Source organism: Streptomyces sp. NPDC027672, assembly GCF_055566335.1.
Genome location: NZ_JBVHSO010000019.1, coordinates 1 through 57,671, shown reverse-complemented (window position 1 = coordinate 57,671; position 57,671 = coordinate 1). Strand labels below are relative to the sequence as shown.

Sequence of the window (57,671 nt, the reverse complement as noted above, 5' to 3'; positions counted from 1 at the left end):
CCGCCGCCCAGCTTCAGCCGCAGCGTGCCGTAGTCGATGTCCAGCTCGTCGTGGACCGCCACGATGTTGCCCACCGGCACCTTGTAGAAGTCCCTGAGCGCGTTCACCGGACCGCCGGACAGGTTCATGAACGACGTCGGCTTCGCCAGGACCACCCGGCGGCTGCCCGGCCCGGCCGGCCCGATCCGCCCCTCCAGCACCTGCGCCTGCGCCTTGCCCGCCCGCTTGAACTTCCCCCCGATCCGCTCCGCGAGCAGGTCGGCCACCATGAAGCCGACGTTGTGCCGGTTCATGGCGTACTCCGGCCCGGGATTGCCGAGCCCCACGATCAGCCACGGACCGCTGGCGGGAGTGGTCACGTCCATGCCTCCTTGATACGCGCCAGCCGCCGCCCCCCGCGAGGGAGGCAGCGGCTGGACGGATGACGACGGCGAGATCAGCCCTCGGCGCCCGCGTCGCCCTCGGCCTCACCGGAGGCCTCCTCGGCCTGCGCGGCCAGGACCTGGAGGACGACCGTGTCCTCCTCGACGGCCAGCGTGGTGCCGGCCGGGAGCGGGATGTCCTTGGCGAGGATGGAGGCACCGGCCTCCAGGCCCTCGACGGAGACGGTGACCGACTCCGGGATGTGCGTGGCCTCGGTCTCCACCGGCAGCGCGTTCAGCACGTGCTCCAGCAGGTTGCCGCCCGGGGCCAGCTCACCCTCGGTGTGGACGAAGATCTCGACCGTGACCTTCTCGCCGCGCTTGACGAGCTGGAGGTCGACGTGCTCCAGGAAGCCCTTCAGCGGGTCGCGCTGCACGGCCTTCGGGATCGCCAGCTCGTTGGACTTGCCGTCGATGTCCAGGGAGATCAGGACGTTCGGCGTGCGCAGCGCCAGCAGCAGGTCGTGGCCCGGCAGGGTCAGGTGCAGCGGGTCGGAGCCGTGGCCGTACAGGACACCCGGGACCTTGTTGTCACGGCGGATGCGACGGGCCGCACCCTTGCCGAACTCGGTGCGGGTCTCGGCGGCGAGCTTCACCTCGGACATGTGAATCACTCCTCGTAGGAAAGGAACGGACGTGGTCACCCGGCCACGAACGGCCTGCTACGAAGAGCGCGTCGATAACGGACCGCCGTATTCGCGAACGCGAGTACGGCCTCCCTCGCCGAGCAACTTCAGCAGTCTACTCGGACCGGGAGGCCGTACCCAAAACGATCTACCGCGGGCCCGCACCACGGGCCTGCGGAAACCTCACTGCTCGTCGAAGAGGCTGGTCACCGAGCCGTCCTCGAACACCTCGCGCACCGCGCTCGCGATCGTCGGGGCGATCGACAGCACCGTGATCTTGTCCAGGTCCCGGCCCAGCTCGCCCGGCGTCGGCAGCGTGTTGGTGAACACGAACTCGCTCACCCGCGAGTTCTTCAGCCGGTCGGCCGCCGGACCCGACAGCACGCCGTGCGTCGCCGTCACGATCACGTCCTCCGCGCCGTGCGCGAACAGGGCGTCCGCGGCGGCGCAGATCGTGCCGCCCGTGTCGATCATGTCGTCCACCAGCACGCAGACGCGGCCCTTGACCTCGCCCACGACCTCGTGGACCGTCACCTGGTTCGCCACGTCCTTGTCACGCCGCTTGTGCACGATCGCCAGCGGCGCGCCGAGCCGGTCGCACCAGCGGTCCGCCACCCGCACGCGCCCCGCGTCCGGCGAGACGACCGTCAGCTTGGCCCGGTCCACCTTCCGGCCCACGTAGTCCGCCAGGAGCGGCAGCGCGAACAGGTGGTCCACCGGACCGTCGAAGAAGCCCTGGATCTGGTCGGTGTGCAGATCGACCGTCAGGAGCCGGTCGGCACCGGCCGTCTTCATCATGTCCGCGATCAGACGCGCCGAGATCGGTTCACGGCCCCGGTGCTTCTTGTCCTGCCGGGCGTAACCGTAGAACGGCACGATGACGGTGATCGACCGCGCCGAAGCGCGCTTCAGCGCGTCGATCATGATCAGCTGTTCCATGATCCACTTGTTGATCGGAGCCGTGTGGCTCTGGATCAGGAAGCAGTCCGCACCACGAGCCGACTCCTGGTAGCGGACGTAGATCTCACCATTGGCGAAGTCGAAGGCCTTCGTCGGGACGACCCCGACACCCAGCTGCTGGGCGACCTCCTCGGCAAGCTCGGGGTGGGCGCGGCCGGAGAAGAACATCAACTTCTTCTCGCCGGTCGTCTTGATCCCGGTCACAGCACAGTCTCCTCAGAGGTTGTCTCAGCCAGCCGGCTGCTCGGCGACCTCTCGGCTGGGCATGAGAGGCCGAATCAGCTGGTAAGGGTGCGGGGTGCACATGTGCGGATGTGCACTTATCACGGTACGCCGTGTTTGACGCACACGTTTCCGGTCAGTCCTCGCTCCCGGCGGGCCGGGACGCCGCCTCGGCCGCCTTCGCCGCCGGGCTCCCCGGCCGCTTCCGGGCCACCCAGCCCTCGATATTCCGCTGCTGACCACGGGCCACGGCCAGCGAACCCGGCGACACGTCCTTCGTGATCACCGACCCGGCGGCGGTGTAGGCACCGTCCCCGACCGTGACAGGAGCCACAAACATGTTGTCCGCGCCGGTCCGGCAGTGCGACCCGATCGTGGTGTGGTGCTTGTCCTGGCCGTCGTAGTTCACGAAGACGCTCGCCGCGCCGATGTTCGTGAACTCACCGATCGTCGCGTCCCCGACGTACGACAGGTGCGGCACCTTGGTGCCCTCCCCGATCGACGCGTTCTTCGTCTCGACGTACGTGCCGATCTTGCCCTTGGCGCCCAGCCGGGTGCCCGGCCGCAGATACGCGTACGGACCCACGCTCGCCCCGGCGCCGACCCGCGCCCCGTCGGACACCGTGTTGTCCAGCCGGGCCCCCGCGCCCACGTGCGTGTCCTTCAGGCGGCTGTTCGGGCCCACCTCGGCGCCCTCGGCCAGGTGCGTCGACCCGCTGAGCTGGGTGTTCGGGTGCACCAGGACGTCCTGCTCGAAGGTGACGGTCACGTCCACCCACGTCGACGCCGGGTCCACCACCGTGACCCCGTCCAGCATCGCCCGCGTCAGCAGCCGGTCGTTCAGGATGCGGCGGGCCTCGGCCAGCTGCACCCGGTTGTTGATCCCGGCGATCTCCCGGTGGTCCTCCGCGACCGACGCCCCGACCCGGTGCCCCGCCTCGCGCAGGATGCCGAGCACGTCCGTGAGGTACTCCTCGCCCTGGCTGTTGTCCGTCCGCACCTTCTTCAGCGCGTCCGCCAGCAGCTCCCCGTCGAACGCGAACACACCGCTGTTGATCTCGCGGATGGCCCGCTGGGCGTCGGTGGCGTCCTTGTGCTCCACGATCGCGGTGACGGCACCCGTCGCCTCGTCCCGCACGATCCGGCCGTAACCGGTCGCGTCCGGCACCTGGGCCGTGAGCACGGTCACGGCGTTGCCGTCCGCCTCGTGCGTCTCGGCGAGCCGCGTCAGCGTGCCGGCGGTCAGCAGGGGCGTGTCGCCGCAGACGACGACCACGGTGCCGGCCACGGCCCCGCCCAGCTCCTCCAGGCCCATGCGCACGGCGTGCCCGGTGCCCTTCTGCTCCGCCTGCACGGCGGTCCTGGCCTCCGGGTCGACGGCGGCGAGGTGGGCGCCCACCTGCTCCCGGGCGTGGCCCACGACCACGACCAGCTGCTGCGGGTCCAACGCGCGGGCGGCGGCCAGCACATGGCCGACCAGGGAACGGCCGCAGATCTCGTGCAGGACCTTGGGTGTGGCCGACTTCATACGGGTGCCCTCACCCGCTGCGAGAACGACGACGGCTGCCGGGCGGATGGCGCTCACGGAGTTGCCCTTCGGCTGTGGGTGGGTGGGGGTGACAGCCGCAGGATACCGGGGTGGGTCGCGTGCGAAATGAGCGCGGGCCCCGGCGGTGGTGCCGGGACCCGATGGCGTGCAGCTCCCCTGCCAGGACTCGAACCTGGAACAAATCATCCAAAGTGACCCGTGTTGCCGATTACACCACAGGGGAGTGTGCAAACGGCCTGAACGGACATTCAGTCAGTCCGCGGAGACCGCGGCACCTACTATGCCGCACCACCAGCCCTCGATGCGACGGCAGGAGCCGGCGCCCCGCGGGACGTCGGCCACCGGACGGCCGCGAGGGGCCTCTCCGGTGCCGGGCATGGTGTGTGGAGGTCGGTGAAAGTCATCGGAAATGCCGCACCCGCCGCCCGTAGGCTGGAGACATGACCACGACGGGGGAAGACCATGCCAGGGCTCTGACCGGCCCATGGTGGTGGGCGAGGTGGCGCAGCGCGGCACTGGACGGCGGCCTCGCGGCGCTGTCCGCCGCGGAGTGCGCGGCGGAGGGGATTCCGTTCGCCCGGGAGGCGGGGATCCCGGTGGCCGCGGGCGTCGCGTTCGGGCTGATCGCCGGTTCGGTGCTGCTGGTGCGCCGCAAGTGGCCGGTCGCCGTGGTGCTGGTGGCGATCGCGATCACGCCGGCCGAGATGGGCTTCCTGCTGGGGGTCGTCGGCCTGTACACGCTGGCGGCGTGCGAGCTGCCGCGCCGGGTCATCGGGGCGCTGTCGGGGATGTCGCTGCTGGGCACGGCCGTGGTGACGTTCGTGCGGGTGCGGCAGGACATGGCGCGCGGGGACCTGACCCTGGGCGACTGGTTCGTGCCGTTCGCGGCGGTGACGACGGCGCTGGGGCTGACCGCTCCGCCGGTGCTGCTGGGGCTGTACGTGGGGGCGCGGCGGCGGCTGATGGAGAGCCTGCGGGAGCGGGCGGACTCGCTGGAGCGGGAACTGCAGCTGCTCGCGGAGCGGGCGGAGGAGCGCGCCGAGTGGGCGCGCAACGAGGAGCGGACGCGGATCGCGCGGGAGATGCACGACGTGGTCGCGCACCGGGTGAGCCTGATGGTGGTGCACGCGGCGGCGTTGCAGGCGGTGGCGCGCAAGGACCCGGAGAAGGCGGTGCGCAACGCCGCGCTGGTGGGGGACATGGGCAGGCAGGCGCTGACCGAGCTGCGGGAGATGCTCGGGGTGCTGCGGATGGGGGAGGCCGCGGGCCGGCGTCCGGCGGCGGTGCCGCTGGCGGCGGTGGGGGAGGCGGCGGCCGCGGCGGCTTCCCGGGTGGCCGAGGCGGAGCGGGCGGCGGACGGGCCGTGCCTGTCGGAGCTGGAGGAACTGCTCGGGCAGTCGGCCGCCGCGGGCATGGTGGTGGATCTGTCGGTCGAGGGCGAGGTGCGGTCGTACCCGGCGGAGATCGAGCAGACGGCGTACCGGGTGGTGCAGGAGGCGTTGACGAACGTCCACAAGCACGCGGCGGGTGCGAAGACGCATGTGCGGCTGGCGCACCGGGTGTCGGAGATCGCGATGCAGGTGGAGAACGAGCCGCCCTCGGAGTCGGCGTCGGCGTCGGCGGCGGGGCTGCCGTCGGGCGGGAACGGCCTGGTGGGGATGCGGGAGCGGGTCGTGGCGCTGGGCGGTGTGTTCGTGTCGGGGCCGACGGACGCGGGCGGCTTCCGGGTGTCGGCGGTGATTCCGGCGGCGTAAGGGGGCGCGGGGCCGGTGAGGGGTCGTTGCTTACGAGGGTGCCGGTGCGGGTTGTTGCTTGCGAAGACCGGGTGCCGGTGCGGCGGCCGTTCTCCCGGGGCCGCCGGCCGGGGTGCCCGCGCCGGTGGTCAGCCGGCGGTGAGCCGTACCGGCCGGATGCCGGTGACCAGGGTGGTCAGGGCGTGGTCGATGTCGGGGCCGACGTACCAGTCGCCGGTGTGGTCGATGGTGTAGACGCGGCCTTCGGCGTCGATGGCGAGCAGACCCGCGGTGTCGGTCTCCTCGCCGAGGGGGCACAGCTCGGTGCCGAGGGCGCGGCCGAGGTCGCCGAGGGTGCGGGCGAGGTGGAGGCCGTGCAGCGGGTCGAGGCGGAGGGCGGCGGGCGCGATCTGGCGGCCGGGCCCGGTGGGCGCGAGGGTGAGACCGCCGAACTCGGCCCAGGCCTCGACGGCGGCCGGGAAGACGGTGTGCCGGTGCCCGGCGGGCGAGGTGTGCGCGCGCAGGGCGTCGGCCCAGATCTCGGCCTGTTTGATGTCCCAGCGTCCGGGCTGCCAGCCGGCGGCGCGCAGGGCGGCGTCGACCGGGACGGGAAACCGGGTGGTGGAGGCGCGGTCGGGGTGCATCTGCCCTTCGTTCGTCGAGCCGGGTGGGTGGGGTGGGGCGGGTGGTTCAGGCGTCGGCCGGGGCGGGGTCGACGATGCGCACGCCGAAGTGGGCGCTGAGGGCGGTGCAGGCCCGGCAGGGAGCGGCGAAGCTGCCGTGGAGCGGGTCGCCGTCCTCCCGTATGCGGCGGGCGGTGAGCTTGGCGTGCTTGAGGGCTCTGCGGGCCTCGCCGTTGGTCATCGGTCTGCGGGCGGCGCGCTTGCTGCGGGCGGCGTCGGCGGTGGTCAGGTGCCGGGAGATGAGGATGGTCTCGGCGCAGCGGCCGGTGAAGCGGTCGCGCTGGGCGCTGGTGAGGGTGTCGAGGAAGTCCTGGACGAGGGGGTGCAGCGCGGGGGGCTGGTCGCCGCGGGCGGCGGTACAGGTGAGGGTGGCGCCGCGGACGGAGAGGGCGGCGGCGACGGCGGGCAGGATGCCGTCGCGGCGGTGCCGGAGGACGGGGGTGGGAGGCGCGTCGCTGCCGCTCCAGTCGATGCGAGGGTCGCCGGCCCGCACGTCGCCACCTCCGGTCTGCAAGGCGTTCATGGTCGTTGTTTCCCTCCCCGGGCATCCCCCCGAAGGACACAGGGTGCCAAATGCCGTGGCTGGTGGGGAAGCTGGGGCGGTGCGACACGCCCGTTCCGGGCACGGTGTGACGGCAGGGTGACGGCTGGTCACGGTGGTGCGGGCCGGGCGGGGGCGGGGCCGTGGTGGGCCGGTGACCGGGGTGCGCGTACCGCATAGGCTGTCGCCGTCCGCGACCGACATCGCCGCTTGGGGCCTGTCTGATAATTCGCGTCGCGCGGCGGACGGGAATTGTCGGACAGGCCCCGGGGCCAGAGAGAACGCCGCAGGGGGCATCCGCCATGACGACAGGTGGGCTCGGGCTGGGGGCACCGCCCAGCCACCGGGCCGGGGGACGAGCCGCGCCGCCGAACGCGGCCTACGCCGGGCAGGTCGTGCACTTCCCGGATCCGGTCCGGGCGGCACGTCACCCGCGCGGGGTACGGGTCGACGAGCACGGTTACCCGGACTTCTCGCCGTACGCGCGGGTGGCGGTGGAGATCGCCGAGCCGCCGGCGGGTTTCGGCGTCGACGAACTGCGGCTGACGGACTACGTGTCGGCGAACGCGGCGCTGGCGGCGGCGGGCCACGAGCTGTGGGACACGGTGCCGGACGTGGCGACCCCGCACGGCTGGACGTGGCACCACGTGGCCGGCACACGGCGGCTGGAGCTGGTCCCGGTCGAGGTGAAGGCGCTGCTCAGGCATCACGGCGGGGTGGCGACGGCGCCGGTGGACCATGCCAGGCGCGGTACACGGCCGTTGCAGGAGTCGCGGCCGGCGCACTTCGGGCTGCCGAAGTCGGGTGTGGCGGTGACGGAAGCGCAGGTGCAGGGGGCCGAGGAGGACCTGGGGTACCGGCTGCCGGGCGCCTACCGCTCGTTCCTGAAGGCGGCGGGCGGCTGCGCGCCGGCCGGCACGGCGCTGGACGCCGGGCTCGGACTGCTGCTGGACCAGCCGTTCTTCACGGTGCGGGACGAGGCGGCGGTGAACGACCTGGTGTACGTGAACAAGTGTCTGCGCGACCACCTGACGAAGGATTACCTCGGGGTGGCGTTCGTGCAGGGCGGGCTGCTCGCGGTGAAGGTGAAGGGCGAGCGGCTCGGTTCGGTGTGGTTCTGCGCGTACGACGACGTGCGGGACGTGGATCCGTCCTGGGCGCCGGCGGAGCGGGTGGAGCGTCTGCTGCTGCCGTGCGGTGACGACTTCGACGCGTTCCTGTCCCGGCTGGCCGGCAGCCCGCCGGAGTTGGAGACGGTGGCCGATCTGATGGTGGACGGCGGGTTCGCCCGTGTCGTCCCGGTGTCTTCCGGCCCGGTGTCGTCCGGCCCGGCGGGGGAGTGAGCTGTCGGCGATGGTGACCTACGCGCAGGCGCAGGAGCGCGCCGAGGAGTGGATCAACGGCGATGTGCCGGTGTACCAGCACCGTGAGGTGCGGGTGCGGGAGTTCGAGCTGGGCTTCGTGGTGTGGGGCGAGGACCGGGCGGAGGGGCCGCGTTCGGACGCGGGCGGCCAGCGGCTGGTGATCGCCCGGGACAGCGGGGAGGCCACGCTGTGGCCGGCGCTGCCGGTGGGCGAGGTGATCCGCCGGTACGAGGAGGAGTACGGCCGCGCCGACGAGCCGCGGGACACGGCACCGGCGCCCGCGTCCGCCCGGCTGGACCTCAACCAGACGTCGTTCCTGCTGACTCCGCCGGAGTGGTTGCAGGAGGCCGCGGACAAGCGGGGCGCGGGCGGCCGGGGCGCGCAGGACACGGCGCCGGGGCCGGGGCCGGCGGTCTCGCCGGCCGCGGAGGGGCAGGGTACGGCCGCACAGGGCCCGGCCGCACCGGGCCCGGCCGCGCCGGGTGCGGATACGCATGCTCAGGTTCCGCCGGCCCCGCCCGCCACGCCGGCACCGGCCGCCTCCGGTGGGTCCGGGCCGGCGCCGACGCAGGCCGGGGTGCAGGCCGGGCCGCCGGCCGGGGCGGACGTGCCCGCGGGCGCCACGCCGTGGGCCGGGACCGACACGAACGCGGGCGCCGGTGAGGACGACCGTTCCGTGCCGCTGCCCGCGACGGTGTTCGCGCCGCCGCTGAGCGACGCGGACGACGCGCCGCGCCCGCCCGCGGTCGCCGCGGACGCGCCGACGGCGCTGCTGCCGGGCGGCAGCCAACTGCCGCCGACGGCGGTCTCACCGGCGCTCGACGCGCCCGGCGGCCTGGACGCCGCGCCGGGCGCGCGGGACGGCGCCGGCCGGGGCGGCACGCCCACACCGCCGCCGGGCGCACCGGCGTACCCTCCGGCGCACGGCACTTTGCCGACTCCGCCGCCCATGCCCGGCACGCCGCCCGCGCCCCAGGACGGCCGGGACGGCACCGCGCCGCCCGCACCGCCGGCGCCGCCCGCTTCGGCGTACGGCTCTCCGCAGGGGCCGGGTGCTCCGCAGGGCTATCCGCCGGCGGCGCCGGGCGGGCCGCAGCCGCCCGCGGGCCCGGCCGGGCCGGGACGGCCGCTCCCGCCGCACGCGGGCGACATCGCGGACGCCGCGACGAGCAAGGCGGCACCGCCGCCGAGGAAGGCGCGCGGCGGCGCGGGCACGCCGCCCCCGCCGCCGGGCGCCCCGGGCACGCCGGGCGCGCGTCCGGGAAGTCCGCCGCCGCCCGCGCCGGGCGCGCCCGCGGGCGGGTATGTGCCGACGCGGCTCGTGCCGGCACTCGGACCCGAGGGTCCGGAACCCGAGGAGCAGGGCGGTGCGGACGCGCCGGCCGGTCCGGGGAGCGCGCGCGGAGCGCAGCCGCCGGGCGCACCGAACCCGCCCGCCGCGCCGCCGGGCCCGCCCGGAGCCACGCCGCCGGGCGGTGTGCACCAGGCGGCCACGATGCTGGCCGACCCGAACCGGCCGGGCGGCGGCGCACCGCAGCCCCCGAGCGCCCCCGGGGCGCCCGCCGCTCCGCACGCGCCACAGGGCCCGAACGCCCCGCACACCCCGGCCGGCGGGGCTCCCGGTGCCGTGCACCACGCCGCGACCGTGCTGTCCGCTCCGCCGGTGGCCGGTCCGGGCGCGCCCCCGCCGCCGCCCCTGCCCGGCGCTCCCGGTATGCCGGGCGCCCTCGGTATGCCGCCGGGCGCTCCGGGTGTCCCGCCGTCGACGCCGCCCGGCGCGATGCCGCCGCCGGGTGCCGTGCCGCCCGGTGCCATGCCCCCGCCGGGTGCGCCCGTGCCGGGTCCGGGGCAGGCGTACGGGTATCCCCAGCAGGGGCAGCCGACGGTCGGGCCGGGCTATCAGGCCGTGCTGCGTTACCGCGCGCAGGACGGCTCCGAGCAGCAGCTGATCCGGCGTTCGGCGCCGGGCACCCCGCACCCGGAGTGGCAGATCTTCCACGAGCTGCGCGCCATGAACGTGCCGCCGGACCAGGTGCTGGAGCTGCACACCGAGCTGGAGTCGTGCGAGCTGCCGGGCGCCTACTGCGCGCGGATGATCCGTGAGCAGTGGCCGCAGGCCCGGATCACGAGCATCGCGCCGTACGGCACCGACCACGCGAGCCGGCAGCAGGGCATGCACCAGTTGCTGGCCCACCAGGGCGAGCTGCACCAGGTGGCGGACGGTCCCGCGCGGCCGGCGCCGGTGCGGGCGCCGCTGCCGCCGGTGCCGGCCGCGCCGCCGGTGCCGCCGGAGGCCGTCGCGCAGGAGCTGGCGGCGGCGTTCGGTCCGGGTGTCTTCCGGTTCGGGCAGCAGGCGGTGTCCCGGCAGGGCGTGCCGCCGGTCGTCGCGCACACGCTGGTCGTGGCCGGGCTGCCGCTGGACATGGGTCCGTTCTTCTGGGCGCAGGCGCAGCCGGGCCGCCCGGTGCCGACGCTGGCGGAGCTGGCGGCCGAGCGCGGGGTGGCGGCGGCGCCGGACGCCGGGTCGTACCTGGTGATGGGCACCGACTTCGGCAAGGCGGTCTGCGTGCAGTACGGCACGGCGAACATCGTGGCCGTGCCGGTGGAGGCGGGGCCGGGCGGTGCGCCGGTGCCGCCGCAGTTCGTGAACACCGGGCTGCCGGAGTTCGTGCGGTGCCTGGCGCTGCTGGGCCGGATGTGGCGGCTGCGGTACGGGCTGAACCAGGAGCAGGCGGGCCGCTGGACCGTCGACTTCCAGGCGCAGCTGGCCGCCCTGGACCCGGCGGCGCTCGGTTCGCCGGAGAGCTGGTGGTCGGTGCTGCTCGAACAGATGTGGGACGGGCTGCTGTAGCGCACCCGCCGCCCGCCGCACGGGTGGGACACGCCGCCGGGGCCCTTCACGCGCACGCGTGAAGGGCCCCGGCGCGTTCCGGGCCCGTGTGTGTTCTGCGGAGTGTCGGTTGAGGACCGTTTACGTCCGATCCATCAAGATATGCACGAAATCATTCTGTCGTGTATGCCCGGTGGAGAGGAGTCCCCAGGGTGAGCAGCGCATCGATGCCGCCGCACGGCTTCATGACCGTCCGGGGGCGCGGCTACCGTCCCGACCAGGTCGAGGCGTACCTGGAGGCGCTGTCACGGGACCGGGACGCCGCCTGGGAGCGGGCCGCCCGGCTGACCGTGCTCGCCAAGGACATGGAGGCGGAGGCCGTGCGGCTGCGCGAGGTGGTCGCCCACCTCGCGCCGCAGACGTACGAGTCGCTCGGGGAGGGCGCGCGGCGGCTGTTCCAGTTCGTACGGGAGGAGGCCGCGGACCTCGGGGAGCGCACGCGGTGCGCGGCCCGGGAGCAGATCGCGCGGGCCGAGGCGGACGCCGAGCGGATCCGCCGCGCGGCGCAGGCCGAGGCGGACGCGGTCCGCGCGCAGGCCGACGAACGGGCCGGCCGGCGGCTCGGCGCCGCGCGGGCCGAGGCGGGTGACATCCGGGTCGGAGCCCGGCGCGAGGTGCGGGCGGGGCGCGCGGAGGTGCTCGCCGCGGTGCGTGAGGCACGCCAGCGCGGCGCCGGGCTGCTCGCCCGGCACTCCAGGGAGCACGCCGAACGCTGGGCCGCGGTCGAGCGCGAGGAGGCGGAGCGGGCGGCCGCGCTGGACGCCCGGCACGCCGAACGGGCGGGCCGGGCCGAGGCCGCGCTGACGGAAGCCCAACGGGCCCTCGCGGAAGCCGAGGAGTACGCCCGCCGCTGTGCGGAGGAGGCACGCGCACGTGCCGTGGAGATCGTCGCCGACGCGCACGTACGGGAGGAGCGCATCGCCCGCGAGACCGAACGGGTGCTGCGCGAGCACGGCGACGCCTGGGACGACGTCCAGGCACACATGGACTCGGCCCGCGACCGCCTCATCTCCCTGACCGGCCAGGCAGTCACGGAGTAACCCGCCCACCGGCCCCGGCGCCGCCGCACACACGTACGCCGTGATGCACGGACCCGGCACCGCCGCACATGCGTGCCGCGCGGAGGCCGTTCCGGGATTGGCCGGTCCGGCCTGGGCGCGCGGCCGTCCCGGCCCGGGCGTGGCCGCCAGCCGCCACGGCGGACGGACCCGGCGCCGCCGCATACGCGTGCGGCGCGTCGTACGGGCCCGGGGCGCCGCGTGCGCGTGCCCCGCGCAACCGCTCCCGGCCGCTCCTGCGGGGAGTAGGGGCGGCCGTTCCGGGATGGCCGGTCCGGCCTGGGCGGGCGGCTGTCCCGACTCGGGCGCGACCACCGGCCGCCACGGCGTACAGACCCGGCGCCGCCGTCCACGCGTGCCCCGCGGCAGCCGCCCCCGCCCGCCCCCGTCGGGAACGGGCGTCGGCCCCGGGAGAAACGGCCCTCGCGGCGTGCCGCCGTGCCGTCGTGTAGCGCCGGTGTCGTACTTCCCGGCGCGCAGCTCTCCGTGGTTCCAGCGGACGCTGTCCCGTGCCCCTTGCATCCATCTCCCGTACGGCGGGCTTTCCGTGATGGCCGCCGCAGGCTTCCCGCGCCGAAGGAGGGAGGCGGCCCCGAGAACCGCTCCACCCGGCGGTGGAGGACCCCTAGGGGTTCCTCCGTACTGCGGCTCGGGGAGGGTTCGTCCCGGCGGAGGACGAGCCCGGCCCGGGTGGCTCCTTAACCTGGCTTTACGCCGCTGGGGGGCGGCGGACCGCACCGGCGGGGGTGGGGTTTACCCCCCGGAAAGACGGGGCTCCGCACCAGCGCGCCCACCCTCGCCGACCGCGAGACTCATCGACGTACCCGAGACGACACCCGGCCGACCCGGGCGGTCCGCACCGACTTGCCAACCGATATAGGAGACATACCGTGACATCGGCTGTAACCATTCCCAGGCACGGGGGCACTGGAGGGAGTACGGCCGTTGCCGCGCGGGCGCGGCAGGTCGTGAAGGCGTACGGGTCGGGCGAGACCCGGGTCGTCGCCCTGGACCGGGTCGACGTGGACATCGCCCGCGGCCGGTTCACCGCGATCATGGGCCCCTCCGGGTCCGGCAAGTCCACCCTGATGCACTGCCTCGCCGGCCTCGACACGGTGACGAGCGGCCAGATACACCTGGCCGACACCGAGATCACCGGCCTGAAGGACAAGAAGCTCACCCAGCTGCGCCGGGACCGGATCGGCTTCATCTTCCAGGCGTTCAACCTGCTGCCCACGCTGAACGCCATCGAGAACATCACGCTGCCCATGGACATCGCCGGCCGCAAGCCCGACCGGGCCTGGCTGGACCGGGTGGTGGAGACCGTCGGGCTCGCCGGACGACTCAAGCACCGCCCCACCCAGCTCTCCGGCGGCCAGCAGCAGCGCGTCGCCGTGGCCCGCGCCCTGGCCGCCCGCCCGGAGATCATCTTCGGGGACGAGCCCACCGGGAACCTCGACTCGCGGGCGGGCGCGGAGGTCCTGGGCTTCCTGCGCCGCTCGGTGGACGAACTTGGCCAGACCATCGTCATGGTCACCCACGACCCGGTGGCCGCCTCCTACGCCGACCGCGTGCTCTACCTCGCCGACGGCCGGATCGTCGACGAGATGCACCAGCCGACGGCCGAACAGGTGCTGGACCGCATGAAGGACTTCGACGCCCGGGGACGCACGTCATGACCGTCCTGAAGACCTCGATGCGCAACTTCCTCGCGCACAAGGGGCGCATGGCGCTGTCGGCGGTCGCCGTGCTGCTGTCAGTGGCGTTCGTGTGCGGCACGCTGGTGTTCACCGACACGATGAACACCACCTTCGACAAGCTGTTCCAGGCGACCTCCTCGGACGTCACGGTCAGCGCCAGGACCGCCTCCGGCAGCGGGGAGACCACCTCCCGCACCGGCAAGCCGCCCGTCCTGCCGGCCGCCGTGCTCGGCGCGGTCCGCAGCGCCGACGGCGTCAAGTCGGCCGAGGGCACGGTGTTCTCCACCGCGGTGACGGTCGTCGACGCCGACAACGACAAGCTGTCGCCCACCAGCGGCGCGCCCACCATCGTCGGCAGTTGGAACGGCAACGACGCCCGCACCATGGAGATCACCACCGGTACGGCGCCCAGGCGCCCGGACCAGGTGATGATCGACGCCGACACCGCCGACAAGCACGGCCTGGGACTGGGCGACGAGATCGGGGTGATCACGGCCCTCGGCACCCACCACGCGCGCGTGTCCGGCATCGCCGCCTTCAAGGTCACCAACCCCGGCGCGGCCATCTTCTACCTGGACACCGCGACCGCCCAGCGGACCCTGGTCGGCCGGACCGGCGTCTACACCGACGTCAACGTCACCGCCGCCGCCGGGGTGAGCGACGCCCGGCTGAAGAAGAACGTCGTCGCCGTCCTCGGACACGACTACAAGGTGCAGACCGCCAAGGAGGTCGCCGACGCCAACCAGAAGGAGCTCGAGAGCTTCCTGAACGTCATGAAGTACGCGATGCTCGGCTTCGCCGGGATCGCCTTCCTGGTCGGCATCTTCCTGATCATCAACACCTTCTCCATGCTGGTCGCCCAGCGCACCCGCGAGATCGGCCTGCTGCGCGCCATCGGCTCCTCCCGCAAGCAGGTCAACCGGTCCGTGCTGGTTGAGGCGCTGCTGCTCGGCGTGTTCGGCTCCGTCCTCGGGGTCGGCGCGGGCGTCGGCATCGCGGTCGGCCTGATGAAGCTCATGGGCCAGATGGGCATGCACCTGTCCACCAGCGACCTGACCGTCGCCTGGACCACGCCCGCGCTCGGTCTGCTCCTCGGCGTGGTCGTCACCGTCCTCGCCGCCTACCTGCCCGCCCGGCGCGCCGGCAAGGTCTCCCCGATGGCCGCCCTGCGTGAGGCCGGCGCCCCCGCCGACGCCCGGGCCGGCGCCGTCCGCGCCGTCCTCGGTCTGCTGCTGACCGCCGCCGGCGGCTGGAGCCTGTACGTCGCCGCCACCGCCGACAAGGCCACGACCGGCTCGGGCTGGCTGGGCCTGGGCGTGGTGCTCAGCCTGATCGGGTTCGTCGTCATCGGCCCGCTGCTCGCCGGCGGCCTGGTCCGCGTCCTCGGCGTGGTCATCCTGCGGATCTTCGGACCCGTCGGCCGGATGGCCGAGCGCAACGCGCTGCGCAACCCGCGCCGCACCGGCGCCACCGGCGCCGCCCTGATGATCGGCCTCGCCCTGGTGGCCTGCCTGTCGGTGGTCGGCTCCTCCATGGTGGCCTCCGCCACCGATCAGCTGGACAAGACCGTGGGCACGGACTTCATCATCCGGGACGACAACGGCCAGGTCATCGACGCGCAGGCGGTCGCGGCCGTCAAGGCCACGCCGGGACTGGCGCGGGTCACCGAGTACAAGCTCCTGGACGCCTCCCTGACCACGCCGGACGGCCGCACCACCAAGAAGGAGACGATCAACGCGACCGACCCGACGTACGCGCGGGACGTGCGCACCAAGACCGTAGCCGGCTCCCTCGCCGACGCCTACCGGCCGGACTCCATGTCCGTCTTCGAGGGCTTCGCCAAGGAGCACGGCGTGAAACTGGGCTCCACGGTCGCCGTCCACTTCGCGGACGGCCAGACGGCGAAGCTGACCGTCCGCGCGATCACCAGCGACGAGGTCGTCATCGACAAGGGCGCCATGTACGCGTCCATCGCCACGGTGGCGAAGTACGTCCCCGCCGACCGGATGCCGCTGGACGACCTGCTCTTCGCCACCGCCAAGGACGGCCGGGAGAAGACCGCCTACCAGGACCTGAAGGCGGCCCTGCACAAGTACCCGCAGTACACCGTGCGCGACCAGACCGACTACAAGAAGGCGCTGAAGGACCAGATCGGCCAACTGCTGAACATGATCTACGGCCTGCTGGCCCTCGCGATCATCGTCGCCGTCCTCGGAGTGGTGAACACCCTGGCGCTGTCCGTGGTCGAGCGGACCCGGGAGATCGGCCTCATGCGGGCCATCGGCCTCTCCCGCCGTCAGCTTCGCCGCATGATCCGCCTGGAGTCCGTGGTGATCGCGGTCTTCGGCGCCCTGCTCGGCCTCGGCCTCGGCATGGTGTGGGGCGGCGCCGCCCAGAAACTCCTCGCCCTGGAGGGCCTGAAGGTCCTGGACATCCCCTGGCCGACGATCGCCGGCGTCTTCATCGGCTCGGCCTTCGTGGGACTGTTCGCCGCGCTGGTCCCGGCGTTCCGGGCCGGCCGCATGAACGTACTGAACGCGATCGCGACCGACTAGCCGCCCCCGCGGGCCCGGCGTCCTCCGCACACGGGGGTTGCGGAGGAGCACCCGGCGCCGGGGAGTCCTGCCAGGACTCCCCGGCGCCGGCCTGCCGTGCCCGTGGCCGCAAGGCACCGCGCCCGGTTTCCGCGCCGCGGGCACGGAGGTCGTCCACAGGTTTCCGTGCCGCGGGCACGGAGGTTGTCCACAGCCTTCCCGCGCCGTCGCCGCCACCGTCGTACGCTGGACAGCCCCGGCCCGTCCCACGAGTCGGGCCCTTCGTGTTGCCGACCCCCCGGACGGAAAGCCCCTCCATGAGCCTGCACGGTCTGCTGGACGCCGTCGTCAAGGACCCCGCCCTCGCGGAAGCGATCGCCGCCGCCGCGGACGGCAACCGCCCGCACGTCGACCTCGTCGGCCCGCCGGCGGCCCGGCCCTTCGCCGTCGCCGCCCTGGCCCGCGAGGCCGGCCGCCCCGTGCTGGCGGTCACGGCGACCGGCCGGGAGGCCGAGGACCTGGCCGCCGCCCTGCGCTCCCTCCTGCCGCCCGAGGGCGTCGTGGAGTACCCCTCCTGGGAGACCCTGCCGCACGAACGGCTCAGCCCGCGCAGCGACACCGTCGGCCGCCGCCTCGCCGTCCTGCGCCGCCTCGCCCACCCCCGCCCCGACGACCCCGAGACCGGCCCCGTCTCCGTCGTCGTGGCACCCGTGCGCTCCGTGCTCCAGCCGCAGGTCAAGGGCCTCGGCGACCTGGAGCCGGTGTCCCTGAGGACCGGCCAGAACGCCGACCTGAACGACGTCGTGGCGGCCCTCGCGGCCGCCGCCTACGCGCGCGTGGAGCTGGTCGAGAAGCGCGGTGAGTTCGCCGTGCGCGGCGGCATCCTCGACGTGTTCCCGCCCACCGAGGAACACCCGCTGCGCATCGAGTTCTGGGGCGACGACGTCGAGGAGATCCGCTACTTCAAGGTCGCCGACCAGCGCTCCCTCGAAGTCGCCGCACACGGCCTGTGGGCACCCCCGTGCCGCGAGCTGCTGCTCACCGACGACGTCCGCGCCCGCGCGCGTGCCCTCGCCGAGGACCACCCCGAACTCGGCGAACTGCTCGGCAAGATCGCCGAGGGCATCGCGGTGGAGGGCATGGAGTCCCTCGCCCCGGTCCTCGTCGACGACATGGAGCTGCTGCTCGACGTCCTGCCCAAGGGCGCTATGGCCGTCGTCTGCGACCCGGAGCGGGTCCGCACCCGCGCCGCCGACCTCGTCGCCACCAGCCAGGAGTTCCTCCAGGCGTCCTGGGCGGCCACGGCCGGCGGCGGCGAGGCCCCGATCGACGTCGGCGCCGCCTCCCTGTGGTCCATCGCCGACGTCCGCGACCGCGCCCGCGAGCTGGACATGATGTGGTGGTCGGTGTCGCCGTTCGCCGCCGACGAGGAACTGGACGCCGACACCCTCAAGCTGGGCATGCGCGCGCCCGAGAGCTACCGCGGCGACACCGCCCGGGCCCTCGCCGACACCAAGGGCTGGCTCGCCGACGGCTGGCGCGCGGTCTACCTCACCGAGGGCCACGGGCCGGCCGCGCGCACCGTGGAGGTGCTCGGCGGCGAGGGCATCGCGGCCCGCCTGGACAACGACCTCGGCGAGCTGAGCCCGTCCGTGGTGCACGTCTCCTGCGGCTCGGTCGAGTACGGCTTCGTGGACCCGGCGCGCAAACTGGCCGTGCTCACCGAGACCGACCTGTCCGGCCAGCGCACCGCCAGCCGGGACGGCGCCCGGATGCCGGCCCGCCGCCGCAAGACCATCGACCCGCTCACCCTGGAGGCGGGCGACTACATCGTCCACGAACAGCACGGCGTCGGCCGCTACATCGAGATGGTCCAGCGCACCGTGCAGGGCGCCACCCGCGAGTACCTGGTGGTGGAGTACGCGCCCGCCAAGCGCGGCCAGCCCGGCGACCGGCTGTACATCCCGACCGACCAGCTGGAACAGATCACCAAGTACGTCGGCGGCGAGGCACCCACCCTGCACCGCCTCGGCGGCGCCGACTGGACGAAGACCAAGGCCCGCGCGAAGAAGGCCGTCAAGGAGATCGCCGCCGACCTGATCAAGCTGTACAGCGCGCGCATGGCCGCCCCCGGCCACGCCTTCGGCACCGACACGCCCTGGCAGCGCGAACTGGAGGACGCCTTCCCGTACGCCGAGACCCCGGACCAGCTCACCACCATCGCCGAGGTCAAGGAGGACATGGAGAAGACGGTCCCGATGGACCGCCTGGTCTGCGGCGACGTCGGCTACGGCAAGACCGAGATCGCGGTGCGGGCCGCCTTCAAGGCCGTACAGGACGGCAAGCAGGTCGCCGTCCTGGTGCCGACCACCCTGCTGGTGCAGCAGCACTTCGGGACGTTCTCCGAGCGGTACGCGCAGTTCCCGGTCACCGTGCGCGCCCTGTCCCGCTTCCAGACCGACACCGAGGCCAAGGCCGTCCTGGAGGGCCTCAAGGAAGGCTCCGTGGACGTCGTCATCGGCACCCACCGCCTGTTCTCCTCCGAGACCAAGTTCAAGGACCTGGGCCTGGTCGTCGTGGACGAGGAACAGCGCTTCGGCGTCGAGCACAAGGAGCAGCTGAAGAAGCTGCGCGCCAACGTCGACGTGCTGACGATGTCCGCGACCCCGATCCCGCGCACCCTGGAGATGGCGGTCACCGGCATCCGCGAGATGTCCACGATCACCACCCCGCCCGAGGAGCGCCACCCGGTGCTCACCTTCGTCGGGCCGTACGAGGAGCGGCAGATCGGCGCGGCCATCCGCCGCGAACTGCTGCGCGAGGGCCAGGTCTTCTACATCCACAACCGCGTCGAGTCCATCGACCGCGCCGCGGCCAGGCTCCGCGAGATCGTCCCCGAGGCGCGCATCGCGACGGCCCACGGCCAGATGTCGGAATCGGCGCTGGAGCAGGTGGTCGTCGACTTCTGGGAGAAGCGGTTCGACGTGCTGGTGTCCACCACGATCGTGGAGTCCGGCATCGACATCTCCAACGCCAACACGCTGATCGTGGAGCGCGGCGACACCTTCGGCCTGTCCCAGCTGCACCAGTTGCGCGGCCGGGTCGGCCGGGGCCGCGAGCGCGGGTACGCCTACTTCCTGTACCCGCCGGAGAAGCCGCTGACGGAGACCGCGCACGAGCGCCTGGCCACCATCGCCCAGCACACGGAGATGGGCGCGGGCATGTACGTCGCGATGAAGGACCTGGAGATCCGCGGCGCCGGCAACCTGCTCGGCGGCGAGCAGTCCGGGCACATCGCCGGCGTCGGCTTCGACCTGTACGTCCGCATGGTCGGCGAGGCGGTCGCCGACTACCGGCGCCAGTTGGAGACCGGCGGGGCCGAGGAGGAGGCGCCGCTGGAGGTCAAGATCGAGCTGCCCGTGGACGCGCACGTGCCGCACGACTACGCGCCGGGCGAGCGCCTGCGCCTCCAGGCGTACCGCTCGATCGCCTCCGCCAACTCCGAGGAGGACGTCAGGGCCGTCCGCGAGGAACTCACCGACCGCTACGGCAAGCTGCCCGAACCGGTGGAGAACCTGCTGCTGGTGGCCGGCCTCCGGATGCTCGCGCGGGCCTGCGGCGTCGGCGAGATCGTCCTCCAGGGCAGCAACATCCGCTTCGCGCCGGTCGAGCTGCGCGAGTCGCAGGAGCTGCGCCTCAAGCGGCTCTACCCCGGCACGGTCATCAAAGCGAGCGCGCACCAGGTGCTGGTCCCGCGCCCGAAGACCGCGAAGGTGGGCGGCAGGCCGCTGGTCGGCCGGGAACTGCTGGCCTGGGTCGGCGAGTTCCTCACCTCGATCCTGGGCTAGCGGACGGAACAAGGAGGCGGGGGCGCGCGTGCGGATCGGTGAACTGGCCGAGGCGACCGGGACCAGCCCGCGCGCCCTGCGCCACTACGAGCAGCAGGGCCTGATCGCCTCCGCGCGCGCCGCCAACGGCTACCGCGCCTACGACGACCGTACGGCCGTACGGGTCCGCAACATCCGCCGGCTGCTGGCGGCGGGCCTCACCCTGGACGACGTCCGGGTGTTCCTGCCCTGCCTGGACGGCGACGTCACCGCCGGTCCCGCCTCGGCCCGGGCGCTGGAGGTCGCCCGGGACCGGCTGGCCGTGCTCGACGCCCGCATCGCGGCCCAGACGGCGGTACGGGACCGGCTGGCGGCGGCACTGCGCCAGGCGGGCGAACCGGCCTGACGCCGGCGCCGGGCTCCCCGACGGCCGCCTCGGGCACGGGCCCCGGGCCCACGGTGGCGGTGACCCGGGACGGCCCCGCGAGCGAGGGCCGCCCGGCGGGGAACGCCTCCGGGAACGCCCCCGGGAGCGGCTTTCGCGGGCCGCTTCCCGGCCGGGTCCGGGGGGCGCTGCCTGGCCGGGTCCGGGGGCCGTTTCCTGGCTGGGGCCGGGGGCCGCTTCCCGGTCGGGCCCGCCGGTCGTTTCCCGGCGGGGTTCGCCCGCCGCTGCCTGGCCGGGTCCGCCGGTCGCTTTCCGGCCGGGTCCGCGGGTCGCTGCCTGGCCGGGGCCGGGGGCCGCTTCCCGGCCGGGTCAGTGGGTCGCTCCTGGCCGGGGCCGGGGGCCGCTTCCCGGCGAGGTCCGCCGGTCAGGCGACCACCGCTCCGCCGTCCACGGGCAGCACCACGCCCGTCACGAACGACGCGCGCGGGGAGGCCAGCCGGGTGATGGCCCAGGCGACCTCCTCCGGGCGCCCGATCCGGCCGAGCGGAGTGTGGGCGAGCTGCCACGCGCGGAGGGCCGCGCGCTGCTCGGGGTCGTACCCGGAGTGCTCGGCGATCGGTGTCTCGACCGCGCCCGGGGCCACGGCGACCACCCGGATGCCGTGCGGGGCGAGTTCCACCGCCCAGCTGCGGGTGAGCACCTCCAGGGCCGCCTTGCCCGCCGCGTACAGGGAGTTGCCGGGCCAGGCCCGCTGCCCCACCGACGTCGTCACGTTCACCACGACACCCCGGCTGTCCTCCAGTGCGGGCAGCGCGGCCTGGGTGAGCAGCACGGGCGCGAGGAGGTTGGTGTCCAGCAGCGGCCGTACCGACGCGCGCGTGCAGGTGCGCAGGGAGTCGGTGGTGACGACGGCCGCGTTGTTGACGAGCACGTCGAGCCGGCCGTACCGCTCCAGCGTGGCCCGTACGACGGACTCGGGCCCGTCCTCGGCGGTCAGGTCGGCGGGCAGGGGCGTGATCCCGGAGTGGCCCTCGGCGGTCTCGGCCAGGGGCGCGGCCCGGCGGCCCACGGCGACGACCCGGGCGCCCCCGGCGGCGAACGCGCGCGCGGTGGCCCGGCCGATCCCGGTGCCGGCGCCGGTCACGAGGACCGTACGGGGACCGTCGCGGTGGCTGTCCTGGCGGTGGCTGTTCTCGCTCATGCCCCGGATCCTCGGACCCTGACGCCAGTGACAAGGTCAACTCCGGTCAGCGGAAATGCCTTGCGGGAAACCGAACTTGTCATTGTATGTCCTGACTGTGCCCCATATGGCGGCCGTCGGCCGGACGTTACCGTGGAAGCGGAACGATCCGCCCGTACCCGAGGGCGGGCCAGGGCGAGCGGGAGGGACGCAGCGTGACGCGTCTGAGGGGCGGAACGGTCACCGCCATGGCCATGCTGGTCGCCGTGACCGGCTGCACGGCCGAGCAGACCAAGGGTTCCGCAGGGCCCGGGGAGACCGGACGCGCGGGCGCGGCCCTGACCGCCGTCGGCTCACTGACCGTCAAGGGCCGTGCGCCGAAGACCGGTTACTCCCGGGACCGGTTCGGCACCGCCTGGGCGGACACCGACTCCAACTCCTGCGACACCCGCGACGACATCCTCAAACGCGACCTCACCCACGTGAGGTTCACCGGCGGCACCTGCAAGGTCTCCTACGGCCTGCTGGAGCACGACCCTTACTCCGGCAAGGAGATCACCTACCGGCGGGGCCGCAGCCAGGTCGACATCGACCACGTCGTGGCCCTCTCCGACGCCTGGCAGAAGGGCGCCAAGTACTGGGAGCCGAGCAAGCGCATCGCTCTCGCCAACGACCCGCTCAACCTCCTCGCGGTCGACGCGAGCACCAACCGCGGCAAGGGCGACGGCGACGCGGCCACCTGGCTCCCGCCGGACAAGTCGTACCGGTGCGCGTACGTCGCCGGCCAGGTCGCCGTGAAGAAGAAGTACGGCCTGTGGGTCACCGCCGCCGAACAGGCCGCCATGAAGAAGGTCCTGCGCGGCTGCCCGGACCAGAAGCTGCCCGCCGGCGGCAACCCGACCAAGGCACCCGAGCGCTTCCGCGCCCGGTGACCCGCGCGCCGGCCGGGGCGCCCCGCAGGCTCCGCGCCGGCCGAGGCCTTACAGCGCGTCCAGGTCCACGATCTTCCCGGTGGGCTTCTTGGCGGCAACCGGCACGCCGTAGTCGGAGAAGCTCAGGTGCTCCGGCTCCTTGGCGTCGGACGCGCTGTCGATCCGCAGCAGGTACGGCTTGCCCTCGGTCGCCACATACGCCGTGTAGCGCTCCTTGCCGTCCTTCTCGTGCAGCGTGATCGCGGGCGTGCCGTCGATCCGCGTGGTCTTGCCGCGGGTGGCCGCCGTGTCCTCGCCGCTGACGTCGCCGAGCATCGAGTCCAGGTCGCAGAAGCCCGTGAGGTCCTCGGCGTCCTGACCCTTGACGGCCATCTTGGTCCACTTCCCGGCCAGCATCGCCACGGCCGCGTCGGTGTCCTCCGCGGACTCGCCCTCGCTCTGTGCGCGCAGGAACTTCTCGTCGTACTTCATGTAGACGGTGCCGCCGCTCCTGATCAGTTCGGCCCTGCCCGCGCCGCCCATGCCCAGGGTGCCGGCGCACTCGCCCTTCCGGTTCAGCGTCATGTCGATGTCGATGACCCCGTCGCTCTCGTCGTCGGCGATCCGGCCCTTCATCCGCACCGAGGAGGCGCCGGTGGTGGCCTTCAGCGCGCGCTCGGCGATCTCGCCGCCGCTCAGCCCGGCGAACGGGGCCTCCTGCTTGCCGGCGGCCGTGCCCTGCCCCTGCTGACAGCCGGTGGCGAGCCCGGCCGTGGTGGCGGCGGCGAGGCAGAGAGCGGCGAATGCGGTACGACGCATGGGGATTCCTTGATCGAGAGAAGTGTCGCTGGTGCGGAGGGAGGAGCCCGGGGGCTCCGCGGGGGTGGTGGCCCGGGGTGGGGGCCCGGGAGTGGCGGTCCGGGCTGGTGGTGCGGGCTGGTGGTGCGGGTCTGGTGGTCCGGAGTGGTGGTGCGGGGCTGGGGGCCCGGAGTGACGGTCCAGGGCTGGGGCCCGGGGGAGCGGGTGTCCCGGTGGGTCAGGCGTGCTTCCAGCCGCCGTAGCCGTTCGTCGTGAAGCAGGCGTCCGACGGGCTGATGGTGACGACGGTCGTGCAGTGGACGGTGTCGTGGGCGATGACCGAGTACGGCTCGTGGTCGGTGTCCTTCGCGCGCTCCCAGGAGCCGTTCATCCAGGAGGCGGGCACGCCCTTCGCCTCCGGGTCCACGGCCTCCCAGTCGCGCAGCCGCGGGAGGTGAGCACCTTGTCGGTGGCCGTGACGGTCACGTAACCGGTGCCACGGACGCCGTCGTCGGCGAACTTGGCGGACGGCTCGCCGGGGGCGTCCCCGGCGCGCTCCCAGTGGCAGCGGCCGTCGGTGTTGCCGGCCGCACGCCGGAGCCGACCCGGTGCGCGCCGTCGCCCGGGAGCGTGGCCTTCTTCCGGCTGGCCGTCCCGGTACCCGCTGTGTCGTTCGTGCCCTTTGTGTCGTCGGACCGGTGCCCGGTCGAGGCCGAGGAGGCCGGGGAGCCCTTGCCGCCGCCACCGGAACCGCCGTGCTCGGCCTCGCGGCCGGCGTTCGCGGACATGGTGCCGATGACGGCGATCCCCACGACAGCGCTGAACGCGAGCCTGGCCTTCATGCCCATGAGACATCCCCTCCCCGAAAGCGGCGGCCTCCCCCTCCGGTGGCCGCTCGTTCGCTGCGGTTCATCAGATCAGAGCCTGTGAACCGAGTCAACACGGTTCACAATCCACAGGCAGTACACGCTCGTGAACTCCTGGACGCTGTGTACGCCGGTATGCTCGGCGCACACACGGGACGAGGGGAGCGAGGCCGGTGCAGGACAACGCGACAGAGGTGACCGCGGCCGGGATCGCGCGGCTCGCCGGGGTGGGCCGGGCCGCCGTCAGCAACTGGCGCCGCCGGCACCCCGACTTCCCCAAGCCGGTCGGCGGCACCGAGACCAGCCCGTCCTTCGCGCTTGCCGAGGTCGAGGCGTGGCTGCGCAAGCAGGGCAAACTCGCCGAGGTACCGCTGCGCGAACGCGTCTGGCAGCAACTCGCCGGCCACCCGGAAGGCCCGCTGACGGCTTTGGTGCACACCGGGTGCGCGCTGCTGCTGATCCACGAGCGCCCCACCGTCTGGCTGGACGCGAGCGCCGGCTCGGACGCACGGCTCGCCGCGATGCTGCCGGGGGCGCTGGAACGGGTCCTGGAACGGGTCCTGCCGCCACGGCCGGTGAACTCGGCGGGGGCGCCACGGTCTGTGAACTCGGTGGGGGGTGTGAACTCCGCGGGGGCGATGACGTCTGTGAACCCGGCGGGGGCGGCTGGGACTGTGAACTCGGCTCGGGCGGCAGGAGCTGTGAACTCGGCGCCGCCGCGGCGGTCTGTGAACTCGACGCCGGGACCGCAGCCCGTGAACTCGGCACCGTCGCCGCAGCCTGTGAACTCGGCACCGGGGTCGCAGCCCGTGAACTCCGCACCGTCGCCGCAGCCCGTGAACGCCCCGCCAACCGCCCACACCCCACCAGCGGTTCACACCGCACCGGCGATTCACACCGCGCCCACCGCACCCACCGCGCTCACCACCCCCACCACCCCCACCACCCCCACCACCCCCACCACCCCACCCACCCCCGCCCTCCGCCCCCCCACCGGTCCCCAACTCCTCCCCTCCGTCCCCCTCCTCCGCGGTGCCGCCGAGCTGGCCGCCGAGACCGGGGCGCGGCAGGCCTTCGAGTTCCTGCTGGGCCGGCACCTGGACGCCAACCCCCGCCAGTACACGCTCACCCCGGCCGAGCTGGCCGGTCTCATGGCCGACCTGGCCGGCCCGGCCCGCACCGTGCTGGACCCGGCCTGCGGCACCGGCGCCCTGCTGCGTGCCGTGGACACCCGCCCCGGCCAGGAGCTGTACGCCCAGGACAGCTCGCCCGAACTCGCCGCGCTCAGCGCCCTGCGGCTGGCGCTGCACAGCCGGGCCACCGTGCGCGCCGCCACCGGTGACACCCTGCGCGCCGACGCGTACCCCGGGTTGCGCGCCGAGGCGGTGCTGTGTCATCCGCCGTTCAACGAGCGCAACTGGGGCCACGACGAACTCGCCTACGACCCGCGCTGGGAGTACGGCTTCCCGGCGCGTACGGAATCGGAGCTGGCCTGGGTGCAGCACACCCTGGCCCGGCTGGCCGACGGCGGCACGGCGGTGCTGCTGATGCCGCCGGCCGCCGCCTCCCGCCGCTCCGGGCGCCGTATCCGCGCCGATCTGCTGCGCCGGGGCGCGCTGCGGGCCGTGGTCGCGCTGCCGGTCGGCGCGGCCCCGCCGTACAACATCCCGCTGCACCTGTGGGTGCTGGGCCGGCCCGGCCGGATGCCGGCCGCGCCGGAGGTGCTGCTCGTGGACACCGGGAGGTTCGCCGGTGAGGGGCGGGGCGGGCCGGACTGGGCGGCGGTACGGGACGCCGTGCTGGACGCCTGGCGGGACTTCGCGCGCGCGGGGCGGCTGACGGAGCGGCCGGGCCTGGCGCGTTCGGTGCCGGTCATCGAACTCCTCGGCGACGACGTGGATCTCGCGCCGGCCCGCCATCTGCCGCCGGCCGCGGCGGCCGGCGGCGTGGAGCAGCTCACGCAGGTCCGCGAACGCCTGGGCGCGACACTGCGCCTGGCCGCCGGCCTCACCCCGCCGCCCGCCGATCCGGCGCCGCCCGCGCACTGGCCGCTCACCACGGTCGGGGAACTCGCGCGCGGGGGCGCGCTGGTACTGCGTACCGGCGGAAACGGCGGCCACGCGCGCGTGCCGGTGCTCACCGACCACGACGTCCTCGCCGGAACAGCGCCGTCCGGGACGCTGCCCGAGAGCGAGGAGGAGGCGGTGCTGACCGAACCGGGCGACGTCGTCGTACCGGTGCTCGGCGGGGGCTCGGTGGCGCGCGTGATCGACGAGGCGACGAAGGGCGCCGCCCTGGGGCGCAACCTGATGCTGCTGCGCCCGGACCGCACGGCGCTCGATTCATGGTTCCTCGCCGGGTTCCTGCGCGGTACCGCCAACAACCGTCAGGCCAGCAGCTACGCCTCCACGGCGACCCGGCTGGACGTGCGCCGGCTGCAACTGCCCCGGCTCCCGCTGGCGCAGCAGCGGCGCTACGGCGAGCGGTTCCGCGCGCTCGACGAGTTCGAGCGGGCGCTCAGGCACGCGAGCGGGCTCGGGGAGCAACTGGTGCGCGGGATGTACGACGGCCTCACCGGCGGCACGGTCGCACCGGACTGACCCCCGCGGGGTGCCCGGACAACGGTTCGGTACAACGCTGATCACTTGTCCGTGCCGGGCCATATGCTCGAAGCGACAATTCCCGGCCGGTGTTGTCCGCCCCCGCGCGGACGCATGCCGGCCGGACGGGCACGCCCACATCCAGGATCGGGAGCAGCCATGCACGGCCACGGCTACGGACAGCCGGTGAAGCAGCCACCGCACACCGCGTGGCTGGTTCTCGTGCGTGTGCTGTTCGTGGCGCTCGGCATCCTCAGCATCGGCTTCCTGGCCTGGACGATGCTGCTGCGGCTGGCGGCCGTCACCCGCCGCTCCCTGGACTGGGCGCTGTTCGTGGCGGTGCTGGTCGCCGACGTCCTCGGCATGACCCTGCTGGCGCTGGAGCCCGGCGACGACGTCCACACGCCCGGCGGTTACGCGGGCGCCCTGCTCGTGCTGGGCACGCTGGCGGCCACGATCGCGTACTACCTGGCCGCGGACGTCCGCCACTTCCTGATACGGCAGCAGGCGTACGCGGCCCCCGCGCCGGCGTACGGCTACCAGACGCCCGCCGGACCGGCCGGACCGGCCGGACCGGCCGTATCCGCCGGTCTCGTCCTGTCCGCCGGCCCCGCGACGCCGTACGGCGCGACCGCACCGGCCCCGCCGGCCGCCCGCCCCGCGCCCGCCGCACCACTCCTCCCGCCCGCCGTCCCGCACCTCCCGCCGCACACGCCGCCGGTGCGTCCGGCGCCCGCGCGCATCGACCAGGTACGGGCCGAGCTGGACGAACTGAGCGACTACCTGCGCAAGCGGGACGGCCACGAGGGCGGACGGTGAGCGTGGCGACGGGACGTGTCGTCGCCGGCCGTTACGAACTGTCCACGCTGATCGGGCAGGGCGGCATGGGCCAGGTCTGGACGGCGTACGACCGCAGGCTGGACCGGCGCGTGGCGGTGAAGCTGCTGCGCCCCGACAAGGTGGCGGGCCAGGAGGCGGACGAACTGCGCCGCCGGTTCCTGCGCGAGTGCCGGGTGACCGCGCAGGTGGACCACCCCGGCCTGGTCACGGTGCACGACGCGGGCAGCGAGGGCGAGGAGCTGTACCTCGTCATGCAGTACGTCGACGGCGCCGACCTCTCCGACCACCTCGCCGAGCACGACCCGTACCCATGGCCGTGGACGGTCGCGGTGGCCGCGCAGTTGTGCGCCGTGCTGAGCGCCGTGCACGCCGTGCCGATCGTGCACCGCGACCTCAAGCCGCGCAACGTGATGGTGAAGCAGGACGGCACGATCACCGTCCTCGACCTGGGCGTGGCCTCGGTGATGGACACCGACACCACCCGGCTCACGCACACCGGCTCCCCGATCGGCTCGCCCGCCTACATGGCGCCCGAGCAGGCGATGGGCGGCGCGGTCGGCCCGTACACCGACCTGTACGCGCTCGGTGTGCTGATGCACGAACTGCTCAGCGGCGAGGTGCCGTTCGCCGGCTCCACGGCCCTCGGCGTGCTCCACCGGCACCTGTACGAGCCGCCGCTGCCCGTGCGCCGGACGCGCCCGGAGGTCCCCGAGGCACTGGAGACCCTGGTGCTGCGGCTGCTCGCCAAGGACCCGCAGCACCGGCCGGCGTCCGCGCAGGAGGTGTACGAGGACCTGTCCCTGCTGCTGCCGGCGCGCGGGACGCCCACCGGAGCGCCGCTGGATCCCACGCGCCCCTTCCTGCGTCCGCACGCCCCCTGGCCGGACCGCGCGCGCACTCCCGCGCCGCAGCCCGCCCCGGTCGCGCCGGCGCCGCCGGTGGCGGAGAAGCCCGATGTCGCGGCCGCCGTGGACGAGGTCAAGCGGCTGCTGGGCGAGGGCCGCATCACGCAGGCCGTGGACATCCTGGGTGCGATCCTGCCGGCCGCCGCCGAGCAGCACGGCCAGCACTCCCCGGTGGTGCGCACCCTGCGCAAGCAGTACGCGGCCACCCTCATGGACGACGGCCAGTACCGGCGCGCGCTGCCCGAACTGCGCCGGCTCGCCGACGAACACGCCGCCCAGGCGGGCCAGGCGGACCCGCAGGCCCTGCGCTACCGCTACGAGGCCGCGCAGTGCCTGGAGCAACTGGGCGAACCGGCGGCGGCGCTCGCCGAGTACCGCGCGCTGCTGCCGTACTACGAGAACCAGTACGTCTCCGGGGACCCGCAGCTCGCCCACGAGGTGCGCCGGCGCGTCGGCCATCTGCTGCTCGCCCTCGGCGACCGGCCGGCCGCCCACGACACGCTCGTACGGCTGGTCCTGGACGTCGAACGGCTGCACGGCCCCGGTCACCCGCTGGCCGTGGAGGTACGGCGGACCCTCCAGTGGCTGGGACAGGTGCACGGATAGGTCCCGGCGGCTGACCGGCGGCGGCCCCGTCCCTCCCGCGGCGGCGCGGCGGTGCCCGAAGCGCGCGTGAATCGTTGGTCGAATGGGTTGGCCGCGGCCTGCCCACTGCCTACCATCGATCACCGCAAGACGTGGTGCGCCCGACCGTCGCCCGACCACCACTCCCGGCGGAGGCGCTGGCGCGCCGCACCTGTCGTTGCACTCTCCTCGGGAGGTCTCCTTGCACCGCCGCCGCACCGCGCTCGTCCTCACCGCCGCGATCGCCGCCGCGGCCCCCCTGCTGACCGCCTGCGGAAGCGAGGCGCACCCGGGCGCCGCGGCCGTCGTCGGTGGACAGCGGATCACCGTCGCGCAGTTGCAGAGCCGGGTCGACGAGGTCCGCCGGGCGCAGCGGGCCGCGGTGCCGGACGACACGCAGTACCAGCAGGTCGTCTCCTCCACCAGCAGCCTGACCCGCGACACCCTGCACAACATGGTGCTCGACCGGGTGCTGCACCGCGCCGCCCGGGACAAGGGCGTCACGGTCACCCCCAAGGAGATCCAGCAGATGCGCGCGGAGCTGGCGCGGCAGGCCGGCGGCGGCAAGGGCCTGGAGACGGCATGGCTGCAGAAGTACGGCATCGCGCCGGCCCGCCTCGACGACAACCTGCGCCTGCAACTGGAGGCCCAGAAGCTGGCCGCGAAGCTGGGCACCGACACCACCCGGCCCGCCTTCTGGCAGGCCCTGTCCAAGGCGTCCGCGGAACTGCGCGTCGACCTCAACCCGCGCTACGGCGCCTGGGACGTGCAGAAGAGCAGCCGGGTGGACGCGAAGACGCCCTGGGTCCGGGAGGTCACCGCGCAGGCCGGCCAGCCGATCACGACGTAACCGGGCCACGACGTAACCGGGCCCGGGGACGGGACGCGGCCGGGGCGGGAAGCGAGACCGGGACTCGCCACGGGGTCGTCACGGGCCACGGGCCGGATGCACGACCGGGTCATCGGATGCGCGGCCGAGTCATACGATCACACGACTCCTCCGCCCTGTGGATAACCCGATCCGCGTCCTCGCGCCGTGGGTTACGTTCGGATCGTGAACGAATCCAGCGCCGCAGCCCACCCCGCACCTCGTGCCGAAGCCGGTTCGGAAGCCGCCCCCGGCCGCATCGTCCTGCTCACCACCAGCCACCGCGTCGCGCCCGGCCTGCTGTCCTGGCCCGCCTGGCAGGCCCTGCGCACCGCCGACACCGTGCTGTGCGCGGACGGCGCGCATCCGCAGCTGCCGTATCTGCGGGAGGCCGGGACAGCGGTCGCGGAGGCGTCACCGACCGCCGAGGAGCTGGTCGCGGCGTGCGCCGGCGGACGGACCGTGGTGGTCGTGGCGACCGGCGAGGGCGAGCCGGCGCTCACCGACGGCCTCGCCCGGCTGGCCGGCTCCGGCCGGATCGCCATGCCGGAGCTGGAGCTGCTCCCCGCGTCGTACGACCTGCCGGGCGCCCGCCTGCTGGACCTCGTGCAGGTCATGGACCGCATCCGCGCCGAGTGTCCCTGGTCCTCCCGGCAGACCCACGAGGGCCTGGCGAAGTACGGCATCGAGGAGGCGTACGAACTGGTCGAGGCGATCGAGGCCGGCGACCGCGCGGAGCTGCGCGAGGAGCTGGGCGACGTCCTCCTCCAGGTCGTCTTCCACTCCCGGATCGCCGAGGAGCACCCGGACGAGCCGTTCTCCATAGACGACGTGGCCGGCGGCATCGTCGCCAAGCTCATCCACCGGCACCCGCACGTCTTCGGCGACGCGGAGGCGGAGACACCGGAGGACGTCAAGGAGCACTGGCTGCGCACCAAGGCCGAGGAGAAGCGCCGTACGTCGGTCACGGACGGCGTCCCGCTCGGCCAGCCCGGCCTGGCCCTCGCCGCCAAGCTGGCCTCCCGCGTCCGCACGGCGGGCCTGGAGGTCCCCGTGCCGCGCGGCGAGGGGATCGGCTACCGGCTCCTCGCGCTGGCGGCCGGCGCCGAGGCGGACGGCGTCGACCCCGAGGCGGCCCTGCGGGCGGCGGCCCGGGCGTACCGGGACGCGATCAGGAACGCGGAGAACCCGCACGCGACGGACACCGGGGGAGACACCGAGGACCCCGACGACCCCGACGGCACCGACGGCACCGACGACCAGGAGGACTGGGAGAACTAGGAGGACCAGGGGACCAAGAGAACCAGGCGGACTGGAATAACCAGGAGAACCACGCGGACCCTCGCCAGGGTGTGGCGGAGCCGTCCCGGAGGTCCGGATACCGTCGGGGAGTGACCGAGCAGCCCCACCCCGACCAGCCGGCCCCCGCCCTCTTCACGTGGGAGTTCGCCGCCGACCCCTACCCCGCCTACGCCTGGCTGCGCGAGCACGCCCCCGTGCACCGGACCCGGCTGCCGAGCGGTGTCGAGGCGTGGCTGGTCACCCGGTACGCCGATGCCCGGCAGGCCCTGGCCGACCAGCGGCTGAGCAAGAACCCGGCCCACCACGACGAGCCCGCGCACGCCCGGGGCAAGACCGGTATCCCCGGCGAGCGCAAGGCCGAGCTGATGACGCATCTGCTGAACATCGACCCGCCGGACCACACCCGGCTCAGGAAACTGGTCAGCAAGGCGTTCACACCGCGCCGGGTCGCCGAGTTCGCGCCCCGGGTGCAGGAGCTGGCCGACCGGCTCATCGACCGCTTCGCGGCGGCCGGCTCCGCCGACCTCATCCACGACTTCGCCTTCCCGCTGCCCATCTACGCCATCTGCGACCTGCTCGGCGTCCCGGCCGAGGACCAGGACGACTTCCGGGACTGGGCGGGCATGATGATCCGGCACGGTGGAGGACCCCGGGGCGGGGTCGCCCGGTCGGTGAAGAAGATGCGCGGCTACCTCGCCGAGCTGATCCACCGCAAGCGCGAGGCGCTGTCCGCCACGCCCGCACCGGGTGAGGACCTGATCTCCGCCCTGATCCGGGCCTCCGACCACGGCGAACACCTCACCGAGAACGAGGCCGCCGCCATGGCGTTCATCCTGCTGTTCGCCGGTTTCGAGACGACCGTCAACCTCATCGGCAACGGCACCTACGCCCTGCTCACCCATCCCGGACAGCGCCGGCGCCTCGAGGAGTCCCTGGCCCGCGGGGAGCGGGACCTGCTGGAGACCGGCGTGGAGGAACTGCTGCGCTACGACGGTCCGGTGGAGCTGGCCACCTGGCGGTTCGCCACCGAGCCGCTCACGCTCGGCGGGCAGGAGATCGCGCCGGGCGATCCGGTGCTCGTCGTCCTGGCCGCCGCCGACCGGGACCCGGAGCGGTTCGCCGACCCGGACGTGCTGGACCTCGGCCGCCGCGACAACCAGCACCTCGGCTACGGCCACGGCATCCACTACTGTCTCGGCGCGCCGCTCGCCCGGCTGGAGGGCCAGACCGCGCTGGCCACCCTGTTCACCCGCCTGCCCGGTCTGCGGCTCGCCGCCGACCCGGCCGAACTGCGCTGGCGCGGCGGGCTCATCATGCGTGGCCTGCGCACCCTGCCGGTCGAGTTCACGCCCACGGCCTGATCACCGGACCTCCCGGGGAAGATGACAGAAACTCAACTCTGTGATCTTCATGTGATCTGTGCGGCATGAACTTGTGACAAGTGATCGTCTGCCGATACGTTCACCCATCAGCGCGACGGGCGGCACCAGTCCGCCGCGCCGGTCCTGCTGTCGCTCGAAAGGCTTCTGCATGCTCTCCGGGAACGGCCGACACCGTCGCCCCCGCCAGGCTCCGGCCCTCCTCGTCGCGGCCGGCGTGACCGGCTCCGCCATCGCCCTCCCGCTCCTCGGCGCGGCCGGCGCACACGCCGCCGACGCCACCACGTGGGACAAGGTGGCCGAGTGCGAAAGCGGCGGCTCCTGGAGCGCGGACACCGGCAACGGGTACTACGGCGGCCTGCAGATCTCGCAGGACGACTGGGACGCCTACGGCGGCACCCAGTACGCGGACAGCGCCGACCAGGCCAGCCGGCTCCAGCAGATCGCCGTCGCCGAGAAGATCCTGGCAGACCGGGGCACCACGCCCTGGGCCACCTGCGCCCTGCTGTCCGGCCTGACGCCGGACTCGGGCTCCGTGGACGTCGACACGGGCGTCGGCGAACCCGGGCAGGACGGCCGTACGGGCGAACCGTCCGCACCGGCGGACGGCTCCGGCACTTCGGACACCCCGGGCGACTCCGGCACCCCGTCCGGCCGGCCGGATCCCTCGCCCTCCACGGAAGCCGGCTCCGACAGCGGCTCTGGCACCCCTTCCTCCCCGGACGCCGGCGGCACGCCGGACACCAAGCCGGGCAAGGGCAAGGGCAAGGGCAAGCACAAGGGCAAGGAAGCGGACGAGGACGCGGCCAAGGGCACGGGCGGGACCACCGGTCCGACCGGCACCAACACCCCCAAGTCCGACAAGTCCCCCGCCGCGGACGCCGGAAACCCCCAGGGTGCCGGCAGCGCGCCCGGCTCGGCCCCGGACGCCGGGGTCGAGAGCAACCCGCAGCGGGCCGCCGGTTCTTGGAGCCTCGTCGACACCGGAGCCGTCGCGTCGGGTGGACGCCACCGGGGCGCGAGTGCGGACGAAACCGTGACAAACGGTCAGGGCGCCACGCTGTCCGGCCGGCATGCCACCCGGGAGGCGGACACCTACACCGTCCGCCAAGGCGACTCCCTCGTCTCCATCGCCGACTCCCTTGACGTCGACGGCGGATGGCACGCGCTGTACGCCGGCAACAAGAAGGCCATCGGCGCCGACCCGAACCGCATCACCGCCGGTCAGACCCTGGAAGTAGGGGGCGAAACGGGCGGTAAGTAGGCGGAGTTGACGCCCCGCTTAGCGCCCTAATGTCCGGTTTGGCGAAAGTGTGGGATGAGTCTCAGAAGCCCTGATCGTCTTTGAAATTCGCCGGATCCCGTGTCTACGGTCGAGGCCGCTCGTCACCACGAGCCCCGGCAACCGCCACGCCGAATCCTGCCAGTGGTTGCCCGGGAACAGTCGTCGCGTCATGCGCCGTAGGCAGGAGCGGGGGAACCAAGGTAGGCGCCGGAACCGGCACTTGAGGCCGGCACCGGCTGGGGGTGAAGCCGCACACCGCGCAAGCGGGGGTGCGGCCGGGCAACTCAACCGGCCCGAACCCGACAGCTCACCTCGTAGGCGTCGGTGAGGGGAATCGATCCATGCTGTTTACCGGTAAGGGCAAGCACCGTCGTCCGTCCAAGGCCGTCCGCGCCATCACGCTCGCCGGTGTCACCGGCGCCGCCGTCGCCGCCCCGCTGATGGCGGCCGGCAACGCCTCCGCCGCCACCGACTCCCAGTGGGACACGGTCGCCCAGTGCGAGTCCGGCGGCAACTGGGCCATCAACACCGGCAACGGTTACTACGGCGGCCTGCAGTTCTCCGCCTCCACCTGGGCCGCCTACGGCGGCACGCAGTACGCGGCCACCGCCGACAAGGCGAGCAAGTCGCAGCAGATCGCCGTCGCCGAGAAGGTCCTCGCGGCGCAGGGCAAGGGCGCCTGGCCGGTCTGCGGCACGGGCCTGTCGAGCACCCCGTACAACGGCTCCGCCCCGAGCACCCCGTCCACCTCCGGCTCGGGCTCGACCTCCGGCTCCGGCTCCACCTCCGGCTCGGGTTCCACCTCGGGTTCGGGTTCCGCCTCCACCTCGGGTTCGGGCACCACCACCCGCTCCGCCGACCAGCAGGCCGCCTCCCGCTCCGCCGAGCGTCCGGCCGCGTCCGCGGGCCAGAGCACCGGCAAGACCGTCACCACCCCGACCGGCAAGAAGGTCGAGAAGGGCGACGGCGAGTACAAGGTGGCCCAGGGCGACACCCTCAGCACCATCGCCGCCGCGCACCAGGTCGCGGGCGGCTGGCAGAAGCTGTTCGAGCTGAACAAGGACATCGTCCAGGACGCCGACCTCATCTACCCGGGTCAGCAGCTGCACCTGAAGTGACCTCGGGCGCCCGGCCGGACCGCCGCGCCCGTAGATCCCGCGGACCACACTGAAGGCCCGTGCGGACCACCCCCGTCCCCACGGGCTCCCCGCCCCGGTGCGTGTTCCCCCGTACGCACCGGGGCGGGGCTTTTGCGTGCCCGCCGCGCGCGGAGGTTCCCCGGAACCCTTTGTTTCGAAAAGAAACAAAGGGTACGGTCGGCTTGTCCACGGGACGGTCGGTCGCGGGCCGGCGGCCCCGGGACGGTTAGGCTCTAGGCGCAAGGCACACCAGCCCCGCACTTCCAGCGTCACATCCAAGAAGGAGATGCTCGTGCCGTCCATCGACGTCGTCGTAGCCCGGGAAATCCTGGACTCCCGAGGCAACCCCACGGTCGAGGTCGAGGTCGGCCTCGACGACGGCAGCACGGGTCGTGCCGCCGTCCCGTCCGGCGCCTCGACCGGCGCCTTCGAGGCCATCGAGCTGCGCGACGGTGACCCGAACCGCTACCAGGGCAAGGGTGTCGAGAAGGCCGTCCTCGCCGTCATCGAGCAGATCGGCCCGGAGCTGGTCGGCTACGACGCCACCGAGCAGCGCCTGATCGACCAGGCCATGTTCGACCTGGACGCCACCGACAACAAGGGCTCCCTGGGCGCCAACGCCATCCTCGGCGTCTCCCTCGCCGTCGCCCACGCCGCCTCCGAGGCCAGCGACCTGCCGCTCTTCCGCTACCTGGGCGGCCCGAACGCGCACCTGCTGCCGGTGCCGATGATGAACATCCTGAACGGCGGCTCGCACGCCGACTCCAACGTGGACATCCAGGAGTTCATGATCGCCCCGATCGGCGCGGAGTCCTTCTCCGAGGCGCTGCGCTGGGGCACCGAGGTCTACCACACCCTGAAGAAGGTCCTGAAGAGCAAGGGCCTGTCCACGGGTCTCGGCGACGAGGGCGGCTTCGCCCCGAACCTCGGCTCCAACCGCGAGGCCCTCGACCTCATCCTGGAGGCGATCAAGGAGGCCGGCTACACCCCCGGTGAGCAGATCGCCCTGGCGCTCGACGTCGCCGCGTCCGAGTTCTACAAGGACGGCTCCTACCTCTTCGAGGGCAAGACCCGCTCCGCCCAGGAGATGACCGACTACTACGCCGACCTGGTCGAGGCGTACCCGCTGGTCTCCATCGAGGACCCGCTGTTCGAGGACGACTGGGCGGGCTGGAAGACCATCACCGACAAGCTGGGCGACAAGGTCCAGCTCGTCGGCGACGACCTGTTCGTCACCAACCCCGAGCGCCTGGCCCGCGGCATCGAGGAGGGCGCCGCCAACGCCCTGCTGGTCAAGGTCAACCAGATCGGCTCGCTGACCGAGACGCTGGACGCCGTCGAGCTGGCCCAGCGCAGCGGCTTCAAGTGCATGATGTCCCACCGCTCCGGCGAGACCGAGGACGTCACCATCGCCGACCTGGCCGTCGCCACCAACTGCGGCCAGATCAAGACCGGCGCCCCGGCCCGCTCCGAGCGTGTCGCCAAGTACAACCAGCTGCTGCGCATCGAGGAGATCCTCGACGACGCCGCGGTGTACGCCGGCCGCAGCGCGTTCCCGCGCTTCAAGGGCTGACCCGACCCGGCCGCGCCCGAGCCAGTCGTCCGTACGTCCCCGGACCCGGTCCCGTACCGTGTCCGGGGACGTACGCGCGTATGACGGGAGGCGGGGACGATGGCCGTGAGGGACCGGGACCGGTTCTCCACCGCGACCAGACTGCGGCTGCTGGGCGAGCAGACGGCTGCCCGGGTCTACCGCTCCCAGACCAAGCGGCAGGCCCGCCGCTCCCGGCTCACCGGCCGCGCGGCGCTGCTCGCGCTGGTGCTGTGCTCGATGGTCGTCGCCCTCGCCTACCCGATGCGGCAGTACGTCTCCCAGCGCGCGGAGATCGCCGACGTGCAGCGCCGGCAGGAGCAGGCCCGGCACCGCGTCGAACAGCTACGCGACCTGAAGGCGCGCTGGCAGGACGACGCCTACGCCGAGCAGCAGATCCGCCGCCGGCTGCACTACGTGCGGCCCGGCGAGACCGGGTACGTGGTCGTGGACCCCGGCGCGGCCAGGCAGTCCCGCGCCGACCTCGGGGCCGCCCGCCGGCCCTGGTACGCGAACCTCTGGGACGGCGTCGACAAGTCCGACGCGTCCGACCAGTGAGCCGGTGCGAAGACCGGCACACCGACCAGAAAGCCACACGGAAAGCAGTCATGGAAACGCCTCCGCCGCCCACTTCGCGCACCGAGCCCACCGACGCGGACGTAGCGGCCTTCAAGCAGCAGCTGGGCCGTCCGCCGCGGGGCCTGCGGGCCATCGCGCACCGCTGCCCCTGCGGCCAGCCGGACGTCGTGGAGACGGCGCCGCGCCTGCCCGACGGCACGCCCTTCCCGACGCTCTACTACCTGACGTGCCCGAAGGCGTCCTCCGCCATCGGCACGCTGGAGGCGAACGGCGTGATGAAGGAGATGACCGAACGGCTCGGGCGCGACCCCGAACTGGCCGCCGCCTACCGGGCCGCGCACGAGGACTACATCCGGCGCCGGGACGAGATCGAGGTCCTCCAGGGCTTCCCGAGCGCCGGCGGCATGCCGGACCGGGTGAAGTGCCTGCACGTGCTCGTCGCCCACTCGCTGGCCGCCGGTCCGGGCGTGAACCCGCTCGGCGACGAGGCCCTGGCGATGCTGCCCGAGTGGTGGCGCAAGGGCACGTGCGTGACCCCGGCCGGACCGCCGGACCAGGCGGTGACCCCGCAGGAGGGCACGGGCGACCTCGCGGCCCGGCCCGTCGAGGAGGGTGAGCAGTGACCCGTGTCGCCGCCGTCGACTGCGGTACGAACTCCATCCGGCTGCTCGTCGCGGACGCGCACCCGGACACCGGCGAGCTCGTCGAGCTGGACCGCCGGATGACGATCGTGCGGCTCGGCCAGGACGTCGACCGCACCGGCCGGCTCGCCCCCGAGGCGCTGGAGCGCACCTTCGCCGCCTGCCGCGAGTACGCGGCCGTCATCAAGGAGCACGGCGCCGAGCGCGTCCGCTTCGTCGCCACCTCCGCCTCCCGGGACGCCCGGAACCGGGACGACTTCGTGCGCGGCGTGCGGGACATCCTGGGGGTGGAGCCGGAGGTCATCACCGGCGAGCAGGAGGCCGAGTTCTCCTTCACCGGCGCCACCAAGGAGCTGACCGGCGACACCGGCCTCGCCCGGCCCTACCTCGTCGTGGACATCGGCGGCGGCTCCACCGAGTTCGTCGTCGGCGACGACCGGGTGCGCGCCGCGCGGTCGGTGGACATCGGCTGCGTGCGCCTGACCGAACGTCACCTGGTGCGCGAGGGACGGGTGGGCGACCCGCCCGCCGAGGAGCAGATCGCCGCGATAAGGGCCGACATCGAGGCCGCGCTGGACCTGGCCGGACGGACGGTCCCGCTGCGCGAGGCGCGCACCCTGGTGGGCCTCGCCGGATCGGTCACCACGGTCTCCGCGATCGCCCAGGAGCTGCCCGCCTACGACTCGGCGCGCATCCACCACTCCCGGGTCTCCCGGGACCGGGTCCGCGAGATCACCGAGCGGCTGCTGCGCTCCACGCACGCCGAGCGCGCCGCCATCCCCTCCCTGCACCCCGGCCGGGTCGACGTCATCGGCGCGGGCGCCCTCGTACTGCTAGCCATCATGGAGCGGACCGGCGCGCAGGAGGTCGTGGTGAGCGAACACGACATCCTCGACGGCATCGGTTGGTCCTTGGCCTGACCGCCTACACGTTGCGATAGACGTTTCGCCGGTCGCCCACCTTGACGACGAGGATGACGAGTTCACCATCGTTGACCTGGTAGGCGACCCGGTAGCTGCCGACCCGGAGCCGGTACAACCCGGACGGGCCGGTGAGCTTCTTGACGTCGGCGTCCTCGCGGTACGGGTCTTCGCCGAGCGCGGTCAGCGCGGTCAGGATGCGCATGGCGTCGGGCCGGCTGATGGCCCGGAGCTGCCGCTGCGCCGCCGTGGTGAACCTGAAGGCGTACTTCACGCCGCCTCGCCGTCCTGCTCGGTGAACAGGTCGGCCAGCAGTTCCGCCATCGTCACCGTGGGGCCGTCCTCGGCCAGGACGGCTTCGGCTTCACGCGCCAGCATGACGTCGGCCGCTTCCTCCAGCGCTTCGAAGTCCGCGATCGGGACCACGGCGGCCACCGGAGCGCCGTTGCGCGTGATGACGGTCGGAACGCCTTCCTCAGCCCTGTTGATGTGGTCGGCGAGGTGCGCGCGGGCTTCCCGTACGGTCACGGTGTTCTCAGTCATGAAGCCAGTGTACGCGCCACCGTGTACACGCGCGGTCGGTGGCGTAGCTCTCTTTTGTTACTCGTGGGTAGCCACCTGCTGAGCAGGGTGGATAACGTTTGAGCGGTGCCAAGGGCCCCGGGAGGGGTCCTTGGTCATCGTCCGGCGGAAACCTTCGTGAAGTTCTTCACAAGGAAATCCCTCCCGGCGGTCCCCGGAACCGGGCCCATTGGCCCTTCCGGGGGACCGAAGCGTCGTTGAACATGTTCAGACGAGGGGCGCGAGAGGGCCTCGGAAGGAGTTGTTCCGAGGGTGTCACGGTGCCCTCACGGCCACCCCGGCGTACCGGAGAGGCAGCTCACGCGGCATTGACAACGGGGCGAACCGCCCCCCGGTTCCCTTCCCCGCTCACGACCTGGGCCACGCGGGCCGCGGAGTTTAACACAGGCCCCCTCGGAGCTTGTGAAGGGGCGCACGAGCCACCCCCCTGGAGCGGGTGGATACTCGATGGCATGAGCACCACGGAGCGTCCCAGGATCCTCGTAGTAGGCGGTGGGTACGTAGGCCTGTACGCAGCTCGGCGCATCCTCAAGAAGATGCGCTACGGCGAGGCGACCGTCACGGTCGTCGACCCCCGGTCGTACATGACCTACCAGCCCTTCCTCCCCGAAGCCGCCGCCGGCAGCATCTCCCCTCGCCACGTCGTCGTCCCGTTGCGACGCGTGCTGCCGAAGGCGGAGGTCCTCACCGGCCGGGTCACCACCATCGACCAGGACCGCAAGGTCGCCACGATCGCCCCGCTGGTGGGCGAGGCGTACGAGCTGCCCTTCGACTACCTGGTCATCGCCATGGGCGCGGTCTCCCGCACCTTCCCGATCCCCGGCCTCGCCGAGCAGGGCATCGGCATGAAGGGCATCGAGGAGTCCATCGGCCTGCGCAACCACGTGCTGGAGCAGCTGGACAAGGCCGACTCCACGACCGACGAGGAGATCCGCCGCAAGGCGCTCACCTTCGTCTTCATCGGCGGCGGCTTCGCGGGCGCGGAGACCATCGGCGAGGTCGAGGACATGGCCCGGGACGCGGCCAAGTACTACAAGAACGTCTCCCGCGAGGACATGCGCTTCGTCCTCGTCGACGCCGCCGACAAGATCCTGCCCGAGGTCGGCCCCAAGCTGGGCCAGTACGGCAAGGAGCACCTGGAGAGCCGCGGCGTGGAGATCTACCTCTCCACCTCGATGGACTCCTGCGTCGACGGCCACGTGGTGCTCAAGAACGGCCTCGAGGTCGACGCCAACACGATCGTGTGGACCGCCGGCGTCAAGCCGAACCCGGTCCTCTCCCGCTTCGGTCTGCCGCTCGGCCCCCGCGGCCACGTCGACTGCGAGCCCACGCTCCAGGTGAAGGGCACGGACTACATCTGGGCCGCCGGTGACAACGCACAGGTCCCGGACCTCGTCGGCCGCAAGGCGGGCAACGAGAACGCCTGGTGCCCGCCGAACGCCCAGCACGCGCTGCGCCAGGCCAGGGTCCTCGGCGACAACGTGATCTCCGGTATGCGGGGCTTCCCGCAGAAGGAGTACGAGCACGCCAACAAGGGCGCGGTCGCCGGCCTCGGCCTGCACAAGGGCGTGGCGATGATCGTCATGGGCAAGATGAAGATCAAGCTCAAGGGCCGCCTCGCCTGGTACATGCACCGCGGCTACCACGGCATGGCGATGCCGACCTGGAACCGCAAGATCCGCGTCTTCGCCGACTGGACCCTCGGCATGTTCCTCAAGCGCGAGGTCGTCTCCCTCGGCGCCATGGAGAACCCCCGCGAGGAGTTCTACGAGGCCGCCAAGCCGGCGCCGGTCGCCGCCGCCAAGACCGAGGAGAAGGCCAAGGCCTCCTGACCCTCGCGGTCACCCGACGGACCGAAGGACCTCCCGCCATCCGTGGTGCGGGAGGTCCTTCGGCGTTCCTGGCCGAAAAGGCAGCCGTGTGCGGGACTACGCGCGGTACCCGCCGGTGTTGATGTGGTGACCGGCATCCGGGATCGTCTTGGAGGTGTACGCCATGGCCGACGCCGCGTCGCGGCTGAGGAGTCTTGCCGAACAGCTGCTGGGAGCCCCGCTCCCGGTGCGTCTGAGGGCTTGGGACGGATCGGAGGCCGGACCGCCCGACGCCCCGGCGCTCGTGGTGCGCAACCGCCGCGCCCTGCGCCGCCTGCTGTTCAAACCCGGCGAACTGGGCCTCGCCCGCGCCTGGGTGTCCGGGGACCTGGACATCGAGGGCGACCTGTACACCGCGCTCGACGCGATCGCGGGCCTCGTCTGGGAGCGCGGCGAGGACTCCCGCACCCTGCGCCAGGCCGTGCGCGACCCCGCCGTCCGGGCCGCCGCCCGCGACCTGCTGAAACTGGCCGGCCCGCCGATCCCGCCCGCCCCGCCGCGCGAGGAGATCCGCCGGCCCCGCCGGGGCCTGCACACCCGCCGCACCGACAAGCGGGCCATCAGCCACCACTACGACGTCGGCAACGACTTCTACGAACTGGTCCTCGGCCCGTCCATGGTGTACTCCTGCGCCTACTGGGAGGAGGCCGGCACCCTGGAGACCGCCCAGCGCGACAAGCTGGAACTGGTCTGCGCCAAGCTGGGCCTGACCGAGGGCCAGCGGCTGCTGGACGTCGGCTGCGGGTGGGGCTCCATGGCCATCCACGCGGCGCGCGAGCACGGGGTGAGCGTCGTCGGGGTCACCCTCTCGCAGGAACAGGCGGCCTACGCCCGCAAGCGCGTCGCCGACGCGGGACTGACCGACCGGGTGGAGATCAGGGTCCAGGACTACCGGGACGTCGTGGACGGGCCGTACGACGCGATCTCCTCCATCGGCATGGCCGAACACGTGGGCGCCGAACGGTACCTGGAGTACGCGCGCCAGCTCCACGCCCTGCTCAAGCCCGGCGGCCGGCTGCTCAACCACCAGATCGCCCGCCGCCCGCAGCGCGACGAGACGGCGTACGAGGTGGACGAGTTCATCGACTCCTATGTCTTCCCCGACGGCGAACTCGCCCCCGTCGGCACCACCGTGACCCAACTGGAGCGGGCCGGGTTCGAGGTCCGGGACGTGGAGTCCATCCGCGAGCACTACGCCCGCACCCTGCGCGAGTGGGTGGCCAACCTGGAGGCCGGCTGGGACCACGCGGCCACGCTCACCGGGCCGGGCCGCGCCCGCGTCTGGCGGCTGTACATGGCCGCCTCCGCGCTCGCCTTCGAGCACAACCGGATCGGCGTCAACCAGGTCCTCGCGGTCCGCACCCCCGAGTCGGGCGCCTCCGGGCTCCCGCTCAGGCCCCGCACCTGGCACGGATGACACACCGCCAGGGCCCCGCCCCGCACCGCGGAGCGGGGCCCTGGGCACCCGCGGCTACTCGGCCTTGATGGCCGTCAGCACGTTCAGCCGGGCCGCGCGGCGGGCCGGCCACAGGGCGGCCAGGACGCCGACCGCGCCCGCCAGCAGCAGGAAGACCGCCATCCGGCCCCAGGGCAGCACCAGTTCGTACGTCGGCATCTTGGTGGCCAGCACCTGGCCGGCCGCCCAGCCGAAGAACACGCCCAGGCCGATCCCCAGCACCCCGCCGAACAGCGAGATCACCAGGGACTCCAGCCGGACCATCCGCTTGACCGCCCCGCGGTCCAGGCCGATGGCCCGCAGCATGCCGATCTCCTGCGCGCGCTCGAAGACGGACATGGCCAGCGTGTTGACGACGCCGAGCACCGCGACGATCACCGCCATGCCGAGCAGGCCGTAGACCATGTTCAGCATCAGCGTGAACGACTTGGCGATCTCCTGGGAGATGTCCCGCTTGTCCTGGACCCTGATCGCCGGGTTGTCGCCGAGGACCTTCTGCAGCGTGTCCTTGGCCGTGTCCGACGCGCCGTCCGCCGTCTTCACCATGACCTGCATGTCGGCCGGGTCGGTCAGGTGCGGGGTGAGGACCTTGTCGTCCACGATGATGCCGTGGAGCAGGTCGTTGCCCTCGTAGACGCCGGCGACCGTCAGCCGGCGCGCCGTACCGTCCTCGAAGTGCGCGGTGAACCGCGAACCGGCCCGCCAGCCGTGCTCCTCGGCCAGATCCCGGTCCACGACGGTCCGCGGGCCGCCCACCGCGAAGGAGCCGTCGGTCACCTCCAGGTCCGTCAGCTCGCCGATCGCGGCGCCGTCGACACCGGTCAGGTACTCCGTGCCGCCGTCGATCCGGGACTCCCCGTTGCGCAGCGGGCTGCTCGCGGTGACCCCGTCGGCGGCGGCCAGCTTCCTCGCCACGTCCGGCGAGAGCGGGCCGCGGTTGGCCATCGAGACCACGTAGTCGGCGCGGATCGCCGAACTGGCCATCTTGTCGATGGACGTCTGGAGGCTCCCGGCCATCACCGTCATCCCGGTGATCAGGGTCAGCCCGATCATCAGCGCCGAGGCGGTGGCCGCGGTACGGCGCGGGTTGCGCACCGAGTTGCGGCGGGCCAGCTTGCCGGCCACCCCGAAGGCGCGCAGCACCGGCGCGGCGGCGGCGATCAGCGGGCGGGACAGCAGCGGGGTCAGCACGAACACGCCGATGATCAGCAGGACGGCGCCGAGCCCCAGCACGCCCTGGCCGGTGTCCGCGTCCATCGCCGTCGCCGCGAGGACCACCGCGACACCGGCCGCCGCGAACAGCGCGCCCAGCGTGTTGCGCAGCACCAGGGACTTGGCGGTTGCGGTGGCGTGGACACTGCTCATCGCCGCCACCGGCGGGATCTTCGCGGCCCGGCGGCCCGGCAGCCAGGCGGCCAGCATGGTGACGACGACGCCGACCGCGAGGGCGGTGCCCACCGTGCCGGGGGTGATCACCAGCGGCCCGTCCGGCACGCTCGCGCCGAAGGTGCCCAGCAGCGAGCGCAGGCCCGCGCCGATGCCGATGCCGGCGGCCAGACCGGCCACGCCGGCCACCGCGCCGACGGCGAACGCCTCGACGAGCACCGAGCGGGTGACCTGGCGGCGGGAGGCGCCGACCGCCCGCAGCAGGGCCAGCTCCCGGGTGCGCTGGGCGACCAGCATGGTGAAGGTGTTGGCGATGATGAACGTGCCGACGAACAGGGCGATGCCGGCGAACACCAGCAGGCCCTGCTTCATGCTGCTCATGGAGGCGGAGATGGCCCGCGCCTGGTCGTCGGCGAGCCGCTCGCCGGTGGTGGTCGTCACCGGCGCGGCGGGCAGGGCCTTGTCCAGCGCGGCCTTGAGCGCCCTCTGGCTGGTGCCGGCGGCCGCGCGCACGTCGATCTCGTCGTAGGTGCCCTTCTTGCCGAACAGGGACTGCGCGGTCGGCGTGTCGAACAGGGCGAGGCTGCCGCCGGCGGCCACGTTGCCGTCGTCGGTGGTGAAGACGCCGCTGACGGTGGAGGTGAGGACCGGGCCGTCGACGGACAGGCGCACGGTGTCGCCGGTCTTCAGGCCGGCCCGGCGCGCGGTCGCCGAGTCGAGCAGCACCTCGTCCCGGCCGTGCGGGGCGTGGCCGCTGACCAGCGGATAGCGCGGGTCCTCGGGGCCCCAGTAGTTGCCGCCGGCGGACTGCCAGTCGCCGCCGACCAGCTTGCCGTCCTTGCCGGCGACGGCGGTGAAGCCGGTGACGACACCGGTGGCGGAGGCGGCGCCGGGCACCTTGGCGGCCCGGTCCAGCAGGGCCTGGGTCAGCTCGGGCCGGCGGCCCACCCGGTCGCCCTTCCCTTCCTGGTACTCGGGCCGGATGGCCACGTCGACCTGGTCGAAGCCCTTGGCGGAGCTCTTCTGGTAGGCGTCGGAGAGGGTGTTGGTGAACACCAGGGTCCCGGAGACGAACGCCACGCCGAGCAGGACGGCGAGCACGGTCATCAGCAGCCGGGCCTTGTGCGCGAGGACGTTGCGCAGGGCGGTGCGGAACATCAGCTGGTACGGCCCTTCGCGTCGAACTGCTTCATCGTGTCGAGGACGGACTCGGCGGAGGGGCCGTGTATCTCGTCCACGATCCGCCCGTCCGCGAGGAAGACGACGCGGTCGGCGTAGGCGGCGGCCACCGGGTCGTGGGTCACCATGACCACCGTCTGGCCCAGCTCGCGCACGGAGTTGCGCAGGAAGCCGAGCACCTCGGCGCCGGAGCGGGAGTCCAGGTTTCCGGTGGGCTCGTCGCCGAAGACGATGTCGGGCCGGGAGGCGAGGGCGCGTGCCACGGCGACCCGCTGCTGCTGGCCGCCGGAGAGCTGCGAGGGCCGGTGGCGCAGCCGCCCCGACAGCCCGACCATCTCGATGACCCGGTCCAGCCACGCCTTGTCCGGCCTGCGCCCGGCGATGTCCATCGGGAGGGTGATGTTCTCCAGGGCGGTGAGCGTCGGCAGCAGGTTGAACGCCTGGAAGATGAAGCCGATCTTGTCCCGGCGCAACTTGGTGAGCTGCTTGTCCTTCAGGGAGGCCAGTTCCGTGTCACCGATCCGGACGGACCCGGAGGAGAAGGTGTCCAGACCGGCCACGCAGTGCATCAGCGTGGACTTGCCGGACCCGGACGGGCCCATGATCGCGGTGAACTCGGCGGCCCGGAAGTCGACCGAGACCCGGTCCAGGGCGACCACCCGGGTCTCACCCTGCCCGTAGATCTTCGACAACTCCGTGGCGCGTGCGGCCACGGCGGTGGTCCGGCCGGCGGTGGGTGTGGTGGTCACGGGGTGGTGCTCCTGTCGGGACGACGTGGTTCCTGGGGACCGTTCCATCGTCCCGGCGTGAACAGCGCGTGAAGTCAGCCGCTGTTCCGGTTCCGGAGGGCGACCCGGGGCGGACGGGAGGGCGCCGTGTCATACCTGGGGAGGACGGCCGACCCGGAGAGAGCGAGGGGGCAGGACAGCCGTCGGCCTGTTCAGAACCGGTGGACCGCCCTTGTTCAGACGGTGAAATTCCGTCATTTCACGTACACGCGCGCGCCTGTCACGCCAGGCTATTGGCAAGTGCGGATGGCGCGTTCCGTCGGCTGATGCACCCTCAGACGTCAATAAAATAAGACAACATCGGTCCACCCGTCCGCTGTCCGGGGGATGGGTCCCGATAGGCTCGGACCCTCGATGCGGAGCCCATGGCCTGCCCGGATGGTGGAATGCAGACACGGCGAGCTTAAACCTCGCTGCCCCTTCGCGGGCGTGCCGGTTCAAGTCCGGCTCCGGGCACTTTCCGCCTACGGCGTCCGGCCGGCGTGCCACCGCTCTTCCACCGAGCCTGCCCCGGTTGTCCCGTCTGAATCCCCACCGCTTTCCGCCCCGAGGCGACGCGCGGCCGGCCGGTCCGGCCGCGGCCCGCGCCCAGTGCCGGGGCGGTCTTCCCCTCCTTCCCCGGCTCCTCTCCGGACCACCGGGCGCGTCCGGTTCCCGGGCGACCGTTGACACAGGGGCGTGCCCGGCCCGAAACTCGCACGCAACAGTGAAGAAAAGTTCACCAGGCGAACGGGAGCGGGAGCCGGTGGCGGAGAAGGGAGCGGGCGATGCGTACCACCGTGGGGATCATCGGGGCCGGTCCGGCCGGGCTCTTGCTCGCGCTGCTGCTGCACCGCGCCGGGATCGACTCGGTCGTGCTGGAGAGCCGGGACCGCGCCTACGTCGAGCAGCGGCAGCGGGCCGGGATCCTGGAGCAGGGCACGGTCGACGTGCTGCGCGCCGCCGGGGCAGGGGAGCGGATGGACCGGGAGGGGCTGCGGCACGACGGGATCGAGCTGCGGTTCGGCCGGCGCCGGCACCGTGTCGACTTCCCCGCGCTCACCGGCGGGCGGTCCGTGACCGTCTACGCCCAGACCGAGGTCTGCAAGGACCTCATCGCGCTCCGGCTGGAGGAGGGCGGGCCGCTGCTGTTCGAGGCCGAGGCGCTGGCGGTGGAGGACGCGCAGGGCGACCGGCCGCGGATCCGGTTCCGGCACCAGGGGCGCGAGGAGGTGCTGGACTGCGCGTACGTCGTCGGCTGCGACGGCTTCTGGGGCGTGGCCCGGAAGGCGTTCCCGGCCGAGGTCTCGCGGGTGTTCGAGCGGTCGTACCCGTACGCCTGGCTCGGCGTCCTCGCCGACGTCGCCCCCTCCCACGACGAACTCGTCTACGCCCGCCACGAGCGCGGCTTCGCCCTGCTCTCCATGCGGTCGCCGGCCGTGTCCCGGCTCTATCTCCAGGTGCCCGCCGGAACCGAGGCCGGCCAGTGGAGCGACGAGGAGATCTGGGACGAGCTGGAGCGGCGGCTGGAGACGGACGACGACTGGCGGCTGGAGCGCGGGCCCGTCACCCAGAAGTCGGTCACGCCGATGCGCTCCTTCGTGCACGAACCGATGCGGCACGGCCGGCTCTTCCTGGCCGGCGACGCCGCCCACATCGTGCCGCCGACCGGCGCCAAGGGACTGAACCTGGCCGTCGGCGACGTCGTCACCCTCGCCCGGGCCCTCGCCCACGAGCAGGAGACCGGCTCCCCGGAACTCCTCGACGCCTACTCCGCGACCTGTCTGCGCCGGGTCTGGCAGGCCGAACGGTTCTCCTACGACATGACGACCCTGCTGCACACCGCCCCGGACGCCGACGCCTTCGACGCCCGGCTCCAGCAGGCCCGGCTGGAGCGGATCGCCTCCTCCCGCGCGGCCGAGACCGAGCTGGCCGAGGCGTACACGGGGTTTCCGCTCGGTTAGCCGCGCGTCCATGGCCGCGAACCGCCCGCCCGCGTAGCGTGTGGTGCGGCACGGCAGGGGAAAGATCCTCCTCAGGTAGCATGTGGATCTTTTGCCAATACATTACTCTTGAGCCAAGGCTGCATTCGGCAGTCATGGAGGAGTGAGATGAGGAGCAGCAACCCGGTCTTCTCGCGACGGGGCTTCAGCCGAGACAACGGCTACGCCGGCTTCAACACCGCACCGCAGGCCGGGTACGCACAGGCTGACCCGCACGCGCAGAACCCGTACGCGCAGAACCCGTACGCGCAGAACCCGTACGCGCAGAACCCGTACGCGCAGAATCCCTACGCGCAGAACCCGTACGCGCAGCCGGACGCCCGGCACGGCACCCAGGCCCCGGCCACCGCCGACCGGATGACCATGGACGACGTCGTCGTCCGCTCGGCCCTCACGCTCGGCACGGTCGCCGTCGGCGCCGTCCTCGCCTGGGCGCTGCTGCCGGTCTCCGGCACCAGTTACGGCCTGGCGATCGGCTCCGCGCTGGTCGCGTTCGTGCTGGCGATGGTGCAGAGCTTCAAGCGCACCCCGTCGCCCGCGCTGATCCTCGGGTACGCCGCCTTCGAGGGCGTCTTCCTGGGCGTGTTCAGCGAGATGTTCAACAGCCGCTGGAGCGGCGCCCCGTTCCAGGCGGTGCTCGGCACCATGGCGGTCTCGGCCGCGACCCTGCTGGTCTACAAGGCCGGCTGGATCCGCGTCACCGCACGCTACGCCCGCATCGGCATCTCCATCGCGGTCGCCTTCATGGTGGTCATGGCGGTCAACCTGCTGCTGGTGGCCTTCGGCGTCGCCGAGAACGGCGGTCTGCGCAGCTTCGGCCCGCTCGGCGCGATCGTCGGCATCCTCGCGATCGTGCTCGGCGCGTTCTTCCTGACCCTGGACTTCAAGCAGATCGAGGACGGCATCGCCTACGGCGCGCCGCGCAACGAGTCCTGGCTCGCCGCGTTCGGCCTCACCATGACCCTGGTGTGGATCTACGTGGAGATGCTGCGGCTGGTGGCGATCTTCAGCAGCAACGACTAGCGCCCCGGCGCACGTCGCGGCAGGGCCCCGGGCGATCCGCCCGGGGCCCTGTGCCGTTCAGAGCAGCCTGCGCGCCGCCCTCCTCAGGTCGTACTCGTGCACGATCGCCTTGGCGTGGCCGTACGCCAGGTGGTACTCGTGCCGGAGCCAGCTGACCTTCTCCTCGAAACGGAACAGGGCCGGGCCTTCTTCGACGGCGCGCAGCCAGTCGGTGACCTCACGACCGGTGCAGCGCGGGATGCGGGCGAGCAGGTTGCGGTGGGTCTCCTCGGACAAGACGTGGGACATCGGCGCCTCCGTACACAAAGGGGATGTAAGCCGGTCCTTCACGTCACCGTGCCTGAGCGTGCGCGTCTTGGCAACAGTGCGCGCGCTACCCTCGCCGGGTGGTTGATACGACGCCCCTGACCCAAGCAGTGGATCACTTCGCCGACCGGTTGCGGGCCGCGCCGCAGAGCCGGCTCCAGCGCGGGGCCGCAGCCCAGGCGCTGGACGTGGCCCGGGAACTGTCCCGGCGCGCGCAGTTGAGGGAGGAGCCCGGACGCACGCCGCGGGAGATGCCGGACGCCGGCATGTTCGCCGCGGCGGACCAGATCCTCGTGGCCGCGCACGACCTGGCCGTGCTGCTGGAGAGCGACGAGGAGGTCGCCGAGGCCGTGCGGCTGGTGGAGGAGGCGCGGCAGCGGGCCGGGGTGTGAGGGCCCCGAGGCGCCGGCTACAGGAGGGGCGTCACAGGGACGCGATGACCCGGTCGGCCAGGACGTAGACCATGTCCTCGCCGCACGCGAACGTCAGGGTGTACGCGCCGGAGACGCCCGAACCGCCCAGCAGATAGGGGGTCTCGCCCGCCTCCAGGGCCACGGCCAGGCGTTCGGCCGGCTCGCGGTGGCCCGGGGTCATGCACAGGGTGGTGCCGTCGGCGAAGACGTACACGTCGAGCGTGCCCAGCGGGCCGGGGCGGACGTCGGAGAGCCGGACCTGCCCCTCGGCGAGCTGCTCCAGCGTGGCCGCCGTGCCCTCGTGGTCGTTCACGGCCGCCGGCTGCGCCGGGACGAACTCGGGGTGCGAGGGGTGCCGGCGGCGGGCGGCGGCCAGCTCCGGGGACTCTCCTGCGGACGGGACGCCCCCGGAGAACTCGTCGCCGTCGCCGGACGGCTCGGCCACCGGCTCCAGCGGCTCCAGACCCGCGAAGTCCGCCTGCCGGGGCAGGAACAGATCGGCCTCGGGCAGTCCGAACAGCGACGGCGCGTCGGCCGCGTCACGGGCCTCCTGCGCCGCCCAGAAGGCGCGCGCCTCGGCCAGTTCGCGCTCCCGCTCCTCGGCGAGCGCCTCGGCCACGGCCGCGCGTATCCGGTCGGCGTCGACCGCGGGCCGGGCGTGCGGCAGCAGGGCCCGCGCGGTGGCCGCCTGGTCGTCGGCCAGCTGCCGCTGCAACGCGCCGAGCTGGCGGCGCAGCTTCAGCACGGTGCGCAGGACGGCGACGCCCACGGCGCCGGTGGCTGCCGTGGTGAGCAGCAGGGCGATCGGCATGGCGCTCACTGACGTACTCCCGGTTCAAGGTCGACCCCCCGACTTCCTACATCAGCTTGAAGGGTGGACTAACCAACTGTCAGTGCGTAACGTCACGAATCGGGCATGACTTGCGACGCATGGCATCGTCGTACGCCGGGCCGGTCCGCGCTGACCTGCACCGATGTGCACGGCGAGCGAGATAGGTCACATCCTGGGGGAGATTGGGTCACGGAAAGGCCCAGAACCGTGGTGTTTCCCCGGTTCTGGGCACTGCCACGACGAAGCGTGCGCGGTCCGCTACGGACGGTGGGTCAGCTGAGGCGCTCGATGACCATCGCCATGCCCTGGCCGCCGCCGACGCACATCGTCTCCAGGCCGAACTGCTTGTCGTGCCACTGGAGGGAGTTGATGAGGGTGCCGGTGATGCGGGCGCCCGTCATGCCGAAGGGGTGGCCGACGGCGATGGCGCCGCCGTTGACGTTCAGCTTGTCCAGGTCGATGCCCAGCTCGCGGTAGGAGGGGATCACCTGGGCGGCGAACGCCTCGTTGATCTCGACCAGGTCGATGTCGCCGATGCCCAGACCGGCGCGGCGGAGGGCCTGCTTGCTGGCCTCCACCGGGCCGAGGCCCATGATCTCGGGCGAGAGGCCGGAGACGCCGGTGGAGACGATCCGGGCGAGCGGGGTCAGGCCCAGCTCGCGGGCCTTGGTGTCGGACATGATGACGAGCGCGGCGGCACCGTCGTTCAGCGGGCAGCAGTTGCCGGCGGTGACGAGCCCGTCCGGACGGAAGACCGGCTTCAGGCCCTGGACGCCCTCCAGGGTGACGCCGGGGCGCGGGCCGTCGTCCTTGGCGACCACCGTGCCGTCGGGCAGCGTCACCGGGGTGATCTCGCGCTCCCAGAAGCCGTTCTTGATGGCCTGCTCGGCGAGGTTCTGCGAGCGGACGCCGAACTCGTCCATCTCCTCGCGGGTGACGCCCTTCCAGCGGGCGAGGTTCTCGGCGGTCTGGCCCATCGCGATGTACGGGTCGGGCAGCAGGCCGTCCTCGCGCGGGTCGTGCCAGGTCGTGCCCTCCTGGTGGGCGACGGCCTCGGTGCGGGCCTCGGCCTCGGCGAACAGCGGGTTGTGCGTGTCCGGCAGGCCGTCGGAGCTGCCCTTGACGTAGCGGGAGACCATCTCGACGCCGGCCGAGATGAAGACGTCGCCCTCGCCGGCCTTGATGGCGTGCAGCGCCATGCGGGAGGTCTGCAGGGACGAGGAGCAGTACCGGGTGACCGTGCAGCCCGGCAGGTGGTCCATGCCCATCTGCACGGCGACGACCCGGCCGAGGTTGTGGCCCTGCTCGCCGCCGGGCAGACCACAGCCGAGCATCAGGTCGTCGATGTCCGCGGGGTCCAGCTCGGGGACCTTGGCGAGCGCGGCCTGGATGATCGTGGCGGTCAGGTCGTCGGGGCGCAGGTCCTTCAGGGAGCCCTTGTTCGCGCGGCCGATGGGAGAGCGGGCGGTCGAGACGATGACGGCTTCGGGCATCACGGCTCCAGGGGAAGGATGTCGGGCAGGGCCGTCTGGGAAGTTACCCGTCCGTACCCGAGCGGTCATCGGTGTCGGGGTGTGACACTGGCCGCAGTTTTCTAAGCGCTTGCTTTTTCCGGGGTCCCGGGCGACCTCCGGGGTCCCGGATGGCCTCCGGGGTTCCGGGCTGCCTCCCGGGTCCCGGGGCGGCCTCCGGGGGTCTCCCGGGCCGACCGGGTCTCCGGCCGCCCGGGTTTCACACGCCGTCACACGGTCGGTGCCGCCGGCTCGGCCTCCGGGACCCGGCGCCGCCGCCTGCGCTTCAGCAGGGCCCAGGGGCCGCGCGGACCGGCGGGCATGGCCGCGGTGACCTCCGTACCGGCCTCCGAGGCCGCCTCGGCCGCGGCCCGGGCGACCGGCAGGAAGCCCTCTCGGCGCGACACGTCCGGCCGTTCCTCCTCCGCCGGCCACAGGCCCAGCGCCGCGCACACCGTGGGCAGGACGGCCATCGCCGCAGTCGCGTACCCCTCCGCCGACGGGTGGTACTGGTCCGGTCCGAACAGCTCGCGCGGGTTCGCCGCGAACTCGGGGCCGAGCAGATCGCCCAGCGACACCGTGCGCCCGCCCTGCTCGACCACCCCGATCGTCTGCGCCGCGGCGAGCTGCCGGGACGCCCGCCGGGCCAGCCAGCGCAGCGGCTGCTGCACCGGCTCGATCGTGCCGAGGTCGGGACAGGTGCCGACCACCACCTCGGCGCCGGCCGTGCGCAGCCGCCGGACCGCCGCCGACAGGTGCCGTACCGAACGGGTCGGCGGCATCCGCTGGGTCACGTCGTTGGCGCCGATCATCACCACGCAGACGTCCGGGACGGGCGAGGGCGACGACAGCACCACGGAGACCTGCCGGTCCAGGTCGTCGGACCGGGCGCCGGGCACCGCCACGGTCCGCAGCTCCACCGGCCGCTCCGCCACCGCCGCCAGACCGGAGGCCAGCAGCGCGCCCGGGGTCTGGCCCGCCCGGTGCACGCCCTGCCCCGCCGCCGTGGAGTCGCCGAGCATGGTCAGGCGCAGGGGCGGCTCACCGGGCACGTCGTACGCGCGGCCGTACCCGCCGTCGGCCACCGGCACCCGGCCGCCGGTCCCGTTGCCCACCTGGCGCCGCGCCAGCCGCATCTCCGCCAGCACCAGACCGACGACGGCCGCGCCGACCAGTCCCGCCCCGCCACCGCCGTACGCCGCTCCGGCCGCGATCCGCCGGGCCACCCGTGCCCTCGACATGCTCGTCATGCGCCGCCGCCACCTCCTCATAGCCGTACACCCACTCCTTGCCCCGTACGGACCGTGCGTCAATCTCGACGGCGAGTGAACGGACCGCGCCCGCCGTGCGGCTGGCCTTAGGCTGGCGGCACCACTACGAATACGTCTTTTCATGCAGCGACCGGAGACAACGGTGCGATACCACGACTCGATGATCAGCCTCGTCGGCAACACCCCGCTGGTGCGGCTCAACAACGTGACCAAGGGGATCCAGGCGACCGTCCTGGCGAAGGTGGAGTACTTCAACCCGGGCGGCTCCGTGAAGGACCGCATCGCCCTGCGCATGATCGAGGCCGCCGAGCAGAGCGGGGAGCTGCGGCCGGGCGGCACGATCGTCGAGCCGACCAGTGGCAACACCGGTGTGGGACTGGCCATCGTGGCCCAGCAGAAGGGCTACAAGTGCATCTTCGTGTGCCCCGACAAGGTGAGCACCGACAAGATCAACGTGCTGCGCGCGTACGGCGCCGAGGTCGTCGTCTGCCCGACCGCCGTGGCGCCGGAGCACCCGGACTCCTACTACAACGTCTCCGACCGGCTCGTCCGTGAGACCCCGGGCGCCTGGAAGCCCGACCAGTACTCCAACCCCAACAACCCGCTCTCGCACTATCACTCGACCGGCCCCGAGCTGTGGGAGCAGACCGAGGGGAAGATCACCCACTTCGTGGCGGGCGTCGGCACCGGCGGCACCATCTCCGGCACCGGCCGCTACCTGAAGGAGGCCAGCCAGGGCGCGGTCAAGGTCGTCGGCGCCGACCCGGAGGGCTCGGTGTACTCCGGCGGCTCCGGGCGGCCGTATCTGGTCGAGGGCGTCGGCGAGGACTTCTGGCCGACCGCCTACGACCGCGAGGTCGCCGACGAGATCGTCGCCGTCTCCGACAAGGACTCCTTCCAGATGACCCGCCGGCTGGCCAAGGAGGAGGGCCTGCTCGTGGGCGGCTCCTGCGGCATGGCCGTCGTGGCGGCGCTGAAGGTCGCCGAGCGGCTCGGCCCGGACGACGTCGTGGTGGTGCTTCTGCCCGACAGCGGCCGCGGCTACCTGAGCAAGATCTTCAACGACGAGTGGATCAGCCAGCACGGGTTCAGCGAGCAGCCCTCGACCGGCCAGACGGTCGGCGAGGTGCTGGCGCACAAGGCGGAGACGGAGGGTGGCATCCCCAGCTTCGTGCACGTGCATCCCTCCGAGACCGTGGCGGAGGCGATCAGCGTGCTGCGGGAGTTCGGGGTGTCGCAGATGCCGGTGGTGGCCCCTGGAGCGGGTCACCCCGACGTGATGGCGGGCGAGGTCATCGGCGCGGTGGAGGAGCGGGAACTGCTGCACGCCCTGGTGGCCGACCGCGCCCCGTCCGACGCTCCGCTGGAGAAGTACATGTCCGATCCTCTTCCGGTCGTCGGCTCCGGCGAACCGGTGGAACGGCTCATGACGGCCCTCGAAGGCCGAGACGCCGCGGTAGTCCTGGTGGACGGCAAGCCGGCAGGCATCGTCACCCGTCAGGACCTCCTGGCCTTCCTCGCCAACCCGACCAGGTGACACAGACCGAACGAGTGAGCCGCCCAAGAGCCGATCAGTCTCCTGCCTCGGATCACTGAAGAGTCCACGCCCGAGAGCCCCGGCCAAGCAGACGGCCCGGGGCTCTCGGGTGTCTACGGGGCATGCGACGGCCCGTTCCCGGCCCATGACACTGAGAGGTTCAGCGTCGGGACGTCGTAGTCGACTCCCACCGCAGTGAAGCCGAGCGCGTAGTACCGCTCGCGTTTCAGCTTCGTGTTCGGGGTCGGGCCCGTCCCGGCCCGGGAAGGGGTGCGCAGGCCGGGACGGGGGTTCACGGGGCCGGGACCGGGGTCTGGTTGGCCTCCTGGACGGCTGCGTCGTACGCCGCGTTCGCGAGGGCGTTGAACTCGGTGTCGTGGGCGTCCCGCGCAGTGGCCGCGCGGTGAGCCCTGGCGAGGGCCCAGAACTTCCGGTTGGACTCGACCACCATGAAGTCTTCGAGCATCTGGGCGACCGAGTCGGCCGGCAGGAAGCGCAGGCGCACCATGCTCGACCAGAGAGTGACGCACCTGTTGGCGTGCAGCACGCGCGCGGCGTCGTCCGCGTCCAGACCCGGAACCAGGGTCTCGTGCAGCTCGGTGTCCTTGCCCGTGTCGCGGAGCAGTTCCGCGTGCAGGCGGATGAACTCCAAGTGCTTCATCTCGCGGTGGTGCCGCTCCGCCTTTTTCAGGTGCGCGAATCCGAGAAAGAGGCCCGCCAAGCCCAGGCCGATTGCGGCGGGGGAGTTCTTCAAGGTTCCTCCGGTTGTTCGTGGGGCGGGGCGTCCCGATCCGCCCGGACGTGTGGAAGGTTCAGCATTTGAGCTAGCTGGTCGGCCTGCGCTTGTACGGCCACTCGCTCGGGGTCGACATACGCCCACTCGCACTTGCCCGGGTGGTACTTGAAGATCGTGCATCCGGTGCCCAGCTCGGTGCGCCGGTTCATGCAGCACACGAAGTCGGCGATCCACTGCTCAGGTGACCCGTCTCGCCAGCACAGGAACAGATCCGAGTGGACCGAGGAACCCGTACGCAGCCATGCCGCGTGGAAGTCGTGAGGTACGTCCTCGACCATGCACCGGGACGGCGCTTCCGGCGACCAGTCCGGGTCAGGGAAAGGGGATCTGATCAGCTCCGCGATGGCCCGGACGGCATCGTCCGGCTCGGCCGTGGCAGAACACCGGAAGGTCACCGGAGTCCCTCCGTCGTGACAGCCGTAAGCGCCCACCCCAGCAGGGCACAGACCGCGAGAGCGAACACGGTCCAACCCGGGGTGCGCCTGCGCCGGGCATGTCACTGGCTCAACGGGGTCAAGCCACGAAGAAATGTTCGGCCGGTGATCGTCGAAGCCCTGGCCAGACGCATCGGGCGCCCGATCACTCATGACGAAGCGGGTTTTGGCGCTGCACCCGGCATGACTGAATTGGACGTAGCGGCCGGCGAGCATGACCTGAACACCATTGAGGGTCTGGTTCACACCGGAAGGGCTGACATGGACCCATCTCGCCGAACGGTTCTCACGACCGCGCTGTACTCCGCCACGCTGGCAGTGCCGGGCTTTGACGAAGCCGACGAGACCCTGGACCGCCTGGAGCACCAGGCCGCCGGGCGAACCGTTCGGATCGGCCCCGGCGAAGTCGCCGTGGTCCGCAGCATGACGGAGAAGATCGCCGACATGCTCGACGAGCACGGGGGCGCGCACGCGCGCCCGATGGCCGCCGCGTTCATCGTGAACTCTGTCGCGTCCTACCTTCGGGCGGACGGCACGGACAGCGTGAAGAACGACATGAAGGCCGCCGCCTCCGATCTGGTGTACCTCACCGGATGGATGGCGATGTACGAGCGCGCCCACGGTCTCGGGCAGAGGTACTACCGGCAGGCCCTCGGTCTGGCCAAAGCGGCGAACGATCAAGTGACGTACTGCCGGACCCTTCGCGGTATGGCCCTTCAGGCCGCGAATCTTCAGCACGCGAACAAAGCCCTCGAACTGGCGGACTCCGCCGCCGAGGCAGCGCCCTCCGCCGGCCCCCGCCTGGTGGCGTTCCTGCGCGGGCAACAAGCCCACGGGGCCGCGCTGGTCGGCGACCGGCGGCAAGCCTTCCGACGACTCCGCGAGACCGAGGACGCCCTGTCGAAGGCGGACACCCGGCGAGACGCCATCGGCGGCTATGACCAGGCCGCCTACTTCTTCCACCAGTCCGCCGTCCTGTACGCCCTCGGCGACGTGCCCGGCTCGATCACCGCCATGAAGGCATCGAACCGGGTTCGCCCGCAGATGGAGAAGCAGGGCAACGCGCACGCCAACGGGCTCCTCGCACAGCGACAGTTCGAGGTAGGGCACATCGAAGCCGCCTGTGAGACCTGGCATGCGCTCCTTGACGACTACGCCACGCTCAGCTCTTCACGGGCTGACGAACACTTCGACATCATGCGGCGACGCATCCGGCCCTACCTCAAGAACGTAAAGGTGCGGGAACTGAACGAACGTGCCCGAGAGATGGCACGGCAGAAGACAGCGGCCTAGGCAGTCTCGTTTGGATCAGTCGGTCGTTGGTCCGGGTGTGCCGTTGACTGACGCGCAGTGGGCGCGGATCGAGCCGTTACTCCCGGACC

The 57,671-nt window shown here is 72.8% G+C and carries 46 protein-coding genes, 2 tRNA genes and 1 riboswitch (1 of these 49 running past the window's edge); of the genes, 29 read left to right on the top strand and 19 right to left on the bottom strand.

From position 1 onward, the window contains the following. From pth to ACZ4SV_RS33120, 5 genes are all read right to left on the bottom strand, one after another. On the bottom strand, positions 1-365 hold the 5' portion of the coding sequence (pth, locus tag ACZ4SV_RS33140; RefSeq protein WP_365876322.1) for an aminoacyl-tRNA hydrolase. It extends 238 nt beyond the left edge of the window; only the first 365 of its 603 coding nucleotides appear in the window; it begins with the start codon at positions 363-365; the stop codon falls past the left edge of the window. A 71-nt stretch (positions 366-436) separates the two neighbouring features. Then, positions 437-1,027, bottom strand: a complete 591-nt coding sequence (locus ACZ4SV_RS33135) for a 50S ribosomal protein L25/general stress protein Ctc (protein WP_365876320.1) — start codon at positions 1,025-1,027, stop codon at positions 437-439. 204 nt (positions 1,028-1,231) lie between these two features. Further along, the gene (locus ACZ4SV_RS33130; RefSeq protein ID WP_365876318.1) at positions 1,232-2,212 is read right to left on the bottom strand and encodes a ribose-phosphate diphosphokinase; all 981 of its coding nucleotides are present in this window, start codon (positions 2,210-2,212) and stop codon (positions 1,232-1,234) included. Between the two features lie 154 nt (positions 2,213-2,366). Continuing rightward, positions 2,367-3,815, bottom strand: coding sequence for a bifunctional UDP-N-acetylglucosamine diphosphorylase/glucosamine-1-phosphate N-acetyltransferase GlmU (gene glmU / locus ACZ4SV_RS33125; RefSeq protein ID WP_468009436.1), 1,449 nt, complete (start codon positions 3,813-3,815; stop codon positions 2,367-2,369). A gap of 115 nt (positions 3,816-3,930) precedes the next feature. Next, positions 3,931-4,002, bottom strand: a tRNA-Gln gene (locus ACZ4SV_RS33120). 217 nt (positions 4,003-4,219) lie between these two features. Between ACZ4SV_RS33120 and ACZ4SV_RS33115 the strand changes: the two genes are divergently transcribed. Beyond that, positions 4,220-5,533, top strand: coding sequence for a sensor histidine kinase (locus tag ACZ4SV_RS33115; protein ID WP_468009433.1), 1,314 nt, complete (start codon positions 4,220-4,222; stop codon positions 5,531-5,533). 128 nt (positions 5,534-5,661) lie between these two features. Here ACZ4SV_RS33115 and ACZ4SV_RS33110 read toward each other — a convergent pair whose 3' ends face one another. Beyond that, positions 5,662-6,156, bottom strand: a complete 495-nt coding sequence (locus ACZ4SV_RS33110) for an SUKH-3 domain-containing protein (RefSeq protein WP_365876311.1) — start codon at positions 6,154-6,156, stop codon at positions 5,662-5,664. 46 nt (positions 6,157-6,202) lie between these two features. Then, complete coding sequence (locus tag ACZ4SV_RS33105; protein WP_365876309.1) at positions 6,203-6,718, bottom strand: YwqJ-related putative deaminase; 516 nt, start codon at positions 6,716-6,718, stop codon at positions 6,203-6,205. Between the two features lie 320 nt (positions 6,719-7,038). Between ACZ4SV_RS33105 and ACZ4SV_RS33100 the strand changes: the two genes are divergently transcribed. From ACZ4SV_RS33100 to ACZ4SV_RS33070, 7 genes are all read left to right on the top strand, one after another. Next, entirely contained in the window at positions 7,039-8,079 is a 1,041-nt protein-coding gene (locus tag ACZ4SV_RS33100; RefSeq protein ID WP_365876307.1) for an SMI1/KNR4 family protein, read from the top strand. 10 nt (positions 8,080-8,089) lie between these two features. Continuing rightward, the gene (locus tag ACZ4SV_RS33095; protein ID WP_468009421.1) at positions 8,090-10,951 is read left to right on the top strand and encodes an SUKH-4 family immunity protein; all 2,862 of its coding nucleotides are present in this window, start codon (positions 8,090-8,092) and stop codon (positions 10,949-10,951) included. Between the two features lie 191 nt (positions 10,952-11,142). Next, positions 11,143-12,030, top strand: a complete 888-nt coding sequence (locus ACZ4SV_RS33090; RefSeq protein ID WP_468009418.1) for a cellulose-binding protein — start codon at positions 11,143-11,145, stop codon at positions 12,028-12,030. Positions 12,031-12,938: 908 nt separating this feature from the next. Continuing rightward, positions 12,939-13,727, top strand: a complete 789-nt coding sequence (locus tag ACZ4SV_RS33085; RefSeq protein WP_397937961.1) for an ABC transporter ATP-binding protein — start codon at positions 12,939-12,941, stop codon at positions 13,725-13,727. After that, complete coding sequence (locus ACZ4SV_RS33080; protein WP_468009412.1) at positions 13,724-16,303, top strand: ABC transporter permease; 2,580 nt, start codon at positions 13,724-13,726, stop codon at positions 16,301-16,303. Before ACZ4SV_RS33085 ends, ACZ4SV_RS33080 begins: the two co-directional genes overlap by 4 nt. Before the next feature lie 296 nt (positions 16,304-16,599). Beyond that, on the top strand, positions 16,600-20,130 hold the full coding sequence (gene mfd / locus ACZ4SV_RS33075; protein ID WP_468009408.1) for a transcription-repair coupling factor: 3,531 nt from the start codon (positions 16,600-16,602) through the stop codon (positions 20,128-20,130). A 28-nt stretch (positions 20,131-20,158) separates the two neighbouring features. Continuing rightward, entirely contained in the window at positions 20,159-20,515 is a 357-nt protein-coding gene (locus tag ACZ4SV_RS33070) for a MerR family transcriptional regulator (RefSeq protein WP_365883883.1), read from the top strand. A 403-nt stretch (positions 20,516-20,918) separates the two neighbouring features. Here ACZ4SV_RS33070 and ACZ4SV_RS33065 read toward each other — a convergent pair whose 3' ends face one another. Next, entirely contained in the window at positions 20,919-21,695 is a 777-nt protein-coding gene (locus ACZ4SV_RS33065; RefSeq protein ID WP_468009402.1) for an SDR family NAD(P)-dependent oxidoreductase, read from the bottom strand. Between the two features lie 227 nt (positions 21,696-21,922). Between ACZ4SV_RS33065 and ACZ4SV_RS33060 the strand changes: the two genes are divergently transcribed. Next, positions 21,923-22,606 (top strand): HNH endonuclease family protein, encoded by a 684-nt coding sequence (locus ACZ4SV_RS33060; protein ID WP_397946209.1) that lies wholly within the window; start codon positions 21,923-21,925, stop codon positions 22,604-22,606. 48 nt (positions 22,607-22,654) lie between these two features. Here the strand turns inward: ACZ4SV_RS33060 and ACZ4SV_RS33055 are convergent, their stop codons facing one another. Together ACZ4SV_RS33055 and ACZ4SV_RS33050 are read right to left on the bottom strand one after the other, a co-directional pair. Next, a complete protein-coding gene (locus ACZ4SV_RS33055) occupies positions 22,655-23,404 on the bottom strand; it encodes a hypothetical protein (RefSeq protein WP_468009399.1) in 750 nt (249 codons plus the stop codon). 217 nt (positions 23,405-23,621) lie between these two features. Then, positions 23,622-23,810 (bottom strand): hypothetical protein, encoded by a 189-nt coding sequence (locus ACZ4SV_RS33050; RefSeq protein WP_468009397.1) that lies wholly within the window; start codon positions 23,808-23,810, stop codon positions 23,622-23,624. Positions 23,811-24,422: 612 nt separating this feature from the next. Between ACZ4SV_RS33050 and ACZ4SV_RS33045 the strand changes: the two genes are divergently transcribed. From ACZ4SV_RS33045 to ACZ4SV_RS32990, 12 genes are all read left to right on the top strand, one after another. Then, positions 24,423-26,849: an N-6 DNA methylase gene (locus ACZ4SV_RS33045; protein ID WP_468009394.1), complete on the top strand. Its 2,427-nt coding sequence runs from the start codon at positions 24,423-24,425 to the stop codon at positions 26,847-26,849. Positions 26,850-27,035: 186 nt separating this feature from the next. After that, positions 27,036-27,668 (top strand): hypothetical protein, encoded by a 633-nt coding sequence (locus ACZ4SV_RS33040; RefSeq protein ID WP_468009390.1) that lies wholly within the window; start codon positions 27,036-27,038, stop codon positions 27,666-27,668. Positions 27,669-27,706: 38 nt separating this feature from the next. After that, the gene (locus ACZ4SV_RS33035; RefSeq protein WP_397938110.1) at positions 27,707-29,200 is read left to right on the top strand and encodes a serine/threonine-protein kinase; all 1,494 of its coding nucleotides are present in this window, start codon (positions 27,707-27,709) and stop codon (positions 29,198-29,200) included. A 220-nt stretch (positions 29,201-29,420) separates the two neighbouring features. Continuing rightward, entirely contained in the window at positions 29,421-30,068 is a 648-nt protein-coding gene (locus tag ACZ4SV_RS33030) for a SurA N-terminal domain-containing protein (RefSeq protein ID WP_365874592.1), read from the top strand. Between the two features lie 204 nt (positions 30,069-30,272). Further along, entirely contained in the window at positions 30,273-31,367 is a 1,095-nt protein-coding gene (locus ACZ4SV_RS33025) for a nucleoside triphosphate pyrophosphohydrolase (protein ID WP_468009385.1), read from the top strand. 110 nt (positions 31,368-31,477) lie between these two features. Continuing rightward, on the top strand, positions 31,478-32,749 hold the full coding sequence (locus ACZ4SV_RS33020; protein ID WP_365874596.1) for a cytochrome P450 family protein: 1,272 nt from the start codon (positions 31,478-31,480) through the stop codon (positions 32,747-32,749). 169 nt (positions 32,750-32,918) lie between these two features. Then, a complete protein-coding gene (locus ACZ4SV_RS33015) occupies positions 32,919-34,031 on the top strand; it encodes a transglycosylase family protein (RefSeq protein ID WP_468009380.1) in 1,113 nt (370 codons plus the stop codon). Positions 34,032-34,214: 183 nt separating this feature from the next. After that, positions 34,215-34,388: riboswitch (cyclic di-AMP (ydaO/yuaA leader) on the top strand. A 5-nt stretch (positions 34,389-34,393) separates the two neighbouring features. Next, positions 34,394-35,170 carry a transglycosylase family protein gene (locus ACZ4SV_RS33010; protein WP_365874600.1) on the top strand — a complete coding sequence of 259 codons (777 nt, stop codon included), beginning with the start codon at positions 34,394-34,396 and terminating at the stop codon, positions 35,168-35,170. 313 nt (positions 35,171-35,483) lie between these two features. After that, positions 35,484-36,764, top strand: a complete 1,281-nt coding sequence (gene eno / locus ACZ4SV_RS33005; protein WP_365874602.1) for a phosphopyruvate hydratase — start codon at positions 35,484-35,486, stop codon at positions 36,762-36,764. A 99-nt stretch (positions 36,765-36,863) separates the two neighbouring features. Then, positions 36,864-37,340 (top strand): FtsB family cell division protein, encoded by a 477-nt coding sequence (locus ACZ4SV_RS33000; RefSeq protein WP_397937981.1) that lies wholly within the window; start codon positions 36,864-36,866, stop codon positions 37,338-37,340. A gap of 50 nt (positions 37,341-37,390) precedes the next feature. Next, entirely contained in the window at positions 37,391-37,984 is a 594-nt protein-coding gene (locus ACZ4SV_RS32995) for a DUF501 domain-containing protein (protein ID WP_365874606.1), read from the top strand. Continuing rightward, positions 37,981-38,922 carry a Ppx/GppA phosphatase family protein gene (locus ACZ4SV_RS32990; RefSeq protein WP_365874608.1) on the top strand — a complete coding sequence of 314 codons (942 nt, stop codon included), beginning with the start codon at positions 37,981-37,983 and terminating at the stop codon, positions 38,920-38,922. The genes ACZ4SV_RS32995 and ACZ4SV_RS32990 overlap by 4 nt, the downstream gene beginning before the upstream one ends. A gap of 4 nt (positions 38,923-38,926) precedes the next feature. Here the strand turns inward: ACZ4SV_RS32990 and ACZ4SV_RS32985 are convergent, their stop codons facing one another. Together ACZ4SV_RS32985 and ACZ4SV_RS32980 are read right to left on the bottom strand one after the other, a co-directional pair. Beyond that, positions 38,927-39,196: a type II toxin-antitoxin system RelE family toxin gene (locus ACZ4SV_RS32985; protein ID WP_468009364.1), complete on the bottom strand. Its 270-nt coding sequence runs from the start codon at positions 39,194-39,196 to the stop codon at positions 38,927-38,929. After that, entirely contained in the window at positions 39,193-39,465 is a 273-nt protein-coding gene (locus ACZ4SV_RS32980) for a type II toxin-antitoxin system Phd/YefM family antitoxin (RefSeq protein WP_358734880.1), read from the bottom strand. Before ACZ4SV_RS32980 ends, ACZ4SV_RS32985 begins: the two co-directional genes overlap by 4 nt. A 491-nt stretch (positions 39,466-39,956) precedes the next feature. On the opposite strand from ACZ4SV_RS32980, the gene ACZ4SV_RS32975 reads away from it, so the two are divergent. Continuing rightward, positions 39,957-41,336, top strand: coding sequence for an NAD(P)/FAD-dependent oxidoreductase (locus tag ACZ4SV_RS32975; protein WP_365874612.1), 1,380 nt, complete (start codon positions 39,957-39,959; stop codon positions 41,334-41,336). Positions 41,337-41,499: 163 nt separating this feature from the next. Further along, entirely contained in the window at positions 41,500-42,792 is a 1,293-nt protein-coding gene (locus ACZ4SV_RS32970) for a class I SAM-dependent methyltransferase (RefSeq protein WP_468009356.1), read from the top strand. A gap of 54 nt (positions 42,793-42,846) precedes the next feature. On the opposite strand, the gene ACZ4SV_RS32965 is transcribed toward ACZ4SV_RS32970, so the two are convergent. Next, complete coding sequence (locus ACZ4SV_RS32965) at positions 42,847-45,375, bottom strand: ABC transporter permease (RefSeq protein WP_468009352.1); 2,529 nt, start codon at positions 45,373-45,375, stop codon at positions 42,847-42,849. Next, positions 45,375-46,145, bottom strand: coding sequence for an ABC transporter ATP-binding protein (locus ACZ4SV_RS32960; RefSeq protein ID WP_365874618.1), 771 nt, complete (start codon positions 46,143-46,145; stop codon positions 45,375-45,377). Before ACZ4SV_RS32960 ends, ACZ4SV_RS32965 begins: the two co-directional genes overlap by 1 nt. 411 nt (positions 46,146-46,556) lie before the next feature. Between ACZ4SV_RS32960 and ACZ4SV_RS32955 the strand changes: the two genes are divergently transcribed. The 3 genes from ACZ4SV_RS32955 to ACZ4SV_RS32945 all read left to right on the top strand — a co-directional run bounded on the left by ACZ4SV_RS32955 (position 46,557) and on the right by ACZ4SV_RS32945 (position 49,189). Further along, positions 46,557-46,640 (top strand) — tRNA-Leu (locus ACZ4SV_RS32955). Positions 46,641-46,951: 311 nt separating this feature from the next. Next, positions 46,952-48,127: a 4-hydroxybenzoate 3-monooxygenase gene (locus tag ACZ4SV_RS32950; protein ID WP_468009347.1), complete on the top strand. Its 1,176-nt coding sequence runs from the start codon at positions 46,952-46,954 to the stop codon at positions 48,125-48,127. Between the two features lie 147 nt (positions 48,128-48,274). Beyond that, positions 48,275-49,189, top strand: coding sequence for a Bax inhibitor-1/YccA family protein (locus ACZ4SV_RS32945; protein ID WP_468009343.1), 915 nt, complete (start codon positions 48,275-48,277; stop codon positions 49,187-49,189). 57 nt (positions 49,190-49,246) lie between these two features. Here the strand turns inward: ACZ4SV_RS32945 and ACZ4SV_RS32940 are convergent, their stop codons facing one another. After that, complete coding sequence (locus ACZ4SV_RS32940) at positions 49,247-49,477, bottom strand: DUF4287 domain-containing protein (protein WP_365874624.1); 231 nt, start codon at positions 49,475-49,477, stop codon at positions 49,247-49,249. 98 nt (positions 49,478-49,575) lie between these two features. Here ACZ4SV_RS32940 and ACZ4SV_RS32935 point away from each other — a divergent pair, with 98 nt between their 5' ends. Further along, positions 49,576-49,887: a hypothetical protein gene (locus tag ACZ4SV_RS32935; RefSeq protein WP_365874626.1), complete on the top strand. Its 312-nt coding sequence runs from the start codon at positions 49,576-49,578 to the stop codon at positions 49,885-49,887. Positions 49,888-49,918: 31 nt separating this feature from the next. Here the strand turns inward: ACZ4SV_RS32935 and ACZ4SV_RS32930 are convergent, their stop codons facing one another. From ACZ4SV_RS32930 to ACZ4SV_RS32920, 3 genes are all read right to left on the bottom strand, one after another. Continuing rightward, the gene (locus ACZ4SV_RS32930; RefSeq protein WP_468009337.1) at positions 49,919-50,728 is read right to left on the bottom strand and encodes a hypothetical protein; all 810 of its coding nucleotides are present in this window, start codon (positions 50,726-50,728) and stop codon (positions 49,919-49,921) included. Positions 50,729-51,012: 284 nt separating this feature from the next. Further along, on the bottom strand, positions 51,013-52,233 hold the full coding sequence (locus tag ACZ4SV_RS32925; RefSeq protein WP_365941540.1) for an acetyl-CoA C-acetyltransferase: 1,221 nt from the start codon (positions 52,231-52,233) through the stop codon (positions 51,013-51,015). Positions 52,234-52,481: 248 nt separating this feature from the next. Next, on the bottom strand, positions 52,482-53,501 hold the full coding sequence (locus tag ACZ4SV_RS32920) for an SGNH/GDSL hydrolase family protein (protein ID WP_468009332.1): 1,020 nt from the start codon (positions 53,499-53,501) through the stop codon (positions 52,482-52,484). A gap of 163 nt (positions 53,502-53,664) precedes the next feature. Between ACZ4SV_RS32920 and ACZ4SV_RS32915 the strand changes: the two genes are divergently transcribed. Continuing rightward, positions 53,665-55,059, top strand: a complete 1,395-nt coding sequence (locus tag ACZ4SV_RS32915; protein ID WP_468009328.1) for a cystathionine beta-synthase — start codon at positions 53,665-53,667, stop codon at positions 55,057-55,059. 292 nt (positions 55,060-55,351) lie between these two features. Here the strand turns inward: ACZ4SV_RS32915 and ACZ4SV_RS32910 are convergent, their stop codons facing one another. Next, the gene (locus tag ACZ4SV_RS32910) at positions 55,352-55,813 is read right to left on the bottom strand and encodes a DUF6082 family protein (protein ID WP_468009325.1); all 462 of its coding nucleotides are present in this window, start codon (positions 55,811-55,813) and stop codon (positions 55,352-55,354) included. 518 nt (positions 55,814-56,331) lie between these two features. Between ACZ4SV_RS32910 and ACZ4SV_RS32905 the strand changes: the two genes are divergently transcribed. After that, positions 56,332-57,582, top strand: coding sequence for a hypothetical protein (locus tag ACZ4SV_RS32905; RefSeq protein ID WP_468009322.1), 1,251 nt, complete (start codon positions 56,332-56,334; stop codon positions 57,580-57,582). Positions 57,583-57,671 lie beyond the last annotated feature (89 nt).

What these genes read in the sequence shown, in the direction of transcription:
- ACZ4SV_RS33015 (WP_468009380.1), top strand. Translation starts at nt 32,919, where the DNA reads ATGCTCTCCGGGAACGGCCGACACCGTCGCCCCCGCCAGGCTCCGGCC.
- ACZ4SV_RS32950 (WP_468009347.1), top strand. Translation starts at nt 46,952, where the DNA reads ATGCGTACCACCGTGGGGATCATCGGGGCCGGTCCGGCCGGGCTCTTG.
- ACZ4SV_RS32995 (WP_365874606.1), top strand. Translation starts at nt 37,391, where the DNA reads ATGGAAACGCCTCCGCCGCCCACTTCGCGCACCGAGCCCACCGACGCG.
- ACZ4SV_RS33000 (WP_397937981.1), top strand. Translation starts at nt 36,864, where the DNA reads ATGGCCGTGAGGGACCGGGACCGGTTCTCCACCGCGACCAGACTGCGG.
- ACZ4SV_RS32945 (WP_468009343.1), top strand. Translation starts at nt 48,275, where the DNA reads ATGAGGAGCAGCAACCCGGTCTTCTCGCGACGGGGCTTCAGCCGAGAC.
- ACZ4SV_RS32940 (WP_365874624.1), bottom strand. Translation starts at nt 49,477, where the DNA reads ATGTCCCACGTCTTGTCCGAGGAGACCCACCGCAACCTGCTCGCCCGC.
- ACZ4SV_RS33110 (WP_365876311.1), bottom strand. Translation starts at nt 6,156, where the DNA reads ATGCACCCCGACCGCGCCTCCACCACCCGGTTTCCCGTCCCGGTCGAC.
- ACZ4SV_RS32980 (WP_358734880.1), bottom strand. Translation starts at nt 39,465, where the DNA reads ATGACTGAGAACACCGTGACCGTACGGGAAGCCCGCGCGCACCTCGCC.
- ACZ4SV_RS33095 (WP_468009421.1), top strand. Translation starts at nt 8,090, where the DNA reads ATGGTGACCTACGCGCAGGCGCAGGAGCGCGCCGAGGAGTGGATCAAC.
- ACZ4SV_RS33055 (WP_468009399.1), bottom strand. Translation starts at nt 23,404, where the DNA reads ATGCGTCGTACCGCATTCGCCGCTCTCTGCCTCGCCGCCGCCACCACG.
- ACZ4SV_RS32925 (WP_365941540.1), bottom strand. Translation starts at nt 52,233, where the DNA reads ATGCCCGAAGCCGTCATCGTCTCGACCGCCCGCTCTCCCATCGGCCGC.
- ACZ4SV_RS32965 (WP_468009352.1), bottom strand. Translation starts at nt 45,375, where the DNA reads ATGTTCCGCACCGCCCTGCGCAACGTCCTCGCGCACAAGGCCCGGCTG.
- ACZ4SV_RS33065 (WP_468009402.1), bottom strand. Translation starts at nt 21,695, where the DNA reads ATGAGCGAGAACAGCCACCGCCAGGACAGCCACCGCGACGGTCCCCGT.
- ACZ4SV_RS33010 (WP_365874600.1), top strand. Translation starts at nt 34,394, where the DNA reads ATGCTGTTTACCGGTAAGGGCAAGCACCGTCGTCCGTCCAAGGCCGTC.
- ACZ4SV_RS33060 (WP_397946209.1), top strand. Translation starts at nt 21,923, where the DNA reads ATGGCCATGCTGGTCGCCGTGACCGGCTGCACGGCCGAGCAGACCAAG.
- ACZ4SV_RS33115 (WP_468009433.1), top strand. Translation starts at nt 4,220, where the DNA reads ATGACCACGACGGGGGAAGACCATGCCAGGGCTCTGACCGGCCCATGG.
- ACZ4SV_RS33080 (WP_468009412.1), top strand. Translation starts at nt 13,724, where the DNA reads ATGACCGTCCTGAAGACCTCGATGCGCAACTTCCTCGCGCACAAGGGG.
- ACZ4SV_RS32975 (WP_365874612.1), top strand. Translation starts at nt 39,957, where the DNA reads ATGAGCACCACGGAGCGTCCCAGGATCCTCGTAGTAGGCGGTGGGTAC.
- mfd (WP_468009408.1), top strand. Translation starts at nt 16,600, where the DNA reads ATGAGCCTGCACGGTCTGCTGGACGCCGTCGTCAAGGACCCCGCCCTC.
- ACZ4SV_RS33100 (WP_365876307.1), top strand. Translation starts at nt 7,039, where the DNA reads ATGACGACAGGTGGGCTCGGGCTGGGGGCACCGCCCAGCCACCGGGCC.
- ACZ4SV_RS33135 (WP_365876320.1), bottom strand. Translation starts at nt 1,027, where the DNA reads ATGTCCGAGGTGAAGCTCGCCGCCGAGACCCGCACCGAGTTCGGCAAG.
- ACZ4SV_RS33105 (WP_365876309.1), bottom strand. Translation starts at nt 6,718, where the DNA reads ATGAACGCCTTGCAGACCGGAGGTGGCGACGTGCGGGCCGGCGACCCT.
- ACZ4SV_RS32920 (WP_468009332.1), bottom strand. Translation starts at nt 53,501, where the DNA reads ATGACGAGCATGTCGAGGGCACGGGTGGCCCGGCGGATCGCGGCCGGA.
- ACZ4SV_RS32970 (WP_468009356.1), top strand. Translation starts at nt 41,500, where the DNA reads ATGGCCGACGCCGCGTCGCGGCTGAGGAGTCTTGCCGAACAGCTGCTG.